The 43,112-nt window shown below is 59.6% G+C and carries 38 protein-coding genes and 1 tRNA gene; 21 read left to right on the top strand and 18 right to left on the bottom strand.

The window, feature by feature from the left end; translation table 11 throughout:
• The coding region (locus ACPYOJ_RS22135) for an ATP-binding cassette domain-containing protein (RefSeq protein WP_481418160.1) at positions 1-380 on the top strand (380 nt) is incomplete at its 5' end.
• 179 nt (positions 381-559) lie between these two features.
• On the opposite strand, the gene ACPYOJ_RS22130 is transcribed toward ACPYOJ_RS22135, so the two are convergent.
• The 11 genes from ACPYOJ_RS22130 to ACPYOJ_RS22080 all read right to left on the bottom strand — a co-directional run bounded on the left by ACPYOJ_RS22130 (position 560) and on the right by ACPYOJ_RS22080 (position 18,574).
• Positions 560-883 (bottom strand): DUF6074 family protein, encoded by a 324-nt coding sequence (locus ACPYOJ_RS22130; RefSeq protein ID WP_481418159.1) that lies wholly within the window; start codon positions 881-883, stop codon positions 560-562.
• Positions 884-1,162: 279 nt separating this feature from the next.
• Positions 1,163-2,401 (bottom strand): OpgC family protein, encoded by a 1,239-nt coding sequence (locus ACPYOJ_RS22125; protein ID WP_481418158.1) that lies wholly within the window; start codon positions 2,399-2,401, stop codon positions 1,163-1,165.
• Between the two features lie 99 nt (positions 2,402-2,500).
• Positions 2,501-11,017: a glycoside hydrolase family 94 protein gene (locus ACPYOJ_RS22120; RefSeq protein ID WP_481418157.1), complete on the bottom strand. Its 8,517-nt coding sequence runs from the start codon at positions 11,015-11,017 to the stop codon at positions 2,501-2,503.
• A 566-nt stretch (positions 11,018-11,583) separates the two neighbouring features.
• Complete coding sequence (locus tag ACPYOJ_RS22115) at positions 11,584-11,748, bottom strand: hypothetical protein (RefSeq protein ID WP_481418156.1); 165 nt, start codon at positions 11,746-11,748, stop codon at positions 11,584-11,586.
• Positions 11,749-11,885: 137 nt separating this feature from the next.
• Entirely contained in the window at positions 11,886-12,071 is a 186-nt protein-coding gene (locus ACPYOJ_RS22110; protein WP_481418155.1) for a hypothetical protein, read from the bottom strand.
• 161 nt (positions 12,072-12,232) lie between these two features.
• On the bottom strand, positions 12,233-12,982 hold the full coding sequence (locus ACPYOJ_RS22105) for an ABC transporter ATP-binding protein (protein ID WP_481418154.1): 750 nt from the start codon (positions 12,980-12,982) through the stop codon (positions 12,233-12,235).
• Positions 12,979-13,812, bottom strand: coding sequence for an ABC transporter ATP-binding protein (locus ACPYOJ_RS22100; protein WP_481418153.1), 834 nt, complete (start codon positions 13,810-13,812; stop codon positions 12,979-12,981). The genes ACPYOJ_RS22105 and ACPYOJ_RS22100 overlap by 4 nt, the downstream gene beginning before the upstream one ends.
• Positions 13,809-14,744: an ABC transporter permease gene (locus ACPYOJ_RS22095; protein WP_481418152.1), complete on the bottom strand. Its 936-nt coding sequence runs from the start codon at positions 14,742-14,744 to the stop codon at positions 13,809-13,811. The genes ACPYOJ_RS22100 and ACPYOJ_RS22095 overlap by 4 nt, the downstream gene beginning before the upstream one ends.
• On the bottom strand, positions 14,741-15,808 hold the full coding sequence (locus tag ACPYOJ_RS22090) for an ABC transporter permease (protein WP_481418151.1): 1,068 nt from the start codon (positions 15,806-15,808) through the stop codon (positions 14,741-14,743). The genes ACPYOJ_RS22095 and ACPYOJ_RS22090 overlap by 4 nt, the downstream gene beginning before the upstream one ends.
• 18 nt (positions 15,809-15,826) lie before the next feature.
• Positions 15,827-17,470, bottom strand: a complete 1,644-nt coding sequence (locus ACPYOJ_RS22085; protein WP_481418150.1) for an ABC transporter substrate-binding protein — start codon at positions 17,468-17,470, stop codon at positions 15,827-15,829.
• Positions 17,471-17,515: 45 nt separating this feature from the next.
• Positions 17,516-18,574, bottom strand: a complete 1,059-nt coding sequence (locus tag ACPYOJ_RS22080; RefSeq protein WP_481418149.1) for a dipeptidase — start codon at positions 18,572-18,574, stop codon at positions 17,516-17,518.
• A gap of 277 nt (positions 18,575-18,851) precedes the next feature.
• On the opposite strand from ACPYOJ_RS22080, the gene ACPYOJ_RS22075 reads away from it, so the two are divergent.
• Positions 18,852-19,355, top strand: a complete 504-nt coding sequence (locus ACPYOJ_RS22075; protein ID WP_481418148.1) for a DUF1993 domain-containing protein — start codon at positions 18,852-18,854, stop codon at positions 19,353-19,355.
• A gap of 5 nt (positions 19,356-19,360) precedes the next feature.
• On the opposite strand, the gene ACPYOJ_RS22070 is transcribed toward ACPYOJ_RS22075, so the two are convergent.
• The 3 genes from ACPYOJ_RS22070 to rfbC form a co-directional block, all read right to left on the bottom strand.
• The gene (locus ACPYOJ_RS22070; protein WP_481418147.1) at positions 19,361-20,878 is read right to left on the bottom strand and encodes an alkaline phosphatase family protein; all 1,518 of its coding nucleotides are present in this window, start codon (positions 20,876-20,878) and stop codon (positions 19,361-19,363) included.
• 12 nt (positions 20,879-20,890) lie between these two features.
• Positions 20,891-21,874, bottom strand: coding sequence for a UDP-glucose 4-epimerase GalE (galE, locus tag ACPYOJ_RS22065; RefSeq protein WP_481418146.1), 984 nt, complete (start codon positions 21,872-21,874; stop codon positions 20,891-20,893).
• Positions 21,875-22,084: 210 nt separating this feature from the next.
• Positions 22,085-22,648, bottom strand: coding sequence for a dTDP-4-dehydrorhamnose 3,5-epimerase (gene rfbC / locus ACPYOJ_RS22060; protein WP_481418145.1), 564 nt, complete (start codon positions 22,646-22,648; stop codon positions 22,085-22,087).
• Between the two features lie 703 nt (positions 22,649-23,351).
• Between rfbC and ACPYOJ_RS22055 the strand changes: the two genes are divergently transcribed.
• Together ACPYOJ_RS22055 and ACPYOJ_RS22050 are read left to right on the top strand one after the other, a co-directional pair.
• The gene (locus ACPYOJ_RS22055; protein ID WP_481418144.1) at positions 23,352-24,449 is read left to right on the top strand and encodes a DUF937 domain-containing protein; all 1,098 of its coding nucleotides are present in this window, start codon (positions 23,352-23,354) and stop codon (positions 24,447-24,449) included.
• Positions 24,450-24,541: 92 nt separating this feature from the next.
• Positions 24,542-25,051, top strand: a complete 510-nt coding sequence (locus ACPYOJ_RS22050; protein WP_481418143.1) for a hypothetical protein — start codon at positions 24,542-24,544, stop codon at positions 25,049-25,051.
• 247 nt (positions 25,052-25,298) lie between these two features.
• On the opposite strand, the gene ACPYOJ_RS22045 is transcribed toward ACPYOJ_RS22050, so the two are convergent.
• Positions 25,299-25,388 (bottom strand) — tRNA-Ser (locus ACPYOJ_RS22045).
• Positions 25,389-25,691: 303 nt separating this feature from the next.
• Between ACPYOJ_RS22045 and rplU the strand changes: the two genes are divergently transcribed.
• From rplU to ACPYOJ_RS22025, 4 genes are all read left to right on the top strand, one after another.
• Positions 25,692-26,009 carry a 50S ribosomal protein L21 gene (gene rplU, locus ACPYOJ_RS22040; protein ID WP_481418142.1) on the top strand — a complete coding sequence of 106 codons (318 nt, stop codon included), beginning with the start codon at positions 25,692-25,694 and terminating at the stop codon, positions 26,007-26,009.
• 36 nt (positions 26,010-26,045) lie between these two features.
• Positions 26,046-26,315, top strand: a complete 270-nt coding sequence (rpmA, locus tag ACPYOJ_RS22035; protein ID WP_022717527.1) for a 50S ribosomal protein L27 — start codon at positions 26,046-26,048, stop codon at positions 26,313-26,315.
• Positions 26,316-26,439: 124 nt separating this feature from the next.
• Positions 26,440-27,096, top strand: coding sequence for a GNAT family N-acetyltransferase (locus tag ACPYOJ_RS22030; protein WP_481418141.1), 657 nt, complete (start codon positions 26,440-26,442; stop codon positions 27,094-27,096).
• On the top strand, positions 27,093-27,680 hold the full coding sequence (locus tag ACPYOJ_RS22025; protein ID WP_481418140.1) for a GNAT family N-acetyltransferase: 588 nt from the start codon (positions 27,093-27,095) through the stop codon (positions 27,678-27,680). Before ACPYOJ_RS22030 ends, ACPYOJ_RS22025 begins: the two co-directional genes overlap by 4 nt.
• 39 nt (positions 27,681-27,719) lie before the next feature.
• Here the strand turns inward: ACPYOJ_RS22025 and ACPYOJ_RS22020 are convergent, their stop codons facing one another.
• On the bottom strand, positions 27,720-28,583 hold the full coding sequence (locus ACPYOJ_RS22020; RefSeq protein WP_481418139.1) for an endonuclease/exonuclease/phosphatase family protein: 864 nt from the start codon (positions 28,581-28,583) through the stop codon (positions 27,720-27,722).
• Between the two features lie 84 nt (positions 28,584-28,667).
• On the opposite strand from ACPYOJ_RS22020, the gene obgE reads away from it, so the two are divergent.
• Genes obgE through ACPYOJ_RS22000 form a run of 4 tightly spaced genes read left to right on the top strand, consistent with a single transcriptional unit; the run spans position 28,668 to position 32,801 of the window.
• Positions 28,668-29,747, top strand: a complete 1,080-nt coding sequence (gene obgE / locus ACPYOJ_RS22015; RefSeq protein WP_481418138.1) for a GTPase ObgE — start codon at positions 28,668-28,670, stop codon at positions 29,745-29,747.
• Complete coding sequence (gene proB / locus ACPYOJ_RS22010) at positions 29,734-30,903, top strand: glutamate 5-kinase (RefSeq protein ID WP_481418137.1); 1,170 nt, start codon at positions 29,734-29,736, stop codon at positions 30,901-30,903. The genes obgE and proB overlap by 14 nt, the downstream gene beginning before the upstream one ends.
• Entirely contained in the window at positions 30,896-32,179 is a 1,284-nt protein-coding gene (locus ACPYOJ_RS22005) for a glutamate-5-semialdehyde dehydrogenase (protein ID WP_481418136.1), read from the top strand. Before proB ends, ACPYOJ_RS22005 begins: the two co-directional genes overlap by 8 nt.
• Complete coding sequence (locus tag ACPYOJ_RS22000; RefSeq protein WP_481418135.1) at positions 32,154-32,801, top strand: nicotinate-nucleotide adenylyltransferase; 648 nt, start codon at positions 32,154-32,156, stop codon at positions 32,799-32,801. Before ACPYOJ_RS22005 ends, ACPYOJ_RS22000 begins: the two co-directional genes overlap by 26 nt.
• A gap of 252 nt (positions 32,802-33,053) precedes the next feature.
• On the opposite strand, the gene ACPYOJ_RS21995 is transcribed toward ACPYOJ_RS22000, so the two are convergent.
• Entirely contained in the window at positions 33,054-33,839 is a 786-nt protein-coding gene (locus ACPYOJ_RS21995; RefSeq protein WP_481418134.1) for a class I SAM-dependent methyltransferase, read from the bottom strand.
• A gap of 291 nt (positions 33,840-34,130) precedes the next feature.
• On the opposite strand from ACPYOJ_RS21995, the gene modA reads away from it, so the two are divergent.
• The 3 genes from modA to modC all read left to right on the top strand — a co-directional run bounded on the left by modA (position 34,131) and on the right by modC (position 36,762).
• The gene (gene modA / locus ACPYOJ_RS21990; RefSeq protein ID WP_481418133.1) at positions 34,131-34,925 is read left to right on the top strand and encodes a molybdate ABC transporter substrate-binding protein; all 795 of its coding nucleotides are present in this window, start codon (positions 34,131-34,133) and stop codon (positions 34,923-34,925) included.
• Positions 34,926-34,996: 71 nt separating this feature from the next.
• Entirely contained in the window at positions 34,997-35,698 is a 702-nt protein-coding gene (gene modB / locus ACPYOJ_RS21985; protein ID WP_481418132.1) for a molybdate ABC transporter permease subunit, read from the top strand.
• Positions 35,695-36,762, top strand: coding sequence for a molybdenum ABC transporter ATP-binding protein (modC, locus tag ACPYOJ_RS21980; protein ID WP_481418131.1), 1,068 nt, complete (start codon positions 35,695-35,697; stop codon positions 36,760-36,762). The genes modB and modC overlap by 4 nt, the downstream gene beginning before the upstream one ends.
• Here modC and ACPYOJ_RS21975 read toward each other — a convergent pair.
• Positions 36,753-37,139 carry a winged helix-turn-helix domain-containing protein gene (locus ACPYOJ_RS21975; RefSeq protein WP_481418130.1) on the bottom strand — a complete coding sequence of 129 codons (387 nt, stop codon included), beginning with the start codon at positions 37,137-37,139 and terminating at the stop codon, positions 36,753-36,755. The two genes, modC and ACPYOJ_RS21975, sit on opposite strands and share 10 nt — an antisense overlap.
• A gap of 201 nt (positions 37,140-37,340) precedes the next feature.
• On the opposite strand from ACPYOJ_RS21975, the gene rsfS reads away from it, so the two are divergent.
• From rsfS to ACPYOJ_RS21945, 6 genes are all read left to right on the top strand, one after another.
• Complete coding sequence (rsfS, locus tag ACPYOJ_RS21970; RefSeq protein ID WP_168831818.1) at positions 37,341-37,781, top strand: ribosome silencing factor; 441 nt, start codon at positions 37,341-37,343, stop codon at positions 37,779-37,781.
• 113 nt (positions 37,782-37,894) lie between these two features.
• Positions 37,895-38,377, top strand: a complete 483-nt coding sequence (gene rlmH, locus ACPYOJ_RS21965; protein WP_481418129.1) for a 23S rRNA (pseudouridine(1915)-N(3))-methyltransferase RlmH — start codon at positions 37,895-37,897, stop codon at positions 38,375-38,377.
• A 140-nt stretch (positions 38,378-38,517) separates the two neighbouring features.
• Positions 38,518-39,963, top strand: coding sequence for a murein hydrolase activator EnvC family protein (locus tag ACPYOJ_RS21960; protein ID WP_481418161.1), 1,446 nt, complete (start codon positions 38,518-38,520; stop codon positions 39,961-39,963).
• Positions 39,953-41,275 (top strand): S41 family peptidase, encoded by a 1,323-nt coding sequence (locus tag ACPYOJ_RS21955; protein ID WP_168831821.1) that lies wholly within the window; start codon positions 39,953-39,955, stop codon positions 41,273-41,275. Before ACPYOJ_RS21960 ends, ACPYOJ_RS21955 begins: the two co-directional genes overlap by 11 nt.
• Positions 41,276-41,356: 81 nt before the next feature.
• Entirely contained in the window at positions 41,357-42,550 is a 1,194-nt protein-coding gene (locus ACPYOJ_RS21950) for a divergent polysaccharide deacetylase family protein (protein WP_481418128.1), read from the top strand.
• Between the two features lie 12 nt (positions 42,551-42,562).
• Positions 42,563-43,096 carry an RNA pyrophosphohydrolase gene (locus ACPYOJ_RS21945; protein ID WP_481418127.1) on the top strand — a complete coding sequence of 178 codons (534 nt, stop codon included), beginning with the start codon at positions 42,563-42,565 and terminating at the stop codon, positions 43,094-43,096.
• Positions 43,097-43,112 lie beyond the last annotated feature (16 nt).

Below are 43,112 nucleotides of genomic sequence, written 5' to 3'. Positions count from 1 at the left end.
AGACCCATGTCGGAGAGCGCGGCAACAGACTCTCGGGCGGCGAGCGCCAACGTGTCGCCATCGCCCGTGCCATCCTCAAGGACGCACCGATCCTGGTACTCGACGAGGCGACCAGCGCGCTCGACGTGGAAACCGAGAACCGCGTGAAGGCTGCGATTGACAACCTCCGTCAGAACCGCACCACCTTCATCATTGCGCATCGTCTGTCGACGGTACGCGAAGCGGACAAGGTGCTGTTCCTCGACGGCGGCAGCGTTGTCGAGCAGGGCAGCTTCGACGAGCTCAGCCATAGCAACGGCCGCTTCGCTGCCTTGCTTCGCGCCAGCGGTATCCTGACGGACGCAGAAGTCCGCAAGGCTCATACGACCGAAGCCGCTTAACCAAATTGAAAGACGAACTGAAACGGCCGGAAGGAAACTTCCGGCCGTTTTTGTTGGTGAGCTTCCATTTGGTGGTCCGCTAATGGGCGCGTCAGTCGACGACGGACTTAACGCCCTAGAATAGATGAACGCGCAAGAAATGTATGGCGCCGGGGCCGGCGAGTTGAGGCGGAGGATGGTTAGACGCTGCGGCGCTTTCTGTCTTGCGCTACACGGCTTTCGGCTATGGCCCGCATCTGGTGCCTCTCCACCAGCGCAGCCTGAACTGCGGCCTGGAAAGATAGGACGCGCTCCCGTATCTTCGCCTCGCCCAACCCGCATCGCGTCAGCTCATCCGCCAGCAGACGGCACTCCGCCTTCCAGAACGCGACAGCCGCTTCCCCATGCAGATCATCAAGAGCCGCGGCGCAGCGCTCGATATCGCCCGGCCGGGGGCGGTTCGGAAATATCACGATTTCACTCGTGGTCAGCGCAGCGAAATGAGTGTCGAAAGAAGATGCCATCGAATCGATCCATGTTTCCATGAGACTGTTAGGCTCGTGTGGTTAACGTTTGCCTTCCCTTCTTGGGACCGGCTGGCCGCTCGAGGTTTCCTGGACGCAACTCGACCCAAGTCCGGCAGCCGCCTGCCGGCGACTGGTTTTAGGTGTCAGGTCTGGAACATATGCCGAATGTCCGCATGTCTAGACTGTTTTTCTCGGCCAAAGCCCTGCTTACGAAGCCCCTGACTGCGAGCACCAGCGGTGCCGGCGGCGCAGACCCTGCGCCGAACACCAGAGCAATTAGTTGTTTCGGCTATCGCGATAAAACTTCTGGTCCTCATTGACGCGGACGGGGACAGGAATGGGAGCAGTTCCTCCCATCGATATGGTTTTCGCGCTGCCGCCGATGCGTTTCCGCTCGAGGTGATAGGCATAGGCGAACTGAACGGCAATGCCGACAATAACAAGGACAGGCCCAAAGATCTGGTCGTGGTTGGTCACGTAAAGCAGCACCTGCCCGACCATCGCCAGGATGGTTCCTGCAACGAATATGTTCAACGAGTGACGGCCGATGATCGTCAGCGGATGATCCGCCGGACGGCGCAGCGCGCTCGACAGCGCCGGGATATTGATAACCAGATAGGCGAGCGCCAGAACATGCAGCAGTCTCGGCAGCGACAGGAAGGTCTTGTCGAAACCGGTGAGAACCGGCGACAGCCCAAGCGCGGCAAGCGAGTTCCCCAAGGCCCAGAGGTGGCCGACCACCCAGGCGAAGGAGAGCGCTACATAGCCCGAGGCCAGGATGAACAGGGCCGGGTGCTGGGGCAGCCTGCCGCCGCGCTTCACATGCATGACGGCGACGATGCCGATCGTGAAAATGAACTGCCAGGACAGCGGATTGAGGAACCAGTAGTCGGCAATGAGCATGTTGTGCGGAGCGATCTGATAGATGCCTGCAAGCAGCCAGACGGCCCCCGAAACACCGAGCGCCAGGAGCGGATGGATCGAGTTCAGGAGCAGGATCACAGGCACCATGAGCATCAAGGCACCGTACATCGGCAGGATGTTGTTGTAGCCGATCTGGTGGCCGAGCAGCAGCAAGGCCGGGATGCCTTCCTTCAGGTTCATCAGGACGGCGAGGATATTGATCTCGACCAGCAATCCCGGCCGGTGGAACAGCCAGGCGCCGCAGATGAACAATGCGAGCGTTATGAAGGTCGTGATCATATGGGCGAGATAAAGTGTGAAAGCGCGCTTCACAGCTTTCTTCGCCATCTCCAGCCGCCGGCCGACCTTGAAGCCTGAACCATAGGCAAGGCCAACGGCAATACCCGAGATCAGCACGAAGGCTTCGGCCGCGTCGGAAAAGCCAAAATTCTTCGTCGTCAGATCTTCGAGTATCTGGCCGGGAACGTGATTGATGAAAATCGTGATGAGGGCAAGGCCCCGCAAGACATCAAGTCTCGTATCGCGCTGTGGCCTTGCGGGGGAGTGGGACATGCACCGAGCGCCGACCGGATTCTTCGGCAAAGCCGCCATGATGTGTCTCCTGGTTTGATTTGCAAACGCGGTTGTGGCCAAAAGGGTTCCTCCTTCTGGCCACAACGAATCGCCGGAGTGAGCGCGTGGAAAATGCTGCTATCCGAGCGGATATCCCGATTTAGGATCGGCGACTTCGCTGTCGTTGATAGACAGAGTGTAGCCGTCCGGATTGGACGATTTTGAGACCGAAATGCGGTATTTCTCACCCGAATGTTCGATCTCCGCCGTGAAGCCATCCCAGCCGCTCGGCAGCGCCGGGCGAACGAAGACACGCTTATCTTTCAATCGGATACCGAGAATGCCTTCGACCGCAGCCCGGTACAGCCAGCCCGCAGAACCCGTGTACCACGTCCAGCCTCCGCGCCCTTTCAGCGCCCCTTCGCCATAGACGTCGGCAGCGATGACGTAGGGCTCCACCCGGTAGTGTTCAGCCGAGGCCCTATCCGAAGAGTGGTTGATCGGATTCAGAAGCTCGAAGCAGGCCATCGCATCGTCGCCTCGGTTGAGTTCGGCGAGCGCCATGACCACCCAGGTGGCGGCATGCGTGTATTGGCCGCCATTCTCACGGACACCCGGCGGGTAGGACTTGATGTAACCCGGATCCTTAGCCGACGTGGCAAAAGGCGGGGTAAACAGACGGATGATCCGTGCTTCCCTGTCGACGAGACGGTTCATGACCGCGTCGATGGCCTTTACCGCGTGATCCGGATCGCCTTCGCCGGAAAGCACACTCCAGGACTGCGCGATCGAGTCAATCTGGCATTCCAGACTTTCCTTTGATCCAAGCAGACTGCCGTCGTCGAAGGTACCCCGGCGGTAGTAAGTACCATCCCATGCTGCGCGTTCGAGTGCTGCCTTCAGCTCGGCGAGATGCTTTGTCCAGCGTTCGACGCGAGCAGTGTCACCCCGCTCTTCAGCGTAAGGCGTAAAGGACCGCAACGCGCCAGCCAGGAACCAGCCGAGCCAGACGCTCGTGCCCTTGCCATGGATTCCGACGCGATTCATGCCGTCGTTCCAGTCGCCGCCCAGGATCAGCGGCAGGCCGTTTTCTCCCTTGCGCTTGATTGCGAGATCAAGTGCCAGGGCCGCATGCTCGTAAATGCTGACCTTGTCATCCGAAACTTCCGGACGGAAGAATGAGTCATGCTGCCCCTCGAGCAGCTCCGGCCCCTCGACGAACGGCAGCTCTTCCTCAAGCAGGCTCTTGTCACCTGTCACGCTGCAATAGTGGTGGATTGCATAAGCAAGCCAGACGACGTCGTCCGAGATCAGCGTCCGCACACCGGCACCGGTTCCCGGCAGCCACCAATGTTGAACGTCACCCTCGCGGAACTGCCGGGAAGCAGCGTTGACGATCTGGTTGCGCGCAAGCGACGGCTCCTGAAGGACGAAGGCCAGCGTATCCTGCAGCTGGTCGCGGAAGCCGAAGGCACCGCTTGCCTGATAGAAGGCCGAACGCGCCATGATGCGGCAACCGAGGCTCTGATACGGCAACCACGTATTGATCAGATTGTTCATCGCCGCGTTCGGTGTCGAAATCTGCACCTTGCCGGTGAAGCCCTGCCAGAAGTCGCGGTTTGCCTGGACGGCGTCTTCGATCGACGTCTTGCGGATATCCGCGACCAACGCCTGAGCCTCCTCCTTCGAGCCGGTGTCGCCTAGGAAGAAAGTGACATGACGCTCTTCGCCGGCACCGATTTCGATATCGAATGCAAGCGCAGCCGCCGGATCGCCATCAAGGTCAGTAACGCCGGAAAGCGCGACGGACGGCTTGAGCGCCTGCGGAGCCTGGACCGTACCAGCCTTACCGATGAATTCGCGTCTGCTTACCGTAAAGCTGGACGGCTTCTCGCTCGCAGCAAAGAACGAAACCCGGCTCGAAAAGTCGATGCTATACTGGTTGGTCGCAATCAGCGCGCCCGTTTCCTCGTCGTGCGACGAGAGAATGAAGGGCGCCGTGTGCTGGGCGTTGTTGCCGAGAACCCACTCGACATAGCCGTAAAGCCGCAACTTGCGCGGAGAGGCGCCGAGGTTGCGCAGCCGCACACGCTGCAGTTTGACGGGCTTCTGGCGATCGACCGTCTGCGTCACTTCCAGAGCGATATCGTTCTGCTCGCTGGAGAAGACCGAGTAGCCGAGGCCATGGCGCGCTTCGAAGCGGACATCGCTCCGCTCCGAAAGTCCTGCGAACGGTGTCATGACTGCACCGCTGTCCAGATCGGCGACGTAGATTGCCTCGCCTGAGCGGTTGATGACGGGATCGTTCGACCAGGAGGTCAGCTGGTAGTCTCGCGAGTTGACGCTCCAGGTGAAACCGGCGCCTTCAGCAGATACGTGGAAGCCGAACTTCTCGTTGGAGATCACATTGATCCAGGGATGCGGTGTCGCCGTGCCGCCGGCGAGGCGGGTGACATATTCGCGGCCGTCGCGGGCAAAACCGCCAAAGCCGTTCCAGAAGTCGAGGTCGCCTTTGTCTTCGATCTCAAGCGGCGCGGGCTTCGGCTGCACGATGGCGGCTACACGCTTAACCGGCGCCTTGCGCTCCGCGCGTTCCATTTCTTGAGGCTCTTCTTTCGAAGGCGCAGAAAGCGCAACCGCGCGGTTGATCTGATCGACAACTTTGCCGTTCTTCGCGTGGAGGGTGACACGCGAAGCGGAGATCAGGGCGTGATACGTCGCCTCCTCCATCAAATCCTTGCGGACGGCAAAGATATGCTGGCGCAGACCATCGGCCTGACCAATTCGGCGGACGTTCTCGCACATCTGGTCGACGGCGTGCTGCAGATCCTGCGCATAGGAGGATGCGCGCTCATTCATGATGACGAGATCGGCCGTGAGCCCGCGCGAGCGAAGATACTCCTCCGCCAGAAGGGCCTCGCGAACGATTTCGAGGTCCATGTCATCGTCTATGCGCAGCGTAAAGATCGGAAAGTCGCCGGAGATCGCGAGCGGCCAGAGCGATGACTGAGACTGCATGCCCGCCTGGACGACTGCAGCATCGGCACGCAGATCCATGTCCGGATAAACCAGATACCGGCCGAGATGCTGGAAGGCCGCAGCCTGCTGCGACGTCACGCCGACATGACGCATCTGCACCTGCGTGCGCGTCCATGCCTGGACGAGCTCGTGGTTGAAGGCATCAGCGTGGCGATAGCGTTCAACAGCCTTGTCCACCTCGTCGCGGCTGGGAGCGGCGATCGTCCAGAAGATCACGCTGACCTTCTTGCCCGCAGGCACGCGGAGGGTACGGCGCAGCGACAGAATCGGATCGAGCGTGAAGCCGTCGGTGCCCGACAACGTTGCACCAGGATCGAAGGCAGCAGCATCCGCGAGGCTCCGGCCGCGGCCGAGGAACTTGCGGCGGTCGGTTTCGAACTCCGTCTGGCGGGCAGGACCCGAACCGTCGACGATCAGATGGGCGATGCTCATATTCGGTTCATTCGGGTCGCGCTTTTGGCGCTCGGCGCGGATGATATCGCCGCGCTTGCCGAATTCCGTCTTCACGAACATACGGGCGAAGGCCGGATGCGCGTTGTCCACGTCATCCGATGCGATCACCGGCTCCATATAAGAGGTGACCTCGATGAAGCGGTCTTCGGAGCCCGTGTTGAACAACGTCAGACGGCGGGCCTCCGCATCGTGTTCCGTCGTGACTATGCATTCCACTTCACTGCTTAGGTCGCCGACGACTTTCGTGAATTCCGCCTTTTCGTCGGCAAAGAGCACGTTGACCTTTTCACCTTCGACGCTTTTCGGCTCAGCCGTTGCCGACCACCATTCGTTGGTCGTGGTATCGCGCAGGAAGATGAAGCTTCCCCAACGGTCTTCCGTCGGATCGGCTTTCCAGCGGGTGACGGCCTGGCCGTTCCAGCGCGCATAGCCGGCACCGGTTGCGGTCAGCATCATCGAATAGTGACCATTGGACAGGAAGACGAGTTCGCGGTCCCGCGAAAGCGGGTCGGAGATCTTGCGAAGCTCCGGCCGCAGCAGATCGTCCTGGATGCTGGCGGGCGTATCGGATTCGTGCTTACCACTCATGACAGGAATGTCCCGTGGCGCCTTTTCCTGCAGCAGCAGCTCAGCCGCTTCGATCACCGGATCGGAGTGGAAGAGTTCGCGCAGATGCCCATTAAACGCCACGTTTGCGATAGCTGCAATCGACATTCCGTGGTGGTGAGCATAGTAGTTGTAGACGACTGCGCATTTCTTGCCTTCCGGCACACGCGTCGGCGTGAAGTCAACGGCATCGTGGAAGCCAAACTTGCCGAGCGCGCCGACGTTGCGCAGGCGCTGCAGGTTTTCGAGTGCGCCCTGCGGATCGTACTGGCTGGCGAGGATCGAAGCATAGGGCGCGATGACGGCGTTGTGCCCCAGACCGCGCTTCAGGCCGAGCGAAGGCACGCCGAAGTTCGTGTACTGGTAGTTGAGGTTATGGTCACGGGCGTTGAAGGCCGCTTCCGAAATACCCCATGGGATGCCGAGCTTGCGTCCATAGTTCATCTGCTCGACCACGACCAGGTTGTTGGTCTGATTGAGAATACCCCCACCCCGCTCCTGCATGACCAGCGGCGGCATCAGGTATTCGAACATCGAGCCGGACCAGGAGACCAGCGCGCCGCGCGAACCCACCGGCACGACCTGGCGGCCCAGGCGGTACCAATGCTCGGTCGGCAGGTCGCCCTTCGCGATGCCGAAAAGGCTGGTGAGGCGGCATTCCGATGCCAGCAGATCGTAGCAGGCCTGGTCGAGCTCGCCGCTTTCGACACGATAGCCGATCGAGAGAAGACGGCGTTCCTGACGAAATAGGAAGCTGAAATCCATCGAGAAGGCGAGATCGCGGGCCTTTTCGCGGAGAGCGATCAGACGCGGACGCAAAGCATCGATATTGGAAAGGTCGAATGTGCTGTCGGCAATATGCGCTTCACAGACCTTCACGAGAGACTCCCCCCAGCGGGTGAGTTCGGCGCTTTGTGCTGATTTAACTTCGTGATCGAGGTTCGCTGCAAGCTTCTGGATGTCGCGTGCCAGAACGGCAAGGTTGATGACGCGGATGGAGGCGAACTCGTGCTCGCGCTTGACGGCGGCGAGCGCGTTTTGGAAGCCAACGATCCGCTCTTCCAGGCGGCGACGGAGCGGACGGATGGTCTTGCGGTCATCCGGGAGAACGGCGAGCACTTCGCCGAGGATACCGGCGGTATCGCCTACACCGTCGAGGTTGCCCTGCATATGAGCCGAAGGCGCCTCGGCCCAATCGCGGCAGGCCGACGAAACAGCGATCAGGTGACCGGCAAGGTTGCCGCTGTCGACCGAGGAAACGTATCGCGGCCCGAGGGTCTGCAGCGTATCGGTGTGATACCAGTTGAAGAGATGGCCGCGGTACTTTTCCATCTTGTCGATGGTGGCGATTGTCCGTTCCAGCCGCTCGATCGTCTCTTCGAACGAAAACCAGCCGAACTGGCGGCCGGAAATGACCGAGAGCAGATAGACCCCGATATTGGTCGGCGAGGTTCGGGTCGCGACGATGACGTGTGGCGTCTCCTGAACGTTATCCGGCGGCAGGTAGTTCTGTTCCGCCGTCGTGAACGCTTCGAAATAACGCCAGGTCCGGCGGGCAATCTTTCTGAGTTCGCTCGATACCGAGTCGGCAACTTCGAGCCGGTCTTCGGTTTCCGCCGACTGGCTGACAGACCAGGCAACGAGCGGCGACAGGATCCACAACAAGGCAAACGGAATGCCGACGAGGAACGCGTTGTCCCCGGAAAGCGCGGCAAAGCCGAGAGCAAGCAGGGCAAGCACCGGCGCATGCCACATCGCCTTGTAGTAGGAGAGTATCGTTCCCTGCCCGCGGGCTTGCACGCTAGCGGCGGTACGCCACTGCAGCATCAGTTTATGGCTGACGGAGAGACGATAAAGGGAACGGCCGATCGCATCGGCCATCATGCACGCCGTGTCGGCAATGAAGACGATACGAAGGGCGACCTGAGCGTTGGCGGCGCGGATGTCCGACCAGACGGTATAGAGATGTGCGCGCGCGACAATATCGCTGGTACGCGGAATGATGCCGTGGATGAGCGAGAGCGTCGGCGCGACAAAGAGGCAGAAGATCAGAAGTATCTGCCATACGAGCGCCCCAAGCGGGCTCATGAAATACCAGCCGAGCACGGAGGCGAAGAACCAGGCGATCGGCGTCAGCGACCGGCGCAGGTTATCGAACATCTTCCAGCGCCCGAGGGCGGTGACGCCGTATTTCGGATTAAACATATACGGAAGAAGCTGCCAGTCGCCGCGCGCCCAGCGATGCTGGCGCGAGGTCTCGACCTCGTAACGGACCGGGAAATCTTCGACCAGCTCGAGATCAGTCACGAGCGCGCAGCGCGCCATCGAGCCTTCGAGAAGATCGTGGCTGAGAACCGAGTTCTCCTCGATGCGGCCCTTCAGCGAAGCTTCAAAGGCATCGACGTGGTAGAGCCCCTTGCCGGTGAACGTGCCCTCGCCCGCGAGGTCCTGATAGACGTCGGAAACCGTAAACACATAAGGGTCGAGACCGCGGTTGATGGAGAAGACGCGCTGGAATACCGAGGCGTCCTTTCCGGTCGTCAGCGACGGGGTCACGCGCGGCTGCAGCACGCCATAGCCGCTTTCGACCCGGCCGGTTTTCGGATTTATGACCGGACGGTTGATAGGGTGATAGAGCTTGCCCACAAGCTTGGTGACCGCATCGCGCATCAGGCGCGTGTCGGAATCGAGCGTCATGACGTACTGAACATCGGCGGGAGCCACGTTGGCGCCCGGCAGATAGGTCGTGTCGCTGTCGCCACGCAGAAGCATGTTCAGTTCGTGCAGCTTGCCGCGTTTGCGCTCCCAGCCCATCCAGACGCCCTCGGACGGATTATAAATGCGGCGGCGATGCAGGAGATAGAAGCGTGTCTTGCCATCATAGGCATAGCGGGCTGAAAGATTGGCGATCTCGCGGCGGGCATAGTCCAGCACTTCGAGATCGTTCGCCGTCTCTTCAACGGCGCTATCCGGCCAGTCGCTCAGCAGCGCGAAATAGATTTCGCCGCGCGGATTGGCGAGGTAGTGAACCTCGAGATTGCGAACCAGTTCGTCGACGCTGTCGCGGTTGGAAATAAGGCATGGCACCGCCAGAAGCGTGCGCGCGTCCTTCGGAATGCCTTCCTTGAACTCATAGCCGACAAGCCGCGCCGGTATTACAAAGAAAGACAGCAGAGTATTGAACAGGCCTGTCGCCCCCTCCGATGCCGGAAGCGAGAACATGACGAGCAGCACTGCGATTGCGAAAGCGCCCATGCCTGCGGCCGCCATGAAGTGCCCAACGATCGCCATTGCGATGATGGTGAGCAGGAAGACGGGAGCCGCGATCGACAGCCAGTTGAGCTTGCGGACTGCTCGAACAAGATGTTGGGCGATTGTCGGCCGATAATTGGCCCGCGCCTCGAATTTCGGCCGGTGCATGCCGGTGAGGAAGCCACCGACATTCGGCTCATGCGGCTGCGGCTCCTCGGAAGCCCTCGCTTCGGAAGTCATGTCGAGCGCCAGCTGAGCGATTTCCATCTCCGTTAGCGGCGAGCGCTTAGCGAGCTTTTCAATCTGCTTGCGGTATTTGTTTCGCGACCCCGAATCGAGTGCACCGTAGTCGGAATTCTCCCAAAGCAGCTTGTCGACGTGGCTGACCTGCTCCACCCAGACCGACCACTCCGTGTCGTCGATCTCGCGAAGGCTCCGGATGATGTTGCCCATCGTGACATTGCCGGAGGATAGGCGGCTGTGTTCCGCCATTGTCGCTTCTTCGGTGTCACGGCCGAGCAGTTGTAGGCGCTCGTCGAGCCAGGCGATCGCAAGACTGGAAGCCTGCGAACCGTCGCGCATGCGGTAGAGGAACTGCGTCGAGAAGGTATTGTCCTCGGCAAGCGGTTCCAGCGTTCTCAGATAGTCGGCAGCCCTCGCCGGATCGGTCAGGCGCACGAGTTCGTCGGCGGCTTCGTTGGCGCGGCGACGCAAGCGGCGGCTGTGTTCGACGCGGCTCGAAATCCTGCGGAGGTTTTCGACGAGCACATAGCGGACGAGCGACGGCAACGCCCAGAGCTCACCGATGCGCAGCGTTTCGCTCTGCTGGAAACCGTCGACAAGCGCCGTCAGGCTCTCTTGCGAAACCGTGCTGTGGGTATGGGCGACATAGAGCCAGGCGAGCACCAGCGTGCGCGGCATCTGGACACCGTCGACATTGATCGTCGGCAATTCGCGATAGAAGCGCCGCGGGAAGTCCCGGCGGATCTCCTGGATGGCCTCTTCGACGATGTAATGGTTATCGAGAAGCCATTCTGCGGCGGGCGTGATGGTCTCGCCTGATTCCACGTCGGTCGCGGTTGTGCGATAGACGCGCAGGATTTCCTTCTCGTTCTCCTTGTGCCGCGCGAAGAAATCGAACGGCGCAAAACCCGGCAGCGAAACGACGCTTTTGCGAGCGACCGCAGCACCCATCGCCTTGATGTCTTCAATGGAGAGATAGGTCGAGCGGATCGCATCGCCGTAATCGATGTGCTTCGTTTCGGACTCGCGTGAGGACGCTGAAGACGGAATGGAAATGGTCATGGGTTCGGTTCTGGATCCAAACAACGTTATGATAATTTCGCTAGCCTTTTGCACCGGCAATTATGACTGTCGCATGAACGGTCCAAAGCCATTGCATAAAGACGCAAGGGACGCAGATCCTCAATACTAAACGGGTTTAGGCTCGATCTGCTGCGTGCCCCCCGCCGGCCACTGCTGCCTTTTGACTCCACCCCAAGAGGCACTCCGGAAAGTTGGACACCATCGCGATAATTCAAGTCAAGAGACATCAATTGCGCTGCACCCTTCGCGTCATTTCTGTAGCTTGGAGTTACTCAAAGAAAAATCCGGCACCGTTGTGGCACCGGACTTCAATTTATCACCGCGCGACAATTGGCGATATCGCTCGGACGCATGTCCGAACGTTTCGCGCAGCCATCGCATTTTCCATTTTCTCAGGGGAGTTCAGGCGGTACGTCAGGCGGATCGTTGTTTCCGACCAAAGCTCCCGCCTCGTCTAGGGGGCATTCAAGGCCCGACAATCTGCAAGGCCAGAATGCTGCGTAAGCTATGTAGGATGAGTGTGCTGGCAAGGCCCAGCATAATCGTCAACTGATAAGGCCGCAGACCAATGCTGCAACGAAGACGAACGCCGCAGCGACCAACGTCGCGTTCAGTGCGAGATGAAGTTTGTGACGCGTCGACGTCAGCTTCTTTGCCGGTGCGGAACTATAATGGTTCGCGTGAGTATGCGAAATACCCAGGTCTGCCATGTGTTGCCTCCGTCTTGTTTTCGTTGATGCCGCGGTCAATCGCCGCCACATTCCTATATTCTCTATATGATAGGTAGAGATAAATTTCCTTCCAAGGCGCAGAGGATGGAAAATCTAACCCGCACCCGACGATTGGCTCAGCAAAGCGTGCGCCATGCCCAGATCAATGAACGCTCGATCGCATTTTCTTCCCGTTGGGCACCGGAAGCTTCGATCAATCGGCAGTCTTTCTCCGCAGGAATGGAAATGGGTGCCCGTTCGGTACGTCCAGCCTTAGCCGGAGGGTCGAGATATCCCATGGTCATCCCGCCGAGAAAGAACATGCGTCACCTCCACGATCACGAAAGCTAACAAGCGTTAACAGGATCATGACAGATGAAAAGCCGCTGTCAATAGTCTAGCCGAATGGTCGTCTTTTAACGGGCATTTAACCTTAACACACAGGCACATCCAAGCATTTCAAATACTTGATAAAATCCGGGTTTCAGGCTTTGACGAAGCCCTTGCTCGCGATCATTAAATTTCGCGTGTAGTCTTCTTGAACATCCGCATTGGCCAGTTGGCCGGAGGTCAGCCGTTCCACGACCGCGCCGTTGCGCATCACGGCAAGCCTTTCGCACATATGAGTAACAACACCGAGATCGTGGCTCACCATCACGAAGGTCAGCTTGCGGTCGCGTCTGATCTGCTCCAGGAGATTGAGCACTTCCGCCTGGACCGAAGCGTCAAGTGCCGATGTCGGCTCGTCCAGCAACAGGATCGACGGCTCGACGATCAGCGCCCGCGCAATTGCCACGCGCTGCCGCTGTCCGCCGGAGAGCTGGTGCGGATAGCGAAAGCGGAAGCCGTTTCCGAGCCCTACCTCATCGAGCGCGCGTGCGATACGCTTGTCGCTGTCTCTGATGCCGTGAATTGCCAAGGGCTCGATCAGCAAGCGGTCAATCGTCTGCCGCGGATGCAGGGAACCATAAGGGTCCTGAAACACCGTCTGGACATTTCTGTAGAAGGCCTTGCTGCGTTTTGAACCATGCAGCGGCTCACCATGAATGCGAATAGTGCCGCCGGTGACAGGAGCAAGACCCGCCACCGCACGAAGCAGCGTCGATTTCCCGGACCCTGATTCGCCAACCAGGCCGAAGGACTCGCCCTGAGCCACGGCGATGCTGGCATCCTTCAGCGCCAGAAAATCGTCATACGCGACACTGACATTTTCGACCGAAAGCGCAGCGCTCATTGAGCCCACTCCGGTTTGCGGTCGAGCACCGGCAGCGGGTGGCGATCATCCCCGATTTGCGGCATGCAGTTCAAAAGCCCTCGCGTATAGGGATGCTGCGCATTCTTGAGCTCCGAAGCCCTCAGTTCTTCGACGATCTTTCCTGCATACATGACGATCACGCGGTCGCAGAACGACGAAACAAGCCGCAGGTCGTGGGACACGAATATCAGTCCCATGCCGCGCTCTGAAACGAGCTTGTCCATGATCTTGAGGACATCGAGCTGTACGGTGACGTCGAGCGCCGAGGTCGGCTCGTCTGCGATCAGCAGATCCGGCCCGGCGATCAGCATCATGGCGATCATCGCACGCTGGCCCATGCCGCCCGAGACCTCATGCGGATAGAGATCGAAGACGCGCTTCGGATCGCGGATCTGTACCGCCTCCAGCATGGCAAGCGCCCGTTCGGTCGCCTCCGCCTTGCTGACCTTCTCATGCGTTCTCAGAGTTTCGGAAATCTGCCTGCCGATCGACATCACCGGATCGAGCGAATATTTCGGATCCTGCAGTACCATGGCGATGCGCTTTCCGCGCAGGAGCCGCCGTTCTTTCGCCGAGGCTGAAAGCAGATCGATGCCATCGAAGACGAGCTTGTCCGCCGTGACGATACCGTGCTTGGGCGTAAGCCCCATGATTGCGCGCCCGGTCTGCGATTTGCCGGATCCGGACTCCCCGACGATACCGAGGCGCTCCTTGCCGAGGGTAAAGGACACGCCGCGAACGGCTTCGATCACGCCCGTGCGCGTCGGGTAGCTGACCCTCAGGTTCCCCACCGTCAGCAGATCCGTCATTGGCCGCTCTCCTTGGGGTCGAGCGCATCGCGCAGACCGTCACCGAGCAGGTTGAAACCCAGGCTGACGATGAGGATTGCAATACCCGGCATGCCTGCTACCCACCATTGATCGAGGATGAAGCGGCGACCCGAGGCGATCATCGCCCCCCATTCCGGCAGCGGCGGCTGAGCGCCGAGACCAAGGAAGCCGAGACCGGCTGCGGTCAGAATAATGCCGGCCATGTCGAGTGTCACACGCACGATCAGCGACGAGATGCAGAGCGGCATCACGTGGCGGATGATGATGCGGATCGGCGAGGCGCCCATCAGCTTGACCGCCGAGATGTAATCGGAACGCCGTACCGTCAGGGTTTCGGCACGGGCAATGCGGGCGTAGGGCGGCCAGGAGGTGATCGCGATCGCGATGATCGCATTCTGGATGCCCGGACCAAGCGCAGCAACGAAGGCGAGCGCCAACACCAGCTTGGGGAAGGCCAGGAAAATATCGGTGATGCGCATCAGCACGGCATCGACCCAGCCCCCGGCATAGCCGGAAACGGTGCCGACAATCAGCCCGATGGGTGCCGAGATGATCGCGACCAGCACCACGACAAACAGCGTCAACCGCGATCCGTAGATCAGGCGCGAGAAGATGTCGCGGCCCTGATCATCCGTGCCGAGAAGGTACTCGCCGGTTCCAGGTGGCAGGAGCCGCGCATTCTTCAGATCGCCGACGACCGGTGAGTGTGTTGCAATCACGTCGGCGAAGGCGGCGATCAGAAGCAGGACGATGATGATCGCTAGACCGACGACCGCCAGCCTGTTGGCGGCGAACTGACGCCATGTCACATAGGCGCGTCCGAGACGGGCCTGCATACGCGATTGCGGGCGATCGGAAAGCAACCATTCGCGGCGGGTCATCGGCGCCGTCTGATTTGCTGGAACCGTCATTGGCTTCGCGTCCTTGGATCGAGTGTGCGGTAGAGAAGATCGGACAACAGGTTGATGGTGATGAAAACGGTGCCGATGACGATCGTACCGCCCAGAACCGCATTCATGTCCGCATTCTGGAGCGAGTTGGTGATGTAAAGTCCGATGCCCGGCCACGAGAACACCGTTTCCGTCAGCACCGAGCCTTCAAGAAGGCCGGCGTAGGAAAGCGCGATCACGGTGACAAGCGGCACGGCTGCGTTCCGCAATGCGTGGCCCCAGATCACCCGGGTTTCCGAAAGGCCTTTGGCGCGTGCGGCCACAATATATTCCTGGCCGAGTTCGTTCAGCATGAAGCTGCGCGTCATGCGGCTGATATAAGCGAGCGAGAAATAGCCGAGCAGCGAGGCAGGCAGGACGATGTGGCGAAACACGTCGTAGAAGACGTCCCATTGCCCCTGCATGGCGCTGTCGATCAGGTAGAAGCCGGTCACCGGCGTGAAGCTATATTCATAGACGATGTCGATACGGCCCGGAAAGGCGACCCATCTGAGCTTCGCATAGAAGACGACAAGCGAGATCAGCGCCAGCCAGAAGATCGGAACCGAATAGCCGATCAGCCCTATGACCCGCACGACCTGGTCGGCGATGCTGCCGCGCCGAACGGCCGCAAGCACGCCGAGCGGAATGCCGATCACTCCCCCGATCAGGGTGCCGAGGGTGGCCAGTTCGATCGTCGCCGGAAACACACGCCGGATGTCGGTCATCACCGGGTTCGTGGTCAGTACCGAATTGCCGAAGTCGCCGGAAAGAATCCCCTTCAGATAGATGAAGAACTGCTGGTAGAGCGGAAGGTTGAAACCCATCTCTTCCCGCACCCGCTCGACGACGTGTGTCGGCGCCCGGTCGCCAAGGATCGCGAGAACCGGATCGATCGGCACCACGCGGCCGATGAAAAAAGTGACGGCCAGAAGTCCAAGATAGGTCGTCACGGCGGCAATCAGGAAACGCCCGATTGCCTTCGCAAGGGGAACGGCCCGGCCCTTTGCGGGCCGCGCCTCCATTTTGGTTTCGACAATGCTCAATGAACCAATCCTACCGGATTATTCCTTGGCGATCGGGCCGACGTAGTTGGTGTCGAAGCTCGGACCCAGCTTGAAGTCCTTCAGGTTCTTGCGGTAGCCGGCCACTTCGATCTGCTGGAAGATAAAGACGAAGGGGCTGTTTTCCAGGTACTTCTTCTCGATGTCCTGGTACATGGCAGCACGCTTCGCACTGTCGCGCTCGAGCAGAGCAGCCTTGGCTTCCTTGTCGAGTTCCGGCGCTTCAAAGGTATTGCGCCATGCGAGCGTCTTGTTGGTGCCGGCGTCCGAATTGTCCGGGTTCGCCGTGAAGGTATCGGCATTCGAATTCGGATCAAAATAGTCCGAGCCCCACTGGCCGATATACATATCGTGCGTGCGGGCGCGAAACTTCGTGAGCGTCTGCTTGCCGTCGCCCGGAATGATTTCCAGCTTTACGCCGGCCTGTCCGAGGGTCTGCTGCATGGATTCGGCAATGCCGGTTACCGGCTGCGTGTTGCGAACATCCATAGTGACGGAGAAGCCATCCGGAAGACCGGCCTTCGCCAGCAGTTCCTTTGCCTTGGCGACGTCGAGCTTGAACGGATTTTCGTCAAGCGCACCGAGCTGGCCCTTCGGCAGGAAGGTCTGGTGGATTTCGCCGATGCCTTTGATGAGGGTCGAGCCGATGGCGTCATAATCGACGAGATATTTGAAGGCCTGCTGCACTTCCGGCTTCTTCAGGTTCTCGTTCTTCAGGTTGAGGCTGACGTAGTAGATCGTGCTCTTTGGCGCGCTTGTGGTCGCCAGATCGCCGTTCTTCGAGACGGCGTCGAAGTCGCCCGGCTCAAGGTTGCGGGCGATGTCGATGTCGCCGGCCTCGAGCGCCAGGCGCTGCGCCGAGCTTTCCTTCATGTAGCGATAGATGACACGATTCGGCTTCGGCTTGTCGCCATAGTAATTGTCGTTGCGCTCCAGCACCACGACCTCGTTGGCACGCCATTCGCGGAGCTTGTAGGCACCAGAGCCGGCATAGCCGGTCTTCAGCCATTCATTGCCGAAGTCGTTGTCGTACTTGTGATCGGCATCGACGGTGACGGACTTCACGTGATCCATGACGAGCTTCTTGTCGACGACGGAGGCAACCGTTGCCGTCAGGCAGTTCAGCACGAAGCTCGGTGCATAGGGCTTGTCAACGTTGAAGACGAAGGTGTTTTCATCCGCCGCCTTCGCCTTCTCGGTGACGTTGTCTCCCGTCAAGCCGAATTGCGTGAGAATGAAGGCCGGGCTCTTGTCCAGCTTGACAGCACGCTCGAAGGACCAGGCAACATCCTCGGCCGTGATTGGGTTGCCGGAAGCGAACTTCAAACCGGGCTTCAGCTTGAACGTGTAGGTGAGACCATCGTCGGAGACGCTCCAGCTCTCGGCGAGATCGCCGACGACCTTCGACGTGTCTTTCATGTCGAGGCGGACGAGAAGACTATAGGTGTTGCTCGTCATTTCGGCCGTCGAAATCTCGAAAGCCTCGCCTGGATCCATGGTGATGATGTCGTCAAAGGCGAAGCCTTCGACGACGGTGTCCTTTGGCGTCTCCGCGAAGGCAGCGGGCGCCGTCAGCATGAGAAGCGAAAGCGCTGCCCCCGCGGAAAGAGCACGAAAGTTGCGGCTGAGTTTGGTAATCATCATCGGTCTGTTCCCCTGTTCTTGATTGATTATAAAGCAGTATTTGGCTCAGGCGTTCTTCTCTTTCCACGCCGAAGCCAGGATCCGAAGCCAGTTCTCGCTGGCGAGCTTTCTTAGATTTTCCTCACCATATCCAACGTCCCGGAGAGCAGCAATCAGCCTCTGGTTGCCAGCCGAATCGCCGATTTCATCCGGAATGGTGGCGCCGTCGAAGTCGGAGCCGAGCGCAACGCAATCGATCCCGACTCGATCGACGAGATAGTCGATATGGCGGATCATATCGGAGAGCGGCGTCTCAGCGTCCGAGCGGCCATCGGCCCTCAACATTGCCGTCGCGTAATTGAGACCGACGAGACCGTTGCTCTCTCTGATTGCATCCAACTGCTTGTCGGTCAGATTGCGCGCGACCGGCGTCAGGGCGTGCGCATTCGAATGCGTGGTGACGAGCGGCTGATCCGTCGTCCTCGCAACGTCCCAGAAGCCCTTCTCGGTAATGTGGGATAGATCGATCATGATGCCGAGGCGGTTGCATTCGCGCACGAGATCAAAACCGGCACCTGTCAGCCCTGGCGCCGTATCCGGCGACATCGGAAAGGCGAAGGGCACGCCATGTCCGAAAATATTGTGCCGGCTCCAGACCGGTCCGAGCGACCGCAGCCCCGCCGCATAAAACACTTCGAGGGCCGCAAGATCAGGCCCGATTGCCTCGCAGCCTTCCATATGCATGACGGCCGCAAAAACACCGCTCTCCATGGCGCTGCGAATGTCCTTGACTGTCCGGCATAGCCGCCATGCGCCCGCCTTGTCGAGGCGGAGCGCGATCGCCGCCATCTCGGTCGCAATGCCCAGCGACGGCAGACGGTCGAGGGGCGCGGCCATCGGCGTCATATAGTGCCCGTTCTGATCCGGATCGGCGAAGACAAGATCGCCCGAGGGCACATAGATGGCGCAGAGGCCGCCTGCAAGGCCGCCCTGCCTGGCGCGAGGTCCGTCGATATGGCCCGATGTCGTCCCGTTCAGAAATTCGGCGATTGGGTCGCCGCCATCCCTTTCATGTGTCCAAAGCCTGAGGAGAACGTCATTGTGGCCATCGAATACGAACTGCATCTGTCTTCCTGCTCTGCCCTTCCGGGCAAATAACAAGCGGGCAGAATAGAAAAGCTGGCGGAATTAGCCAGCCCCCTCTTTGAAAATTATTTGATGGATAAAAGACTTGGGCTGATGGCGAAAAACCGGGCACTGAAGACGCGCTCTCGCTGATTTGCGGGCACCGTCGAGCTCCGCAGGAATTTGAATGAGCGCGGCCGTCGAGCCGATGAAATCGTCATAACGAACGCCTAAATGCCCACTGCAACCGCAAATCACTTTGCCTTAGGAGAGATCTATGTCCATGTACCGCCTCACCGTTCCTGTCTTTCAGCGCGGGCTTGCCACGCTGAGAAACTACCTCGACAAGACCGAAACCTATGCAAAAGACAAGGGGATCGATCCGAACGAACTTGTCGGTGCCAGATTGGCACCCGATATGCTGCCGCTATCTGGCCAATATCAGCGCGCGACCGACAGTGCCAAGCTTGCGGTCGCCCGCCTGACCAAGACCGACGCTCCGAAATTTGAAGACAACGAAACGACGATCGCCGAGCTTCGCGAACGCCTTGATAAGACCGAAGCCTACCTCGCTTCTCTTGCGCCTGAAGCGCTCGACGGCACCGAAGCGAACGAAGTGACGATTGCCCCCGGCGGCAACAAGATCACCTTCCGCGGCGATGAATACGTCACGACCTTTGCGCTGCCGAACTTCTATTTTCACGTGGCAATGGCACATGCCATCCTGCGCAATCAAGGCGTGCCGGTCGGCAAGATGGATTATCTTGGCCGCCTCTCGTAATCTTATCAGGGCCGGCGCGTAACCGGCCCTTTTTCCGTCAGCTCCGTATAGGCAAGCGTCTGATCAAGATGCCGTGCCCGAAGCGCAAGCAGCTTCTCGGCATAGTCCAGGCGGGTTGCCATATAGCCGGGATCGCAAGCGAGATTGTTGAGCTCCATCGGATCGGCCGCAAGATCGAAGAGCAAAGGCGGCAAGCCGGTGAAATGCACATATTTGAAGTTCTGATCGCGGATGACCGCAAGATTGCACTGGTTCGACTTCAGGCCGAAATGTCTCTCGGCTTCCCGCTGAGCGATGTCGCGGAAATCGAACTCCCAGAACGCCGCATCCCGCCATTCATCGGCATCGCCGCGGGAGATGAACGGCCGCAATGAGCGGCCGTCGAGATCGTTTTCCGCCTCAACCGCCAAGCTGTCGCAAAGCGTTGGAAAGATATCCGCAGCACTCGTGAAGCGCTCGACAACGTGGCCTTTGAACGGCGCCTTGGGATCGCGGATCACCAGCGGAATGTGATAGCTGCCATCGAAAAAACCGCCTTTGCCGAGCGTCCAGTGATCGCCCATCATCTCGGCATGATCGGAGGTGAAGATGATGATCGTATCGTCCCAGGCACGGTGATCCTTCAGCGCCTGCCAAATGTGGCCGAGCTGCGCATCCACCTCGGCGATCATCCCGTAGTAGATCGCCCTGATCGCGGCGAAGTCCTCCGCCCGCCAGTCGCTGACCTGGCCTTCGGCGCCATGAATAAAGCTGCCCTTGCCGTTCTTCGGCATCGCATAGGCGAGATAAGGGTGCAGCGCCTGTTCCGCCTCATGGCTCGTTGCCCGCGAAAATTGCGGCCCGTCGCCGGGATTGAACATGGTGGCGTAGGGCTCGGGCACCGAAAATGGCGGATGCGGCCGCAGGAAGGAGACATGGGCGAACCATGGCGCATCCTGTTCGCCCAGCCAGCGTATGAATTCACCGGTCAAGAACGCGGTCTGCGTTTCATCCCTGGAATAGACGGTCGTCTCCGCCGAAATCTCACCAGGTGCTGCACCTGCCGGGACATGGATATCCCGGCTGATCGCGTTGGCGTGCCCGCGCGTCCTGAGCCACGAAAGCCACTGCTTCTCATGCTCAGGCAGGAGCTGGCGCGCCGTGAATCCCGGCAACAGGCCTTCATAGGTCGTCAGATGCGGGTCGTTTCTATCCAGCCCGCGCGGATCGGGCGCGGTATCCGTGTAGCCGAACAAGGTCGGATCGTAGCCGGCGCGTCGTGCCGCGAGCGCCAGGTTGTCGAAGCGGCGGTCAAGCGGTGAACCGTTCCGGCAAACGCGGTGGTTCATCTGGTAAAGGCCGGTGTAAAGCGTCGCCCGCGCCGGCGAGCAGGGTGCCGCACCAGCAAAATGATTGCGAAAAAGCACGCCCTCTTTTGCCAGCGCATCGACATTCGGCGTTCTGACACAGGCATGGCCAGCCACCGAAAGGCAATCACCGCGCCATTGGTCCGCGGTGATCAGAAGAACATTCGGCCGCTTCATGAATTGCCGGCCTCAGTGCTGATTGGATCTGGAATGCCAGTTCCATGCCGACTGGATGATCTGGGAGAGATCATATTGCGGTACCCAGCCAAGCACATCGCGAGCCTTGTCGTTATTGGCGACCAGCGTGTGCGAATCGCCTTCCCGGCGCCCGATATATTCAACCGGGAAAGGCCGCTGCGATACATCCTCGATCGCGCCGAGGAGTTCCTTGACGGTCGTCCCCGTTCCTGTTCCCAGGTTCAGCGCAACGGACTCTCCGCCTTTCAGCAAATATTCGACCGCCCGCACATGGGCATCGGCCAGATCGAGCACGTGGATATAGTCGCGCACGCAGGTGCCGTCGCGCGTCTCATAGTCGCTGCCGAAAACCTTGAAGCCCTGCCGGCGGCCGAGCGCCGCATCGATCGCGAGCGGAATGGCGTGCGTTTCCGGCTGATGCCATTCTCCGATACGGCCCTCGAAATCCGCGCCTGCCGCATTGAAGTAGCGCAGAATCACGGAACGCAGATTTTTATACTGATCGTAATCGGCCAAAGCCTGCTCGACGATATATTTGGTCCGTCCGTAAGGATTGATCGGCACCTGCCGGTGCGTCTCATCGAGCGGCACGCTCTGAGGGAGCCCGTATGTCGCGCACGTCGACGAGAAGACAAAAGCGTTGATGCCCGCCGCCTGTGCGGCCGAAAGCAAGGTCAGCGTGCCGATGACATTATTCTCGTAGAAGGAGACCGGGTCCTTTACCGACTCGCCGACCTCGATCAACGCCGCAAAATGCAAGATCGCCGAGGGCTTATGCTTTGCGAGCACTTCGTCCAACCGGGCGCGATCACGAATGTCGCCCTCCTCGGCTAGTCCCCACTTTACGAATTCGCGATGACCGTTCGAGAAATTGTCGAAGACGACGGGTTTGTATCCCTTGTTTGCCAGATCGAGGCACGTATGAGAGCCGATATAGCCGGCACCGCCGACCACGAGAACAGTTTCACCTGCCATATATCACCTTTGCTTCCACAGCGGATGTGAGAAGACTTAGAGGAGATGGACGGCAAGAAAAAGAACGAATCTGCCCGGCATGCTGCGGCGCACCATCGGAAGGGCGCCAAACCTTTGGACTACCGGACTAAACAGCAGGCAATTTTTTTGGCCGAGAGCCAGTCGATAAGTCCTAGTAAGCCCAATCAGCATGCGAAAGCGTCCGACAGGCTAGATGCCGCGCAGGCTCTCGACACCGTGAAAACCTTCATCGAAGTTGGGCCAATTGGAGTCTTTTTCCGAGATCAGCGCCCCCTTAACCGGCCAAGCGATATCAAACTTGGGATCGTTCCACCGCACACCGCGCTCCGCCTTCGGATCGTAGAACCCGCTGGCAAGGTACAGCGTCTCGGTATTAGGCCTGAGCGTCACAAATCCATGCGCAAAGCCACGAGGCACATAATATGCGAGCCGGTTCTCACCCGTCAGCTCAACTCCATGCCACCGGAGATATGTCGGGGAATCGGGCCGGAGATCGACGATGCAGTCCCATAGCGCCCCGGAGAGGCACCGGACGATCTTCACTTCCGGCGATGGAGGGAGCTGGTAGTGCAGCCCACGGAGGGTGCCGGCTTCGGCGTTGAACGAATTGTTGACTTGTACAAAGCGGCTTTCCAGCCCCGCATCACCCATCTCCCGCTCGCAGAATACGCGCTGAAACCATCCGCGTTCGTCCCCACGCGGCTCCGGTTCGATGACGTAGACCCCGTGCAAAGGCGTTTCGTGAAACTTCATGCTGCTCCCCCATATCCCCTGGCTCCGCCATCACGACGATAGAACATTGACGCTACGAAATCCCTTTCGAAGGCAATTATAAGCAATCGTCATTTGCTCGCCTCCCTTCTGATTTCAGTATTCCATCAAGGATCAATGCCAAAAGCTGGGAAATTACCTGTGCGTGATCCTTGGTGCCTAAAGTAACTCTAAACAGAACCAGGCATAAAGACCAGAGCCACGTAGCGTTAATTTAGGCAATGTATTTTTGTATTAGAGTTACGCGTGGAATTTCTTCTTGAATAAGGAAGTTTTATAACAAAATCCGGTGTGAATTACAGAATACGATCTATGTAACTTATAATATTAGTCGCCTCCCAACGCTAAACTTATACCATCAAAGACATTCGCCAATGTGATCTCCAATCGATATTGAAGATCACGCGTAGGATGCCTCTAGAGAGGAGCCAAGGATTACTCCACACCTGATCAAAGGCCATCACAATCTTTCGAAGAATAGACTCGTCTCTCTAGCGAAATACAGCATTAGATGCTAATATTACGCCGCCTGCGTTGCCTCCTTCATACTTTCATCCGGCAGGAAATATGTCCGGCATAAAAGATAATACCCTCCGTTCGAGGCAGGAGGATTTAGTCAAGTGCCGGATTCGAGCGAAATTTCCGTTTAAGCTGTTTCTGATCCGAAGCTGCGGAGGAAAGTTCAATGGCCAGCAATCTTGTTTCATCCATCATGCAACTGCTGACGCCGGATTTGATCGGTCGCCTGGCGGGCGCGCTTGGCCTCGACGCCGCCAAGACACAGCGTGCGATAGCGGCTGCGGTGCCTGCGCTGCTGGCCGGTCTTGGCGGCATTGCGGCGCAATCTGGCGGAGCACAGAAAATCGCCGACGCTGCGAGACAGCAGGGTGGCGCACTCGGCAACCTTGCCGGAATGCTCACGCCGAATGGCCAGACGTCCCTTGGCCAGACCGGTTCGCAAATCCTGTCATCGTTGTTCGGAGCTGGCGACAGCGGAGCATTGGCGAACGCGGTCGGCAGCTACGCTGGCCTTGACAAGAACGCGAGCAGTTCCCTTCTGGGCATGCTGGCCCCGATTGTCATGGGCGGCGTTGCCCAGCAAGGCGGCAACGATCTCAGCGCCAACGGCGTTGCCAGTCTTCTCGCCAGTCAAGAGGACAACATTGTCTCCGCCTTGCCTTCAGGTGTCAGCGATATGCTTGGCGGCACCGGCCTTTTGAGTGCGCTCGGTGGTTCCATGCGAACGGCGACAGCGGCGACAGGTCAGGCAGCTGGCCGAGCGGCGGCAACTGCATCGTCTGTGAGCAATGTCAGCCAGCGCACCGCGTCAGCGTCCGCACCCCGTCGCTGGCTTTATTGGCTCATTGCGGCGCTCGTAATCTTGGCAGCGCTCTATTATATCTTCGCAAGGCCAATCGAACAGACCGTCCCGCAAAGTGCGGTCCCGACGCCGAACCTGACCGTTGGCGATATCGATGTGGGCAAACAGCTCACGGATACCCTTACAAATCTGCAAGCCGCAGTCACCGGCATCACCGATGCGCCATCGGCGCAGGCAGCCCTCCCCAAGCTGCAGGCAGCCGAAGGCGAAATTGACAAGGTCGCGGCGACGATCGGACAACTTTCGGCAGAGCAAAAGACCGCACTTGCGGGCATGCTCAAGCCAATGATGTCGACACTTAACGGGCTATTCGACAAGATCCTGGCCATCCCCGGCGTATCCGACGTTCTAAAGCCCACAGTCGATTCGCTAAGGGCAAAACTTGCGACCCTGCCCGCTTGACGGCGGGTGAAATCGATCGCCGGCCACACGGCCGGCGTTCGAAATCAGCTCGCTTCCCCCAGCTGAACAGCAAGAAAAGAGGATCGGAGACGATGGCTGACAAATCAACATTCACGCCCGACGAATGGAAGTTGCTGCTGCAAAGCGTGATGGTGGCAGGCATTGCCGTCACCGCCGCCGAGCCAAGTGGACTTTGGGGCATGCTGAAAGAAGGAATGGCCAGCGCACGCGCGCTGCTGCAGGCCAAGACCGATCCCGGAGCGAACTCGCTCGTCTCCGCACTCGTCAGCGACTTCGAGACTTCGGAAGGAATAATTGCCGCGCGGGAAGGCCTTCAGGAAAAGCTCAAGGGCTCTAAGCCGGATGAAATCAAGACCAAATGCCTTGCCGTGTTGCGGCAGACCAGCGATATTGTCGCATCCAAGGCGCCAGAGGCCGCCACTGCGCTCAAGACCTGGCTCTACCGGATTAGCGAGAGCGTTGCCGAAGCCGCAAAGGAAGGCGGCTTCCTTGGTTTTGGCGGCGTAAAAGTGAGCGATGCCGAAAAAGCCACGCTTGCCGAGATTTCGGCAGCGCTGAAACTTGACCAAAGCTCAACCTGATCCGTGCGCATCGTAACTGGACAGGATTGCCTTGCCCCTAGCGCCGCAGCTTCGAGGTTGCGGCGTTGGAGGAGTTACGAGCCCCGAACACCGCAATGAAAAATAATCGGTCCTGAATATAGCAATCTGGCCCCGAACGGGAGCGCCGTCAGCGTGGCTCCGTGATTGTCGTGATCGTGCCCCTATACAGTTCCACATTCAGAACCCTAGGGAAATATGGCTATTTATCTGATATCAATAGAGTTTCTGGCGGAGAGGGGGGGATTCGAACCCCCGATAGGCTTGCACCTATGCCGCATTTCGAGTGCGGTGCATTCAACCACTCTGCCACCTCTCCGCGGTCGTTGGTTGGCGCTTGTTCGGCGCGGGGTGTCTCATAGCGATCAAAAGGAAGGCTGGCAAGACGAAACTGCAGAGCTTTTCATCCTTTTGCCTTGACACGTTTTTGACAGTCGCGTATCCCGCTCACGCAATAGGCGTGGAAAAGTCCGTGCCTTGGCCGCCTCGCGCCCGCGCGGGGTTTCACCGGCAGACAGAGTTCCGGGCATCGCCCTGAAATCCCTGCTTAAGTCAGACTGATAAAAAGACGGCCACCTGCGCTTTGCGGGGAGAGCCGGATCGAACATGAAAGGATCAAACAATGTTCGCAGTCATCAAGACCGGCGGTAAGCAGTACCGTGTGGCAGCCAACGACGTGCTGACCATCGAGAAGCTTGAAGCCACCGCTGGCGACTCCATTGAATTCACCGAAGTCCTCGTAATCGGCGAAGGCGCCGATGCAGCGATCGGGGCTCCCTTCGTCAAGGGCGCATCGGTAAAGGCCGAAGTGGTCGAGCAGAACCGTGGCAAGAAGGTCATCGCCTTCAAGAAGCGCCGCCGTCAGAACTCGAAGCGCTCGCGCGGCCATCGCCAGCATCACACGGTTGTCCGCATCACGGACATCCTGGCAGCCAAGTAATCGATCTCGGGACTCAAGGTTTAAAGGAGAACTCCAATGGCACACAAAAAAGCTGGCGGTTCGTCGCGCAACGGTCGTGATTCCGAATCCAAGCGCCTTGGCGTGAAGAAGTTCGGCGGCGAAGCCGTCATCGCAGGCAACATCATCGTGCGTCAGCGCGGTACGCAGTGGCATCCGGGCGCCAACGTCGGCCTCGGCAAGGACCACACCATTTTTGCGCTTACGGCAGGCAATGTGGACTACCGAACGAAGGCCAATGGTCGCGTGTACGTGTCTGTAATGCCGAAAGCGGAAGCAGCGGAATAAGCCGGTAGCGCTCTAAAACAGCCGGCGTCTCATCGACCCGGCTGACCGCACCAGGTTCAGTCCAGAAAGCAGGGGAGATGGGGCGCCATCTCCCCTTTTTCTTTGTCCATAAGGAGGACTGAACATGCAAGGCGAACTGATAAGGGTAGACCAATCCCGGTCACCCCGGGAAGACCAGAGGTCTCCCAAGGAGCGGCTGAGGCCGGAGCGGTTAAGGACCGATTGCCCTGTCTTGTTATCGGAAAGGCTCGTCATGCGCGCGCCCCACGAAGAAGACATCGACGCCCTTTCCCATCTCGCCAACAACGCCAAAGTCGCCACAATGGTATCGCGTATGCCGCACCCATATACTGCCAATGATGCTGCCGACTTCGTGCGTCGGACGAAGAATGGCGAGATTGGTAAGTGCGTCTACGCCATCACCAAGGCCGAGAACGGCGCCTTCATGGGGTGCTGCGGGGTCGAGCCGCATGCCGACGGGCGCACCGTCGAGATCGGCTACTGGCTGGGCGAGCCCTATTGGGGCCAGGGCTATACGACCGAAGCGTGCCACGCACTGGTCGACATGGTCTTCCGTACCCGCGAAAACGTCGATCAGATCGACGCTCGTTGCCGGGTGACCAACGTCGCATCCCGCCGCGTCATCCAGAAGTGCGGTTTCCAGTTCCAGGGTTCGGGACTTGCCGCCTCGCTGGCGCTTGGCAGCAACGTGCCGGTCGAATGGTACCGGCTCGACCGGAAGACCTGGATGTCGCTGAGAAGCTGGGGGAGCCTGTCATGAGCGCCCCCACCTTGCAGCGTCTGAAGCCCCAAGCAATGACGCCCGGCCCCGTGCCGGTCGTCACCACGGCCCGGCTGACGCTTCGCCCGCATCGGCTGAGCGATGCGAACGCGATCGCGGAATCGCTTTCCGATTTCGCGATCACCCGCATGCTTGCCCGCGTGCCCGCTCCGTATGACCGGCAGGATGCGCTGGACTGGCTCGTCCCGGTAACGTCCGGCGCGCTGACGGACTGGCACCTGGCGATCACCAGCGGTGAAGATGCCCATATCGGTGTCGTCTCGCTGGAACTCCGCCACGGCCGCTGGCACCTTGGCTATTGGCTCAATCGCTACTTCTGGCGGCAGGGCTATATGGGCGAGGCCGTTGCGGCGGTGCTCGAGCGCTTTTCCCGGCGCATGCCGGAAACAGCGGTTCATTCGGGCGTGTTCGCGGACAATCCAGCCTCGCTGAGACTGCAGGAAAAGCTTGGCTTCCGGATGAGCGGGTGCAGCGAGATCTACAGCTTTGCGCGCAACACCATGGTGTCACATATCGAGACCGTGCTTCAGCCCGGCGCGCTGCAGATCACGAAGGCTGCTTGAACAGACACGAAGCGCCGCAGCCCTGCTGCGGCGTCTCCCCTACCCGCCGATCTCGACCCAGAGCGGAAAATGATCGGAACCCACCGACTGCGTATCCACATAGGCTGATTTCAGTCTTCTCTGCAGGCCGCAACTGACGAAACAGTAATCGAGATGCATGCGTTTGTTGTGATCCTTCGGGTCCATCCAGCTATAGCTCCTGGGCGGATAGGCCTCCAGCGCCGCCAGTGCGTCGACTGGTGTGCCGATCCTCGGAACCCGGCCAAAAGACTTGTCCGCAGTACCGGCAAGCGAACAGTATTCCGGCGATTCCGGCACCATATTGAAGTCGCCCATGACGACGTAATCTTCGGGCAGCGGCAGTTCTGCCATTCCGAACTCGCCAGCACCCGTCAAGGATCCGCCCTCGAACGGAAACGCGTTGATCCGCTCGTTCAAAAAGGCGAGTTGACGGATGCGCTCGTCTGCCGAGACGTGATCGAGGTGAACGGAATAGACGCGGAGCGCGCCGTCCGGCGTATCAATGACGGCCTCAGTCGCCCCGCGCTGCAGGTTGAGCTTCGTGACGGTGCGGCCGCGCGGCAGAAGCAGGGTACGCGTCGAAAGGACCGGCCAGCGGGAGAGGATCATGTTGCCGAACTGGAAGCGGGTCCCGCGCGGCGGGAAGCCGTCCTCGCCGGTATCGACATGGACGTCGCAGGGCGCTCCATAGACCCAGAAATGGTTGGGAAAAAGAGCCGCGAGATCGTCCACCATGTCGGCAAAATCGTTCTCGGAGAAACCTCTGGTCACCTCCTGAAGGGCGATGATATCCGCGGCCTCGATGCTCCTGGCGATACGGTTGAGATCATAGATCCCGTCAAGACCGAAGCCGTACTGTATGTTATAGCTCGCAAACTTCACGATAATCTTTGACCTCGGCTTGAACCGCCTATATCGAAAGCGGCAGGATGGGGCGCGTACAGAACCACCGGTGATGGAAGTAAAATGAAATTTCTCGACGAAGCAAAGGTCTATATCCGGTCTGGTGACGGCGGCGCGGGCAGCGTTTCGTTCCGGCGCGAGAAATTCATCGAGTTCGGCGGACCGGATGGCGGCGACGGCGGACGCGGCGGCGACGTCTGGGTCGAAGCCGTCAACGGCCTCAACACGCTCATCGACTTCCGCTACCAGCAGCATTTCAAGGCCAAGATCGGCATGCACGGTATGGGTAAAAACCGTACCGGCGCGAACGGCGACGACGTGACGCTCAAAGTCCCCGTCGGGACGCAGATCCTGGAAGAGGACCAGGAAACACTGATCTGCGATCTTACCGAAGAGGGTCAGCGCTTCCGGCTTGCCGCCGGCGGCAACGGCGGCTTCGGGAATGCGCATTTCAAGTCCTCGGTCAATCAGGCGCCGGATTGGGCGAATCCCGGCCTGGCCGGCGAAGAAAAGACGATCTGGCTGCATCTGAAGCTGATTGCCGACGCCGGTCTCGTCGGCTTGCCGAACGCGGGCAAATCGACTTTCCTTGCCGCCGTGACGCGCGCGCGGCCGAAAATCGCCAACTATCCCTTCACGACCCTGCACCCGAACCTCGGCGTCGCCACCATCGACGGCCAGGAATTCATCCTCGCGGACATTCCGGGTCTGATCGAAGGCGCGCATGAAGGGGTCGGCATCGGCGACCGGTTCCTCGGCCACGTCGAGCGGACTCGCGTGCTGCTGCACCTGGTTTCGGCTCAGGAAGAAAAGGTCGGCAAGGCCTATACGACTGTGAAGAACGAGCTTGAGGCTTATGGCAATGAACTTACCGACAAGGCGGAAATCGTAGCGCTCTCGCAAATCGACGTGCTCGACGACGCAACGCTGAAGAAGAAGACCAAGGAGCTTGCCAAGGCTTGCGGCAAGACGCCGTTCCAGATTTCTGCCGCGACCGGCCAGGGCATGACTGAGGTTCTGCGAGCGCTGCGCGACATCATCGTTGAAGCAAACGCGGGCGGCGAAAAGCCCGCCAAGGCGCCGAAGCTGCGGCACCGCGACATGGCGTCGGCTGACGAGGAACGGACGGATGACGACACGTAAGCCGCTCGATCGATATCGCCGCATCGTCATCAAAATCGGCTCAGCGCTCCTGGTTGACCGCAAGACCGGCCTCAGGAAGGCGTGGCTGGATGCCATGTGCGCCGATATCGCCGCACTGAAGGCGAAAGGTGCCGATGTCCTCGTCGTCTCCTCCGGCGCCATTGCGCTCGGCCGCTCGGTTCTCGATCTACCCTCCGGGGCACTGAAACTCGAGGAGAGCCAGGCGGCTGCGGCCGTCGGACAGATTTCTCTCGCTCGCGCCTGGTCGGAAAGCCTGTCGCGCGACGAGATCGTTGCAGGGCAGATTCTGCTTACGCTTGGAGACACGGAAGAACGCCGCCGCTATCTCAATGCGCGCGCGACGATCAACCAGCTGCTGAAGATCGGCGCCGTGCCGATCATCAATGAGAACGACACGGTCGCGACCAGCGAAATCCGCTACGGCGACAATGATCGCCTCGCAGCCCGTGTCGCGACGATGACGGGTGCTGATCTGCTGATCCTGCTGTCGGATATCGACGGCCTCTACACCGCTCCTCCACATCTCGATCCCGATGCCAGATTCCTGGAGACAATCGCCGAGATCACGCCCGAAATCGAGGCCATGGCAGGCGGAGCCGCCTCCGAGCTGTCACGCGGAGGCATGCGCACCAAGATCGACGCCGGCAAGATCGCGACGGCTTCCGGCTGCGCGATGATCATCGCTTCCGGCAAGACGGATAGCCCGCTCTCGGCTATGGCGAATGGTGCGCGCTCCTCGTGGTTCGCGCCGTCCGGTACGCCCGTTACCGCGCGCAAGACCTGGATTGCGGGCCAGCTGCAGCCGGCTGGTGAACTGCACATCGACGATGGTGCAGTAACGGCGCTGGGCGCAGGCAAGAGTCTGCTTCCGGCTGGCGTCCGCAAGGTAATTGGCGTTTTTAGCCGCGGCGACACGGTAGCCATCATTGGCCCCTCCGGCCGCGAGATCGCCCGCGGCCTTGCCGGTTACGACGCGGACGAAGCCCGCCAGATCGTTGGCCGCAAATCGGCGGAAATCGAGGCGATCCTCGGTTATGCAGGCCGTGCCGCGATGATCCATCGCGACGATATGGTCATGACATCACAGGTAAATCCGAAATCGGAAAGGCAGAAGAAGGACGCGAGCTATGCTTGATACCGTTGTGCAAAGCCCTGACATTGACGCGCTGATGAATGACATCGGCCGCAAGGCCAAGGCTGCGGCACGACCGTTGGGCTTTGCGTCCACCGAAGCTAAGGACAAGGCGCTGATCGCCATGGCCGATGCGATCATTGCCCGCAAGGCTCATATCCTTGCCGAAAACGCCAAGGATCTGCAGGACGTCGCGGGCTCCGACATGCTTGCCTCCTTCGTCGACCGTCTGACGCTCGATGACAAGCGCATCGCCGAGATGGCCGACGGCATTCGAGCGATCGCCGCGTTGAAGGATCCCATCGGAGAGGTCATCAGTGCTTGGGAGCGGCCCAACGGGTTGAGGATTGAACGCGTTCGCACGCCGCTTGGCGTCATCGGAGTGATCTTTGAGAGCCGGCCGAATGTGACGGCGGATGCCGGTGCGCTTTGCCTGAAAGCCGGCAATGCCGTCATCCTGCGTTGCGGCTCGGATTCTCGCCGTTCATCGCAGGCGATCCACGACTGCCTGGTTGAGGGGCTGAGAACTGCAGGCCTTCCCGAACATGCCATCCAGCTCGTTCCGGTTTCGGATCGCGCGGCCGTCGGCGCCATGCTGCGGGGCCTTGAGGGAGCAATCGACGTCATCGTGCCGCGCGGCGGCAAGAGCCTCGTCGCTCGGGTTCAGAACGAGGCCCGCGTTCCGGTTTTCGCCCATCTCGAAGGCCTCTGCCACATCTATGTCGATGCCTCGGCCGACATCGAAATGGCAAAAGCGATCGTCGTCAACGCCAAGATGCGCCGCACGGGTATCTGCGGTGCCGTTGAAAGCCTGCTTGTCGACGGCGCGGCAATCGGCACTCATCTGACGCCCCTTCTTGAAGGACTGGCCGATGCCGGCTGTGAAATCCGCGCTTCCGCGACCGTGCTGAAAGTCGCCCCCGGCATGAAGCCGGCCACGGAAGAGGACTGGTCGACGGAATACCTCGATGCGGTCATTTCCGTTGCCGTCGTGGACGGCATTTCCGGTGCCATCGACCACATCCAGAAATATTCGTCGAACCATACGGAAGCGGTGATTGCGGAAGATCCGGCCGTCGTCGAGCGTTTCTTCACCGAGATCGATTCTGCCATCCTGCTGCACAACGCCTCGACGCAATTTGCCGATGGCGGGGAATTTGGCATGGGAGCGGAAATCGGTATCGCAACGGGCAAGATGCACGCCCGCGGTCCAGTCGGCGTCGAACAGCTCACCTCATTCAAGTACCGTGTACATGGCACCGGACAAACGCGACCCTGACGTGACGACTGACGGTATGGACCGACGGTATCTTCGCATGCCGCATGTCGAGCGCGGCATGGTTGTCGGTCTTTTCGGCGGATCCTTCAATCCGCCGCACGAGGGGCATGCGCTGGTCGCCGAGATTGCCATAAGGCGCCTCGGCCTCGACCAGCTCTGGTGGATGGTAACACCCGGCAACCCACTGAAGAATCGCAACCATCTTGCGCCGCTTTCCGAGCGGATCACGCTCAGCGAAGCGATCGCAACCGACCCGCATATCAAGGTGACCGCGTTCGAACAGTCGCTGGGCGTCAGCTACACGGCCAATACGCTCGCCAAGGTAAAGGCCCGCAATCCGCACGTCCATTTCATCTGGATCATGGGCGCCGACAGTCTGCAGAGCTTCCACAAATGGCAAAAGTGGCAGGACATCGCGCGCACCTTCCCGATCGCCGTCATCGATCGGCCTGGCTCGACGCTTTCCTATCTCTCCTCGAAATTGGCGAAGACCTTCGCTTTCGCGCGTATCGACGAGGATGATGCCCGTGCACTGTGGAAGAAGCCGGCACCCGCCTGGACTTTCATCCACGGGCCGCGCTCAACACTGAGTTCGACCGCCCTTCGCAAAGTCGCTGAGTAAGGCGCAAATGAAAAGCCCGACGGGGGAGGAGATCCGTCGGGCTTATAAACTTGATCGACAACTGGGAGGAGGAGTGTTGCCGATCTCTATCTAACGGCTTTGGGAGGAGGAGATCGCCGTTTCGATAAGTATGTTTTATCATGATCTCGCGAGACTGGAAGCCTGTATATTGCATTGCAGCAATGCAGGAACCGCAAGGCTCTTCCCTATTTGCATTGATCCTGTGCCGCTTTTTGCGGCATAGGCTAGGGCTCAGCGATAAACGCGCTCGGAAAATGCGCTCATGCCCGAGCGAACCATCAACTCGTAGACCATGCGTCTGCTGATCGGGTTGTGCAGCCTTGCAACCCTAGAGCCGAGAAATTCCGTCTCAACATGGTCGAAAGCCGTCAGGTCCGGCGCGTCGGCGATCATGCCATAGTAAAACTCATGGAATTCCCGCCGGCAGACGTATGTTTTGTATTTCGTCATGCAGAAGGCGGAGAACTCGGATCCTCGCTCTCGCAGAAAGTCTGCGACGCCAACCGTCACTTCGGGCCAGGCGGGGTTGAACGTATCGTCGAATGCGATGACCCCATGCTTCGCCAGCGAATCCATCGCGAGCCGGCTGTCGGCCGCGAGATGCTGCAACATATGTCCGCCGTCGATACTGAAGAAGCGTACTTCGCCAATCTTCTCCCTGATCTCACTCGCGGTCAGCTTAGTGCTATCGCCTTTGACAATCAGGTTCTCGTCGACCTCGAGCCCCAACCGCCGGCCATTCTCCAGAAACCGGCTGTATTGGGGTGACACGCCGTCACTGGTCTTGCCGATGTCGAACAGGTCGATTGCAAGTAGTTTTGCGTCAGGGCCGCAGATCTTCCTGAAGAGGTAGTAGGAGCGCCCATAAAAGACGCCGATTTCGGCAATTCCCCCGCCAAGTGCCCTGGCCTGTTGGCCTTGCAACAACGAAAGAAACACGAGTGCGTCTGGCGGATCGATGTATCCTTCGACCGTTTGCAAGTCATGAAAGATGAATTTCCGCGTCGCCGAATTCATGAAATCGTTGATCCTCGTTTCTTACCATTCAGTTTGCCGGGCGGCCAAAGAGGCGCAGAGTAGATAAACTATTTTTGGCAAATTCAAGCCATTTGATCACGGATTTTACTTTAAATTTACCGTTATTTTCTCAATTTACGCGCGAATATCCCGGCAATGTTGTACAAAATTGCCGATATTCACACAGTATAATTTATAGAAAACTCGCTATACATTCGCCAACTATCCCTCTAGCCATCCCGGCGATATCGATATATTCCTACGGATATTTCGACCTGGAGGTTCCCAAACATGCCTACTTTTCGCCAATGGATAAAAAGCTCGATCGGCATCATTTCTGCAGTCTGGATCGCCGCCGCTGGCCTCGCGCCGGACTCCGCGAGCGCCGCCGACAAAGTGACCGTCTTCGCGGCAGCGAGCCTCAAGGATGCGCTCGACGCCGCGAACGCGGCTTGGGCAAAGAAAAGCGGCAAGGAAGCCGTCGCCTCCTATGCCGCCAGCGGGGCGCTTGCCAAGCAGATCGAAAATGCTGCGCCGGCCGACGTCTTCATCTCCGCCGACCTGAATTGGATGGACTACGTCGCCGGAAAGAAGCTCATCAAGGAAGACACCCGTTCCAATCTCCTGGGCAACCGCCTCGTTCTTGTCGCAGCCAAGGACAATGCCAAGCCGGTCGACATCAAGCAGGGCTTCGATCTCTCAGGTCTGATCGGCGACGGCAGGCTTGCCATGGGCGAACCCAAATCTGTCCCGGCCGGCAAGTATGGCCAGACGGCGCTCGACAAGCTCGGCATCTGGAAGTCGGTCGAACCGAAGGCAGCCTATGCCGAGAGCGTTCGCGCAGCGCTGGCGCTCGTTTCTCGCGGCGAAGCCCCTTACGGCATCGTCTATCAAACGGATGCGGCCGCCGATAAAGGTGTGGCGATTGTCGGCATCTTCCCCGCCGATTCCCATCCGCCGATCATCTATCCGATCGCGCTGCTTGCCGAGAGCACGAACCCGGATGCATCTGCCTATCTCGACTTCCTGAAGTCGGACAAAGCAGCTCCGTTCTTCACCCAGCAGGGCTTTACTGTTCTGAAGTGATTGCGGTTTCGGGCGCCCCGACATAGCGTCAAGGCTTGCTTCGGCAAGCCTTCTTTCTTTGGAGACACTGCTTGGACCTGCTCGGCCTCAGCGATGAAGAATGGACCGCAGTGTTTCTCAGCCTGCGCGTGTCGGTTGTTGCCATGCTGGCGAGCCTACCCTTCGGCATCCTCGTCGCACTCCTGCTGGCGCGCGGCCGCTTCTATGGCAAATCTGTCCTCAATGGCGTGATCCATCTGCCCCTCATCCTTCCGCCCGTCGTTACTGGTTTCATTCTGTTGATCCTTTTCGGTCGGCGCGGACCAATCGGCAGCCTGCTGGATCAATACTTCGGGATCGTCTTTTCCTTCCGCTGGACCGGTGCGGCGCTTGCCTGCGCCGTCATGGGGTTCCCGCTGATGGTGCGAAGCATCCGGCTTTCGATCGAGGCGATTGACCGCAAGGTGGAGGAAGCGGCGGGAACGCTGGGAGCAAGCCCGCTCTGGGTGTTCCTCACGGTCACCCTGCCGCTGACGCTGCCCGGGATCATCGTCGGGATGATCCTGTCCTTCGCCAAGGCTATGGGTGAATTCGGCGCGACCATCACCTTTGTCTCGAACATCCCAGGTGAGACGCAGACGCTGTCTACGGCGATTTATACGTTTACGCAGATTCCCGGCGGCGACGCTGGCGCCATGCGTCTCACCGTCGTTGCGATCGTCGTCTCCATGGCCGCGCTGCTGGCCTCGGAGTTCATGGCTCATCTCGCAGGCCGGAGGGTCGATCCGGAATGACGCTGACGATCGAAACCAAACACCGATTCGGCGCCTTCACCCTTGATGCAGCCTTCACCTCGAAAGCCGGCGTGACCGCGCTTTTCGGCCGATCCGGCTCTGGCAAGACCTCGATGATCCGCATCATCGCCGGTCTTGTTCGGCCGGATGAGGGCCTTGTCGTTTTGGACGGCGAGCCGTTGACCGACACCGCGAAAGGCATCTTTGTCCCCCGCCATCGCCGCAGGTTCGGCTATGTTTTCCAGGACGGGCGGCTCTTTCCACACCTGAACGTTCGAAACAATCTTTCCTACGGAAGCTGGTTCGCGGCGAAGGCTCCAGGCGCCGGCAGCTTTGATCGCATCGTCGATCTGCTCGGCATCGAAAGCCTTCTTGACCGGCGCCCTTCCACGCTCTCAGGTGGCGAAAAGCAGCGTGTCGCGATCGGCCGCGCGCTGCTTTCCTCCCCTCGCCTGTTGCTGATGGACGAACCGCTGGCGGCACTCGACGAAATTCGCAAGGCGGAGATCCTGCCCTATCTCGAACGCCTGAGGGACGAGACCGAGATCCCGATCGTCTATGTGAGCCACTCGATCGCCGAGGTGGCCCGCCTTGCAAACCAGGTCGTGGTGATGCGCGACGGCAGGGTCGAGACCGCAGGCAATGCGACGGACGTGATGAGCCGGCCTTCGGCGGCAGAAGACCCGCGCGACGCAGGTGCCCTTCTCGAAGGCATTGTCGAAAAGCTTGATGAAAAGCATCGCCTTGCAACGCTCGTATTAAAGACATCGCGCCTTTATGTTCCTGCCGCTGGCGTGTCGCAGGGCAAACGCGTCCGCGTGCACATCCCTTCCCGTGAGGTCATGCTGGCGACCACGAGGCCTGAGGGTTTGAGCGCCCTGAATATCATAGAGGGAAGCGTACGGAAGATGTCGCCGGAGGACGACGGAACGGTCGAAGTCGAGATCGATTGCGGCGGCGATATCATCCTGTCGCGGATCACGGCGCTATCCGCCGAGAGGCTTGACCTTGCATCCGGCAAGCCAGTCTTTGCCGTCGTCAAATCAGTCGCGCTTCAGCCTTGATTGTTGCTCGGCGCGTCGACCGATCGGCGGTTGCTTTCGAGCCAGGCGAGATCGCTCGCCAGGCTAGCCCGCACTGTCGCTTCCATGCGCCGGAAACGTGAGAGCAGTTCCTCGCCAAAGGGCGTCAGGGCCGCACCGCCGCCCTTTTGTCCGCCGCGTTGGGATTCGACCACCGGTTCGCTGAACATTCGGTTCATGTCGCTGACCAGAATCCAGGCGCGACGGTAGGACATATCCATCGCCCTGCCCGCCGCCGAAATCGAGCCCGTTTCGCGGATATGCTCCAGAAGCTCCATCTTGCCGCGGCCCAGCCGATCTTCCTGCGGAAAGCTGATGCGGAGGATGGGAACGATTTGATGTTTGGCGGTAGTGTCCATGCAGTTCTACAATTCCCGAAAATCGCCAATACTTTACGCTTGGCCGACCGCGCTGTACACAACCCCTCCTCCATCGTGGTGAGACAAATTTTTTGGGCGAACTTAAGCTTCGCTGAATGAAACGGAGCGCGTGTCTTGAAAGATTAATGGTTTGATGCCTATCTTAACTCATGATTTGGTTCGTCCAAATCAGTGATGTGCATGTTCTGTTATTCCAAGAAAGGAAAAGCACTGACAACAGTACAAGCCAAGGGAAGAGCGCTCGCCGTTGTCCCGAAGAGCCCGGAAAGTGGCGCCGATGCCGCCGCCCGCGCCCTGCAAGCCGTCCTCACGAGCCTTGAGGACTCTAAAGCAGAAGATATCGTTACCATCGACATTGCTGGGAAATCTGCGCTGGGCGACTACATGGTCGTCGTCTCCGGCCGATCGAACCGCCATGTCCTGGCGATCTCGGATCACCTCCTCACCGACCTGAAGGACGAAGGCTTCGGAACAGCCCGTGTCGAAGGTCAGGAAGGTGGCGATTGGATTTTGATCGACACCGGCGATATTATTGTGCACGTTTTCCGCCCTGAAATCCGCGAGTTCTATAACATCGAAAAGATGTGGGCAGCTCCGGATATGGAAGAAACGCGGCACTGACAGGCCGTCCGGACCGTTTATCCGGCGCCTGAAACGAGGCACAGAATAGCCGGCAACATGAGGACCGGCACATCTTGGTATTGTGCCCTTTGAGGCGTGACGGGAGCGGATGAATGCGTGTGGGTCTTTTTGCGGTGGGACGGCTGAAGTCCGGCCCCGAGAAAGATCTTGCGGCCCGTTATTTCGAACGTTTTGCCAAGGCTGGTCCTGGAGTCGGCCTGGAATTTTCCCGCGTCGCAGAAGTCGCTGAAAGCCGCGCCTCGAATGCGGAAACGCGCAAGCGCGAAGAGGCGGCCATGCTTCAAAAGACGCTTGGCGAGGGCAGCATCCTTATTCTCCTCGACGAGCGCGGCAAGGCACTGGATAGCGAAGCTTTTGCAAATCTGCTGGGTACCTACCGCGATCAAGGCAAGCGCGACCTGATGATTGCAATCGGTGGCGCCGACGGCCTTGATCCCGCGCTTTACGACCGAGCCGACCTTATTCTCTGCGTCGGCAAGATGACCTGGCCGCATCAGCTCGTTAGAATACTCGTCGCGGAACAGCTTTACCGGGCCGTGACCATCCTTGCCGGTCATCCCTATCATCGCGCCTGACGGTCACGAAGCCGTGTCTTGCCAAGCGCGGCTCTCTTTGCCAATCGTTCTGGCAAATGATGCCAAATCGGCTTAGTCTCCGCGCGATTTGAGAGTTACCCTGAACGCGCATGACGAGAACTGCCCCTAAGCGAAAGAGACTGATCCTGCCCGTACTGGCGGCCGGCCTCGGCGCGACGGCAATTTTCGCTCAGTCCGATCTCGGCGGAGCCGGTGCATTTGCTCAGGACGCGCCGGTCCAGACGCCAGCGGCCGAAAGTTCTCAGGAGCCCGCTACTCCCAATGCGGCAACCGACGTGGCTACCGCCCCGGATGAGGTTCCGCCCGATCCGGCCGCAGAGCTCGCAAGGAAGCGGGACGAAACCCGCGCAGAGCTCGAAGCGCTGTCGAAAACGATCAGTCTTTCATCCGATAAAGTCATCGCGCTGCAAAAAAGCATTGCCGATCTAGACAAGAGCAGCACGAATAGCCGCCAGGCGTTGATCGATTCCGCTGCCCGGCGCAAGACGCTTGAAAGGCAGATGCTGGAAAGCGAAAAGAAGCTCGCCGATCTTGGTGTCAAGGAAGATGCCATCCACCGCTCGTTACATGAGCGCCGCGGCCTGCTCGCCGAAGTGCTCGCCGCCCTTCAGCGAATGGGCCGCAATCCGCCCCCAGCCCTCCTCGTAACGCCGGACGATGCGCTTGCCTCCGTTCGCAGTGCCATTTTGCTCGGCGCCGTCGTGCCAGGTATGCGCAAGGAGACCGACAAGCTTGCCGGCGATTTGGCGAACCTCGCGGCCCTGCAGGCCGCGACCACCACGGAAAAGGCAAATCTTGCCGCCACGATGACGAACAACATCGAGGAAGAGCGGCGCATGGACATGCTGCTTGCCGAAAACGACAAGCTCAATCGCAGCAATGCCGCAGATCTTGAAGCCGAAAAGAAACGTTCGGAGGAACTGGCGGGCAAGGCGACGACGCTGGAGAGCCTTGTGGCCTCGATGGAATCGCAGATTTCCTCCGTCCGTGAGGCCGCCGAGGCGGCCCGCCGGGAAGAGGAGAACCGGAGGCTCCTCACCGAGGAGCAGCGGGCGCAGGCCAAGGCGCTTGCCGAGAATGGTGTGCCCGATAAAAACCGTATTGCGCCCGCATATCCGTTCGGAGAGTTGAAGGCGAAGTTGGAGTTGCCCGTGGCGGGCGAGATTCTGCGCCAATTCGGCGATGCCGATGGCACCGGACACGAGGCCATGGGAATGACACTGGCCACCAACCCGGACACGGTGGTGACTGCGCCGGCGGACGGACTAGTGGTTTTCGCCGGCTCGTTCCGCAGCTACGGCCAGATGATCATCCTCGAGGCGGGCGATGGATACCACTTGGTGATTTCCGGAATGGACATGATCAGCACCCGCCAGGGGAAATTTGTTTTCGCCGGTGAGCCATTGGCCGTGATGGGTGCGAAAAGAGTCGCGAGCGCAACAGCATTGGCGCTGGAAACCAACAGGCCGACGCTTTACATTGAATTTCGAAAAGACGGAAAACCGGTCGATTCCCGGCCTTGGTGGACCGCCAGAGATACTGGAAAGGCACGCAATGATTCGTAGGGCTTCTCTTGTTTTGGTCGGCGCATTGATGGGCGCGACCGGTATGAGTGTCATCTATGCCGCGGGAGTGCCGGCCGAGGCGGCCGGAGCATCCACCTACAAGGAACTGTCGGTGTTTGGTGACGTTTTTGAGCGCGTGCGGGCCCAGTACGTTACGCCGCCTGCAGAAGACAAGCTGATCGAAAATGCCATCAATGGGATGCTCTCATCCCTCGATCCGCATTCAAGCTACATGAACGCCAAAGATGCCGAAGACATGAGCACCCAGACGAAGGGTGAATTCGGCGGTCTCGGCATCGAAGTGACGATGGAAGACGAACTCGTCAAGGTCATCACCCCGATCGACGATACCCCCGCCGCCAAGGCTGGCGTTCTTGCCGGAGACTATATCTCGGAAATCGACGGCCAGTCGGTGCGCGGGTTGAAGCTCGAAGACGCCGTCGAAAAGATGCGCGGCCCGGTCAACACGCCGATCAAACTCACGCTCATCCGCAAGGGTGCAGACAAGCCGATCGAGCTGACGATCGTTCGCGACATCGTTGCCGTCCAGGCCGTAAAGTCACGTGTCGAAGGCGACGTTGGTTATCTCCGGGTTATCTCCTTCACTGAAAAGACCTATCCGGACCTTGAAAAGGCGATCACCAAGATCAAGGAGACCGTTCCGGCCGACAAGCTCAAGGGCTATGTTCTTGACCTGCGTCTCAATCCAGGCGGTCTGCTCGACCAGGCAATCAAGGTTTCTGATGCTCTCCTTGAGCGGGGAGAAGTGGTCTCGACCCGCGGCCGCAACCCCGACGAAACCCGCCGCTTTAATGCCGGCCCCGGCGATCTGACGGATGGCAAGCCGGTGATCGTTCTTGTCAATGGCGGCTCGGCTTCGGCTTCGGAAATCGTCGCCGGCGCTCTGCAGGATCTTCGCCGTGCGACCGTTCTCGGTACGCGGTCCTTCGGCAAGGGCTCCGTCCAGACGATCATTCCTCTCGGCGAGAACGGTGCGCTCCGCCTGACGACGGCGCTCTACTACACCCCGTCGGGCCGCTCGATCCAGGGCACGGGCATTACGCCGGACATCAAGGTCGAAGAACCCCTGCCGGACGATCTGAAGGGCAAGATGGTGACTGAAGGCGAATCCAGCCTCCGCGGCCACATCAAGGGTCAGAGCGAGACTGATGAAGGCTCGGGCTCCGTTGCCTACGTGCCGCCGGATCCGAAGGATGACATCCAGCTCAACTATGCGCTCGACCTGCTTCGCGGCGTCAAGACAGACCCGTCCTTCCCGCCGAATCCGGCTAAGGCCGTATCTGCCAAGTAGTTTTGCTATGCCATCAGGCGGGAGTATCGATCCCGCCTGATGGCTTTCTGCTGTTTCCCGGTTTTGGGGCGGACGAGGAAATTGGGAACGGATTTGCATGCACCATTGGGCCAAAACCGCAAGGCTGGCCCCAGGCGGCCAGGCGTACTGCGGATCGGCCGCGTCGTCGCCAGCCTCTGCCTGATCGCGATCGGCGGATTTTCACTTTACTCAGCGTTCCGCGACGACGGCCTTCAACAGGCGAAGCCACCTGCGACGGATGTGGCTGCCTCCCCGCCGACGGACACGATCCCAAAAGCCTCCACGCAAAGCCAGACGGGAAGCGATATGCCTCGCTCAGACCCTCGCTCCGGCGCCAACGTCGAAAAGATGACGACGGGTGATGGTTCCGTCGTGACAAAGTACAGTCCGCGACCACGCGACGGCAGCGGTCCGGTGCTGGTGGACGCAACGCAGATCGGCCAGGATCCGCGGATGGCGGCGATGCCGAACGAAAGCCTGCTGGAAGACAGCTCCTTCGGTCGGCTGCCGATTGTGGGACCGGATGGTCGCCGCCCGATGGATCAATATGCGCGGCCGTGGTCCGGCGCTCGCGGCACCCGGGTTGCAATTGTCGTCAGCGGTCTCGGCCTCAGCCAGACGGGCACGCAACGCGCCATCAAGGAACTTCCCGAAGAGATCACCCTCGCATTCGCCGCAAGCGGGAACAGCCTGCAGCGCTGGATGCAGGAGGGGCGTCGCAGCGGCCATGAGATCATGATGCAAATTCCAATGGAGCCATTCGATTACCCAGCTAATGACCCTGGTGCGGAGACGCTGCTGACCTCGAAGTCGCCCGGAAAGAACATCGAGAGCCTGCACCGCGCGATGGGCGAAATCACCAATTACACGGGCATCATGAATTACCTGGGGGGACGCTTTCTCTCCAATCCGGACGCGCTTGAACCGGTGATGCGCGATATCGCCAAGCGCGGCTTGCTGTTTCTCGACGACGGGTCATCCGCGCAGTCAAAGACGGAGGCTGTCGCGAAAGGCACTGAGCTTCCCTATGCGTTCGCGGATCTGCAACTCGACGGACAGGTCGATACCAACGCGATCCTGCAGAAACTCGACGAGCTCGAGCGCATCGCCAAGCGGAACGGTCAAGCTATCGGTGTCGCCTCGGCCTTCGACGAGAGTATTGACGCTATCGCCAAATGGAGCGAAGAGGCAGGCATGCGCGGCATCGAGATCGTCGGCGTCGCGGCCCTCGCCACCGATCCGAAAAACCCCTGAGGAGCATGCCCCGTGAACCAGGCGACAGTCAAAGCCGAAGACCTGCCCTACCGTCCCTGCGTCGGTGTCATGATCCTTAACCGCGACGGTCTTGTCTGGGCTGGCCGGCGTATTCCGGACGGCAATGCCGAGTACGATGGTTCACCGCACCTCTGGCAGATGCCGCAAGGGGGTATCGACAAGGGCGAGGATCCCCTGGAGGCCGCTTACCGGGAGCTCCACGAGGAAACCGGCATCAAAACCGTGACATTGTTGGCAGAGGCCAAGGACTGGATCAATTATGATCTGCCGCCGCAGCTAATCGGCATTGGCCTCAAGGGAAAGTATCGTGGCCAGACGCAACGTTGGTTCGCTTTCCGGTTTGAAGGCGACGAAAGCGAGATCGCCATCAATCCGCCGCCAGGCGGTCATGAGCCGGAATTCGATGCCTGGGAGTGGAGGCCCATGCACGACCTACCCGGCTTGATCGTACCTTTCAAACGAGCGGTCTATGATCGGGTCGTATCCGAGTTCAGCCACCTGGCAGGCTTGAGAGCGCCGGATTAAGAAGAGTTGCTTGCGT

It is taken from the genome of Rhizobium sp. SVR5-9E, assembly GCF_056755095.1.
Note: the sequence above shows the minus strand (reverse complement) of the source record. Positions and strands in the feature narration are given on the sequence as shown.

What these genes read in the sequence shown, in the direction of transcription:
- rfbC (WP_481418145.1), bottom strand. Translation starts at nt 22,648, where the DNA reads ATGAAGTTTCACGAAACGCCTTTGCACGGGGTCTACGTCATCGAACCG.
- ACPYOJ_RS21955 (WP_168831821.1), top strand. Translation starts at nt 39,953, where the DNA reads ATGATTCGTAGGGCTTCTCTTGTTTTGGTCGGCGCATTGATGGGCGCG.
- rsfS (WP_168831818.1), top strand. Translation starts at nt 37,341, where the DNA reads ATGTTCTGTTATTCCAAGAAAGGAAAAGCACTGACAACAGTACAAGCC.
- rplU (WP_481418142.1), top strand. Translation starts at nt 25,692, where the DNA reads ATGTTCGCAGTCATCAAGACCGGCGGTAAGCAGTACCGTGTGGCAGCC.
- ACPYOJ_RS22125 (WP_481418158.1), bottom strand. Translation starts at nt 2,401, where the DNA reads ATGGCGGCTTTGCCGAAGAATCCGGTCGGCGCTCGGTGCATGTCCCAC.
- ACPYOJ_RS22080 (WP_481418149.1), bottom strand. Translation starts at nt 18,574, where the DNA reads ATGCAGTTCGTATTCGATGGCCACAATGACGTTCTCCTCAGGCTTTGG.
- ACPYOJ_RS22085 (WP_481418150.1), bottom strand. Translation starts at nt 17,470, where the DNA reads ATGATGATTACCAAACTCAGCCGCAACTTTCGTGCTCTTTCCGCGGGG.
- rpmA (WP_022717527.1), top strand. Translation starts at nt 26,046, where the DNA reads ATGGCACACAAAAAAGCTGGCGGTTCGTCGCGCAACGGTCGTGATTCC.
- modA (WP_481418133.1), top strand. Translation starts at nt 34,131, where the DNA reads ATGCCTACTTTTCGCCAATGGATAAAAAGCTCGATCGGCATCATTTCT.
- ACPYOJ_RS22110 (WP_481418155.1), bottom strand. Translation starts at nt 12,071, where the DNA reads ATGTTCTTTCTCGGCGGGATGACCATGGGATATCTCGACCCTCCGGCT.
- ACPYOJ_RS22115 (WP_481418156.1), bottom strand. Translation starts at nt 11,748, where the DNA reads ATGGCAGACCTGGGTATTTCGCATACTCACGCGAACCATTATAGTTCC.
- ACPYOJ_RS22005 (WP_481418136.1), top strand. Translation starts at nt 30,896, where the DNA reads ATGCTTGATACCGTTGTGCAAAGCCCTGACATTGACGCGCTGATGAAT.
- ACPYOJ_RS22025 (WP_481418140.1), top strand. Translation starts at nt 27,093, where the DNA reads ATGAGCGCCCCCACCTTGCAGCGTCTGAAGCCCCAAGCAATGACGCCC.
- ACPYOJ_RS22095 (WP_481418152.1), bottom strand. Translation starts at nt 14,744, where the DNA reads ATGACGGTTCCAGCAAATCAGACGGCGCCGATGACCCGCCGCGAATGG.
- ACPYOJ_RS22030 (WP_481418141.1), top strand. Translation starts at nt 26,440, where the DNA reads ATGCAAGGCGAACTGATAAGGGTAGACCAATCCCGGTCACCCCGGGAA.
- ACPYOJ_RS22100 (WP_481418153.1), bottom strand. Translation starts at nt 13,812, where the DNA reads ATGACGGATCTGCTGACGGTGGGGAACCTGAGGGTCAGCTACCCGACG.
- ACPYOJ_RS21975 (WP_481418130.1), bottom strand. Translation starts at nt 37,139, where the DNA reads ATGGACACTACCGCCAAACATCAAATCGTTCCCATCCTCCGCATCAGC.
- ACPYOJ_RS22000 (WP_481418135.1), top strand. Translation starts at nt 32,154, where the DNA reads ATGGCACCGGACAAACGCGACCCTGACGTGACGACTGACGGTATGGAC.
- ACPYOJ_RS21995 (WP_481418134.1), bottom strand. Translation starts at nt 33,839, where the DNA reads ATGAATTCGGCGACGCGGAAATTCATCTTTCATGACTTGCAAACGGTC.
- rlmH (WP_481418129.1), top strand. Translation starts at nt 37,895, where the DNA reads ATGCGTGTGGGTCTTTTTGCGGTGGGACGGCTGAAGTCCGGCCCCGAG.
- proB (WP_481418137.1), top strand. Translation starts at nt 29,734, where the DNA reads ATGACGACACGTAAGCCGCTCGATCGATATCGCCGCATCGTCATCAAA.
- ACPYOJ_RS22120 (WP_481418157.1), bottom strand. Translation starts at nt 11,017, where the DNA reads ATGACCATTTCCATTCCGTCTTCAGCGTCCTCACGCGAGTCCGAAACG.
- modC (WP_481418131.1), top strand. Translation starts at nt 35,695, where the DNA reads ATGACGCTGACGATCGAAACCAAACACCGATTCGGCGCCTTCACCCTT.
- obgE (WP_481418138.1), top strand. Translation starts at nt 28,668, where the DNA reads ATGAAATTTCTCGACGAAGCAAAGGTCTATATCCGGTCTGGTGACGGC.
- ACPYOJ_RS22070 (WP_481418147.1), bottom strand. Translation starts at nt 20,878, where the DNA reads ATGAAGCGGCCGAATGTTCTTCTGATCACCGCGGACCAATGGCGCGGT.
- ACPYOJ_RS22055 (WP_481418144.1), top strand. Translation starts at nt 23,352, where the DNA reads ATGGCCAGCAATCTTGTTTCATCCATCATGCAACTGCTGACGCCGGAT.
- ACPYOJ_RS22075 (WP_481418148.1), top strand. Translation starts at nt 18,852, where the DNA reads ATGTCCATGTACCGCCTCACCGTTCCTGTCTTTCAGCGCGGGCTTGCC.
- galE (WP_481418146.1), bottom strand. Translation starts at nt 21,874, where the DNA reads ATGGCAGGTGAAACTGTTCTCGTGGTCGGCGGTGCCGGCTATATCGGC.
- ACPYOJ_RS22105 (WP_481418154.1), bottom strand. Translation starts at nt 12,982, where the DNA reads ATGAGCGCTGCGCTTTCGGTCGAAAATGTCAGTGTCGCGTATGACGAT.
- ACPYOJ_RS22050 (WP_481418143.1), top strand. Translation starts at nt 24,542, where the DNA reads ATGGCTGACAAATCAACATTCACGCCCGACGAATGGAAGTTGCTGCTG.
- ACPYOJ_RS22130 (WP_481418159.1), bottom strand. Translation starts at nt 883, where the DNA reads ATGGCATCTTCTTTCGACACTCATTTCGCTGCGCTGACCACGAGTGAA.